The 57,310-nt window shown below is 73.2% G+C and carries 47 protein-coding genes and 1 pseudogene (1 of these 48 cut by a window edge); 27 read left to right on the forward strand and 21 right to left on the reverse strand.

What is annotated here, in order from left to right; translation table 11 throughout:
* A pseudogene (locus ACIRFH_RS16665) lies at window positions 1–221 on the forward strand (oxidoreductase); the annotation flags it as partial.
* 28 nt (window positions 222–249) lie between these two features.
* A complete protein-coding gene (locus ACIRFH_RS16670) occupies window positions 250–513 on the forward strand; it encodes a WhiB family transcriptional regulator (RefSeq protein WP_403521119.1) in 264 nt (87 codons plus the stop codon).
* 34 nt (window positions 514–547) lie between these two features.
* Here the strand turns inward: ACIRFH_RS16670 and ACIRFH_RS16675 are convergent, their stop codons facing one another.
* The 6 genes from ACIRFH_RS16675 to ACIRFH_RS16700 all read right to left on the reverse strand — a co-directional run bounded on the left by ACIRFH_RS16675 (window position 548) and on the right by ACIRFH_RS16700 (window position 7,663).
* Window positions 548–1,528, reverse strand: a complete 981-nt coding sequence (locus tag ACIRFH_RS16675) for a pirin family protein (RefSeq protein ID WP_403521121.1) — start codon at window positions 1,526–1,528, stop codon at window positions 548–550.
* A gap of 572 nt (window positions 1,529–2,100) precedes the next feature.
* Window positions 2,101–3,744 carry an MFS transporter gene (locus ACIRFH_RS16680; RefSeq protein WP_403521123.1) on the reverse strand — a complete coding sequence of 548 codons (1,644 nt, stop codon included), beginning with the start codon at window positions 3,742–3,744 and terminating at the stop codon, window positions 2,101–2,103.
* Window positions 3,741–4,478 (reverse strand): YoaK family protein, encoded by a 738-nt coding sequence (locus tag ACIRFH_RS16685; protein WP_403521125.1) that lies wholly within the window; start codon window positions 4,476–4,478, stop codon window positions 3,741–3,743. Before ACIRFH_RS16685 ends, ACIRFH_RS16680 begins: the two co-directional genes overlap by 4 nt.
* Window positions 4,471–4,995, reverse strand: a complete 525-nt coding sequence (locus ACIRFH_RS16690) for a DoxX family protein (RefSeq protein ID WP_403521127.1) — start codon at window positions 4,993–4,995, stop codon at window positions 4,471–4,473. The genes ACIRFH_RS16685 and ACIRFH_RS16690 overlap by 8 nt, the downstream gene beginning before the upstream one ends.
* A gap of 47 nt (window positions 4,996–5,042) precedes the next feature.
* A complete protein-coding gene (locus ACIRFH_RS16695; protein ID WP_403521129.1) occupies window positions 5,043–5,705 on the reverse strand; it encodes a hydrolase in 663 nt (220 codons plus the stop codon).
* A gap of 80 nt (window positions 5,706–5,785) precedes the next feature.
* Entirely contained in the window at window positions 5,786–7,663 is a 1,878-nt protein-coding gene (locus ACIRFH_RS16700; RefSeq protein WP_403521415.1) for an amidohydrolase, read from the reverse strand.
* 349 nt (window positions 7,664–8,012) lie between these two features.
* Between ACIRFH_RS16700 and ACIRFH_RS16705 the strand changes: the two genes are divergently transcribed.
* The 3 genes from ACIRFH_RS16705 (at window position 8,013) to ACIRFH_RS16715 (ending at window position 10,882) form a co-directional block, all read left to right on the forward strand.
* Window positions 8,013–8,984 (forward strand): alpha/beta hydrolase, encoded by a 972-nt coding sequence (locus tag ACIRFH_RS16705; RefSeq protein ID WP_403521131.1) that lies wholly within the window; start codon window positions 8,013–8,015, stop codon window positions 8,982–8,984.
* Window positions 8,985–9,020: 36 nt separating this feature from the next.
* Window positions 9,021–9,737, forward strand: a complete 717-nt coding sequence (locus tag ACIRFH_RS16710; protein WP_403521133.1) for an alpha/beta fold hydrolase — start codon at window positions 9,021–9,023, stop codon at window positions 9,735–9,737.
* Between the two features lie 566 nt (window positions 9,738–10,303).
* Entirely contained in the window at window positions 10,304–10,882 is a 579-nt protein-coding gene (locus tag ACIRFH_RS16715; RefSeq protein WP_403521135.1) for a Dps family protein, read from the forward strand.
* 169 nt (window positions 10,883–11,051) lie between these two features.
* Here ACIRFH_RS16715 and ACIRFH_RS16720 read toward each other — a convergent pair whose 3' ends face one another.
* Entirely contained in the window at window positions 11,052–11,675 is a 624-nt protein-coding gene (locus tag ACIRFH_RS16720; protein ID WP_403521137.1) for a TetR family transcriptional regulator, read from the reverse strand.
* Between the two features lie 104 nt (window positions 11,676–11,779).
* Between ACIRFH_RS16720 and ACIRFH_RS16725 the strand changes: the two genes are divergently transcribed.
* The 7 genes from ACIRFH_RS16725 (at window position 11,780) to ACIRFH_RS16755 (ending at window position 22,400) form a co-directional block, all read left to right on the forward strand.
* Window positions 11,780–13,204 carry an FAD-dependent oxidoreductase gene (locus ACIRFH_RS16725; protein ID WP_403521139.1) on the forward strand — a complete coding sequence of 475 codons (1,425 nt, stop codon included), beginning with the start codon at window positions 11,780–11,782 and terminating at the stop codon, window positions 13,202–13,204.
* Window positions 13,205–13,489: 285 nt separating this feature from the next.
* Entirely contained in the window at window positions 13,490–14,632 is a 1,143-nt protein-coding gene (locus ACIRFH_RS16730; RefSeq protein WP_403521141.1) for a LacI family DNA-binding transcriptional regulator, read from the forward strand.
* Window positions 14,633–14,962: 330 nt separating this feature from the next.
* Window positions 14,963–16,345: an ABC transporter substrate-binding protein gene (locus ACIRFH_RS16735; protein WP_403521143.1), complete on the forward strand. Its 1,383-nt coding sequence runs from the start codon at window positions 14,963–14,965 to the stop codon at window positions 16,343–16,345.
* Window positions 16,346–16,412: 67 nt separating this feature from the next.
* Window positions 16,413–17,354, forward strand: a complete 942-nt coding sequence (locus tag ACIRFH_RS16740) for a carbohydrate ABC transporter permease (protein ID WP_403521144.1) — start codon at window positions 16,413–16,415, stop codon at window positions 17,352–17,354.
* The gene (locus ACIRFH_RS16745; RefSeq protein ID WP_403521145.1) at window positions 17,351–18,316 is read left to right on the forward strand and encodes a carbohydrate ABC transporter permease; all 966 of its coding nucleotides are present in this window, start codon (window positions 17,351–17,353) and stop codon (window positions 18,314–18,316) included. The genes ACIRFH_RS16740 and ACIRFH_RS16745 overlap by 4 nt, the downstream gene beginning before the upstream one ends.
* Window positions 18,317–18,382: 66 nt before the next feature.
* Window positions 18,383–20,572: a beta-galactosidase gene (locus ACIRFH_RS16750; RefSeq protein ID WP_403521146.1), complete on the forward strand. Its 2,190-nt coding sequence runs from the start codon at window positions 18,383–18,385 to the stop codon at window positions 20,570–20,572.
* A 22-nt stretch (window positions 20,573–20,594) separates the two neighbouring features.
* Window positions 20,595–22,400 (forward strand): RICIN domain-containing protein, encoded by a 1,806-nt coding sequence (locus ACIRFH_RS16755; RefSeq protein ID WP_403521148.1) that lies wholly within the window; start codon window positions 20,595–20,597, stop codon window positions 22,398–22,400.
* A 69-nt stretch (window positions 22,401–22,469) separates the two neighbouring features.
* Here the strand turns inward: ACIRFH_RS16755 and ACIRFH_RS16760 are convergent, their stop codons facing one another.
* The 5 genes from ACIRFH_RS16760 to ACIRFH_RS16780 form a co-directional block, all read right to left on the reverse strand.
* A complete protein-coding gene (locus ACIRFH_RS16760; RefSeq protein ID WP_403521150.1) occupies window positions 22,470–24,029 on the reverse strand; it encodes an APC family permease in 1,560 nt (519 codons plus the stop codon).
* Between the two features lie 255 nt (window positions 24,030–24,284).
* Window positions 24,285–25,100: an ABC transporter permease gene (locus ACIRFH_RS16765; protein WP_403521152.1), complete on the reverse strand. Its 816-nt coding sequence runs from the start codon at window positions 25,098–25,100 to the stop codon at window positions 24,285–24,287.
* A gap of 10 nt (window positions 25,101–25,110) precedes the next feature.
* Complete coding sequence (locus ACIRFH_RS16770; RefSeq protein ID WP_403521154.1) at window positions 25,111–26,010, reverse strand: ABC transporter permease; 900 nt, start codon at window positions 26,008–26,010, stop codon at window positions 25,111–25,113.
* Between the two features lie 14 nt (window positions 26,011–26,024).
* Window positions 26,025–27,221: an ABC transporter substrate-binding protein gene (locus ACIRFH_RS16775; RefSeq protein ID WP_403521156.1), complete on the reverse strand. Its 1,197-nt coding sequence runs from the start codon at window positions 27,219–27,221 to the stop codon at window positions 26,025–26,027.
* 77 nt (window positions 27,222–27,298) lie between these two features.
* A complete protein-coding gene (locus ACIRFH_RS16780; RefSeq protein ID WP_403521158.1) occupies window positions 27,299–28,336 on the reverse strand; it encodes an ABC transporter ATP-binding protein in 1,038 nt (345 codons plus the stop codon).
* 114 nt (window positions 28,337–28,450) lie between these two features.
* On the opposite strand from ACIRFH_RS16780, the gene ACIRFH_RS16785 reads away from it, so the two are divergent.
* The 3 genes from ACIRFH_RS16785 (at window position 28,451) to ACIRFH_RS16795 (ending at window position 30,735) form a co-directional block, all read left to right on the forward strand.
* Window positions 28,451–29,206, forward strand: a complete 756-nt coding sequence (locus ACIRFH_RS16785; protein WP_403521160.1) for a FadR/GntR family transcriptional regulator — start codon at window positions 28,451–28,453, stop codon at window positions 29,204–29,206.
* 33 nt (window positions 29,207–29,239) lie between these two features.
* Window positions 29,240–30,031, forward strand: coding sequence for a hypothetical protein (locus ACIRFH_RS16790; RefSeq protein ID WP_403521162.1), 792 nt, complete (start codon window positions 29,240–29,242; stop codon window positions 30,029–30,031).
* A 200-nt stretch (window positions 30,032–30,231) separates the two neighbouring features.
* Window positions 30,232–30,735 (forward strand): MarR family transcriptional regulator, encoded by a 504-nt coding sequence (locus tag ACIRFH_RS16795; protein ID WP_403521164.1) that lies wholly within the window; start codon window positions 30,232–30,234, stop codon window positions 30,733–30,735.
* Between the two features lie 94 nt (window positions 30,736–30,829).
* Here the strand turns inward: ACIRFH_RS16795 and ACIRFH_RS16800 are convergent, their stop codons facing one another.
* The 4 genes from ACIRFH_RS16800 to ACIRFH_RS16815 form a co-directional block, all read right to left on the reverse strand.
* Window positions 30,830–31,273: an ATP-binding protein gene (locus tag ACIRFH_RS16800; protein ID WP_403521417.1), complete on the reverse strand. Its 444-nt coding sequence runs from the start codon at window positions 31,271–31,273 to the stop codon at window positions 30,830–30,832.
* Window positions 31,273–31,692 (reverse strand): STAS domain-containing protein, encoded by a 420-nt coding sequence (locus ACIRFH_RS16805; RefSeq protein ID WP_403521166.1) that lies wholly within the window; start codon window positions 31,690–31,692, stop codon window positions 31,273–31,275. Before ACIRFH_RS16805 ends, ACIRFH_RS16800 begins: the two co-directional genes overlap by 1 nt.
* Window positions 31,689–32,585: an STAS domain-containing protein gene (locus ACIRFH_RS16810; protein WP_403521419.1), complete on the reverse strand. Its 897-nt coding sequence runs from the start codon at window positions 32,583–32,585 to the stop codon at window positions 31,689–31,691. The genes ACIRFH_RS16805 and ACIRFH_RS16810 overlap by 4 nt, the downstream gene beginning before the upstream one ends.
* A gap of 128 nt (window positions 32,586–32,713) precedes the next feature.
* Complete coding sequence (locus tag ACIRFH_RS16815) at window positions 32,714–33,886, reverse strand: PP2C family protein-serine/threonine phosphatase (protein WP_403521168.1); 1,173 nt, start codon at window positions 33,884–33,886, stop codon at window positions 32,714–32,716.
* 188 nt (window positions 33,887–34,074) lie between these two features.
* Here ACIRFH_RS16815 and ACIRFH_RS16820 point away from each other — a divergent pair, with 188 nt between their 5' ends.
* From ACIRFH_RS16820 to ACIRFH_RS16870, 11 genes are all read left to right on the forward strand, one after another.
* Window positions 34,075–34,512 carry a MarR family transcriptional regulator gene (locus tag ACIRFH_RS16820; RefSeq protein WP_403521421.1) on the forward strand — a complete coding sequence of 146 codons (438 nt, stop codon included), beginning with the start codon at window positions 34,075–34,077 and terminating at the stop codon, window positions 34,510–34,512.
* Between the two features lie 344 nt (window positions 34,513–34,856).
* Window positions 34,857–35,723 carry a hypothetical protein gene (locus ACIRFH_RS16825; RefSeq protein ID WP_403521170.1) on the forward strand — a complete coding sequence of 289 codons (867 nt, stop codon included), beginning with the start codon at window positions 34,857–34,859 and terminating at the stop codon, window positions 35,721–35,723.
* Between the two features lie 178 nt (window positions 35,724–35,901).
* Complete coding sequence (locus ACIRFH_RS16830; protein ID WP_403521172.1) at window positions 35,902–37,119, forward strand: phosphatidylserine/phosphatidylglycerophosphate/cardiolipin synthase family protein; 1,218 nt, start codon at window positions 35,902–35,904, stop codon at window positions 37,117–37,119.
* 51 nt (window positions 37,120–37,170) lie between these two features.
* Window positions 37,171–37,827, forward strand: coding sequence for a maleylpyruvate isomerase N-terminal domain-containing protein (locus ACIRFH_RS16835; RefSeq protein WP_403521174.1), 657 nt, complete (start codon window positions 37,171–37,173; stop codon window positions 37,825–37,827).
* A 90-nt stretch (window positions 37,828–37,917) separates the two neighbouring features.
* Window positions 37,918–38,991: a MerR family transcriptional regulator gene (locus ACIRFH_RS16840; protein ID WP_403521176.1), complete on the forward strand. Its 1,074-nt coding sequence runs from the start codon at window positions 37,918–37,920 to the stop codon at window positions 38,989–38,991.
* 72 nt (window positions 38,992–39,063) lie between these two features.
* Window positions 39,064–39,918 (forward strand): DUF4132 domain-containing protein, encoded by an 855-nt coding sequence (locus tag ACIRFH_RS16845; RefSeq protein WP_403521178.1) that lies wholly within the window; start codon window positions 39,064–39,066, stop codon window positions 39,916–39,918.
* A complete protein-coding gene (locus ACIRFH_RS16850; RefSeq protein ID WP_403521180.1) occupies window positions 39,915–45,038 on the forward strand; it encodes a hypothetical protein in 5,124 nt (1,707 codons plus the stop codon). The genes ACIRFH_RS16845 and ACIRFH_RS16850 overlap by 4 nt, the downstream gene beginning before the upstream one ends.
* A 32-nt stretch (window positions 45,039–45,070) precedes the next feature.
* Window positions 45,071–46,240: an AAA family ATPase gene (locus ACIRFH_RS16855; protein WP_403521182.1), complete on the forward strand. Its 1,170-nt coding sequence runs from the start codon at window positions 45,071–45,073 to the stop codon at window positions 46,238–46,240.
* Window positions 46,241–46,245: 5 nt separating this feature from the next.
* Window positions 46,246–49,908, forward strand: a complete 3,663-nt coding sequence (locus tag ACIRFH_RS16860) for a DUF5682 family protein (RefSeq protein ID WP_403521184.1) — start codon at window positions 46,246–46,248, stop codon at window positions 49,906–49,908.
* Window positions 49,905–51,821, forward strand: a complete 1,917-nt coding sequence (locus tag ACIRFH_RS16865) for a hypothetical protein (protein WP_403521186.1) — start codon at window positions 49,905–49,907, stop codon at window positions 51,819–51,821. The genes ACIRFH_RS16860 and ACIRFH_RS16865 overlap by 4 nt, the downstream gene beginning before the upstream one ends.
* Window positions 51,822–51,966: 145 nt before the next feature.
* Entirely contained in the window at window positions 51,967–52,356 is a 390-nt protein-coding gene (locus tag ACIRFH_RS16870; RefSeq protein ID WP_403521188.1) for a luciferase family protein, read from the forward strand.
* Between the two features lie 51 nt (window positions 52,357–52,407).
* On the opposite strand, the gene ACIRFH_RS16875 is transcribed toward ACIRFH_RS16870, so the two are convergent.
* Entirely contained in the window at window positions 52,408–54,003 is a 1,596-nt protein-coding gene (locus ACIRFH_RS16875; RefSeq protein WP_403521190.1) for an MFS transporter, read from the reverse strand.
* A 127-nt stretch (window positions 54,004–54,130) separates the two neighbouring features.
* Window positions 54,131–54,604: a MarR family winged helix-turn-helix transcriptional regulator gene (locus tag ACIRFH_RS16880; protein ID WP_403521192.1), complete on the reverse strand. Its 474-nt coding sequence runs from the start codon at window positions 54,602–54,604 to the stop codon at window positions 54,131–54,133.
* Between the two features lie 118 nt (window positions 54,605–54,722).
* Here ACIRFH_RS16880 and ACIRFH_RS16885 point away from each other — a divergent pair, with 118 nt between their 5' ends.
* Entirely contained in the window at window positions 54,723–55,091 is a 369-nt protein-coding gene (locus ACIRFH_RS16885; protein ID WP_403521194.1) for a DUF779 domain-containing protein, read from the forward strand.
* 20 nt (window positions 55,092–55,111) lie between these two features.
* Here the strand turns inward: ACIRFH_RS16885 and ACIRFH_RS16890 are convergent, their stop codons facing one another.
* From ACIRFH_RS16890 to ACIRFH_RS16900, 3 genes are all read right to left on the reverse strand, one after another.
* Window positions 55,112–55,306, reverse strand: a complete 195-nt coding sequence (locus ACIRFH_RS16890; RefSeq protein ID WP_077799818.1) for a hypothetical protein — start codon at window positions 55,304–55,306, stop codon at window positions 55,112–55,114.
* A gap of 114 nt (window positions 55,307–55,420) precedes the next feature.
* Window positions 55,421–56,284: a phosphatidylinositol-specific phospholipase C/glycerophosphodiester phosphodiesterase family protein gene (locus ACIRFH_RS16895; RefSeq protein WP_403521196.1), complete on the reverse strand. Its 864-nt coding sequence runs from the start codon at window positions 56,282–56,284 to the stop codon at window positions 55,421–55,423.
* A 182-nt stretch (window positions 56,285–56,466) separates the two neighbouring features.
* Window positions 56,467–57,310, reverse strand: partial view of an acyl-CoA dehydrogenase family protein gene (locus ACIRFH_RS16900; RefSeq protein WP_403521198.1) — the 3' portion only. 239 nt of this gene lie beyond the right edge of the window; 844 of the gene's 1,083 nt are visible here — the last part of the coding sequence; its start codon lies off the right edge, out of view; its stop codon occupies window positions 56,467–56,469.

A 57,310-nucleotide genomic window follows, 5' to 3' on the forward strand; every position in this document is an offset into this window, starting at 1 on the left:
TCCCCACCGGCGTCTACGCCGCCTCCGAGGACTGGGGCGCCGAAGGACTCGACGGCCGCATCGAGCGGGCCGCGGGCGAACTGGCCGCCCTGATGACGGGGTCGTCCACCGGCCGGCCGCTGCCCCGGCGCGACTCCTTCGAGGATGTCACCCCGTTCGAGCGGCGACTCGCCGCGCTGGTTCCGGGCCCTGCTGAGACGCATCCGGCCCCGGGGCTGTGACGCTGCCGGGCCGTGGAAGGAGAGACGGATGAAGACTCGGACGAAGCCGCTTCTGCGGGTATGGGAATGGCAGGCCGACGCCGCGTGCCGTGGCATGGACAGCTCGGTCTTCTTCCCGCCCGCCGGCGAACGGGGCCGGGACCGCCGACGGCGCGAGGAGGCGGCACGAGCGATCTGCCGCAGCTGCCCTGTCAGTGATCCTTGTGGTCGCTTCGCTCTGGCGTCCCGGCAGTACTACGGGGTCTGGGGCGGACACACCGAGACCGAGCGCCGTTCCGCACTGGACCGATGACGCCGGCGAAGGCGGCCGCGCCGTGGTGCGTCGGTCAGGAACGCGTCGGGTTCCCTCGTGGAGAGAGGGTGGCACGGGGGAGAGCGGGGGCGGGAAGACGGGCGCCGTCATAACCGTCGACATGGCCGAAGCGGTCGGATCCGTCCTGCCATGCCTGTCTGGCGTCGACGATGTCCTGGTGGCTGCGGCCGATGAAGTTCCACCACATGACGAACTGTTCCTGGAAGGGCGTTCCGCCCAACAGCACGGCACGAGCGGGCCGTTCCGTGTCGTTCGTCAGGACCAGCCTGTCGTGCCCGGTGCTCAGGAAGCCGAGTTCCGCGGAGTGCAGCACGGTTCCCGCCATGCCCACCTCTCCCTGGTCGACGAGGAGACCGTGCTCGAAGGCGGAGTCGACGGGGAGAACGGTCGTCGAGTGCGGGTCGAGGACGAGTTCGGCGCCGAGGAGAGGGGTGAAGGTCGGTACCGGAGAGGTGCTGCCGGCCAAGGTCCCCAGGAACACCCTGATCTCGGCGCCGCCCAGCCGGAGCGGCATCGGCACGTGGTGCCGGAAGTCGCGGTCGGCGTGCCGGTGTTGTCCGGGCAGGGCCACCCACAGCTGGACGCCGTGCAGGATCCTGGTCCGAGCGGTGGAGACCTCCGAGTGGCAGATGCCGTAGCCGCCGGTCATCAGGTTGAGTTCGCCGGGCCGCACCAAGGCGTGGCTGCCCAGGCTGTCGCGGTGCTCGATCTCCCCGCTGAAGAGCCAGCTGACGGTCTGCAGTCCGGTGTGCGGATGGGGAGCGACGTCCATGCCACCGGTCTCGGTGACGTCGTCGGGACCGTAGTGATCCACGAAACACCAGGCACCGATCAGCGTCCGGGCCCGCTGCGGCAGCGTGCGCCGCACCGTCATCGCCCTCGGCCCGCCCAGCGGCACGTCCCGTGCGGGGAGCACGTCGACGTGCGGCAGGTGGTCCCCGTGGCCGTCACCTCCGCGGCGCAGTACGGCAGGTTCCGGTTCGACGTGGCTCATGGCTGGGCCCTCTCCTTGACAAAGGTTTTCTGTTCAATGATCGCTCCGTTCGTGGAACGGCGCACGAAACCGCAGGCGGAAACCGGTGTCACGGACGCCGGGAGTCGCCCCGGCGGTCATCCGGTCCCGTCCGGTCCGCTCTCGCCGTCACACTCGCAGATCCCCGTCCGGCGCCCGCTCGGCACTGCTCGACGGCGACCGGGTGCTGCGGCCTTCGGGGCGCGCCGGCAGCCGACGAGAACCACGGCAACGTCCGTTCCGAGGGCGAACGCGCGCACCAGACGCTCGTGGGTTGCCGGCATCGCCCGGGGGCCGGCCCAACCCGTGCGGCAACAGCGCGACGGGTCTGCGGCCGGCGCTGTCGACGGGCCCGGCCACCCGCGTCTCACATGACCGGCCGGCCCGCCCGGCAGCGGTGTGAGGAGGCAGTCCGAGAGGGTTCGGGTGCCGGACAGCGCCGGGTGGGGAATGAGGGGGTGCGCCGTCCTCGGCGCGTGCCGGGCAGGTCCCGCAGTGCCTGACGCAGGCGTGTGCCGGCCTGGCGCCACGGCCGCTCCGGCTGAGGCCGGGTGTCAGCCGGGACGGCTCGATCGCTCGGGACGGCCGGCCTGTTCGCCGGCGGCGGCCACGGGGCCGGCAACCGTGTCGAAGGCGTGGGTCACTTCCGGTGCGGAGCCTTCCACGAGCAGTTCGCGCGCCCGGGTCTCGAAACGGCGGTCGGTGGCCGTGAGCCGGCTGTGGTGCTGGGCCAGGTGCTCCGACCAGGAGGCGACCAGGTAGTTCTCGATGAACCGGCAGGGGTCACCGCCGTCCTGGTAAAGCCCCCAGGTCAGGGCACCGATGCGACGCCGGGACCGGGCCACGTGCCGCATGCGGTCGGTGAAGGCCGACCAGTTCTCCGGGGCGATCCGGTACGCGACGGAGACGAGTACCGGGCCGTCGGCCGGCCCGGGTTCGAACACCAGGGGTGGGGCGGGCCAGTGGTCGGAAGGGCTCGGGTCGATCCCGTCCGTGCCGTGCAGCGGCCAGCGGCGCACGCTCAGGGCACCGGCCGCCAGCAGGCCGGAGCCGATCAGAAGAGACGTGGTCAGCCCCAGCCCGTCGGCCAGTGCGCCCCACACGGGTGCGGTCAGCGCCTGCCCGCCCTGGAACACCACCAGGTAGATGGCGAGCCCCCGGCCCCTGACCCAGCCGGGCAAGCGCTGCTGGACGGCCGCGTTGAGGGTGGACAGCACGCCGATCCAGGCCACCCCCGCGGGCAGCAGCGCGGCCGCGGCGAGCCACGGGAGCCGGACCGTGGCCAGCACCACCAGCGTCGCGGCGAAGACCGCCGCCCCCGCGGCGAGGATGCCGTTGGCACCCAGCCCGCGCCGGATCGCGGGCAGGGCGAAGGCGCCGCCCACCGCACCGGCACCGACGACACCGAGCAGAAGCCCGTATCCGCCCGAGCCGAGCCCCAGGGACCGGCTCGCGACGAGGGGAAGCAGTGACCACAGGGCGGCACCGCCCGGGATGAACAGGGCCGTGCGCAGCAGGACCCGGCGGACGCCGGGGGCGTGCCAGACGTAGCGGCGGCCGGCCTGCACGGCCGCGAGGAGTCCTTCACCTCGGACGGTGGGCCGTGGCGTCGCCGGTCGTCGCCACAGCAGCAGCACCGCCGCGATGCCCAGGTAGGACAGGGCGTTGAAGGCGAAGACCCAGCCCGCGCCCGCCGCGGCGACCACCGCGCCGCCGAGGGCCGGGCCCACGGCACGGGCCAGGTTCATGTTCACGGCCCCGAGCGCCGCCGCCTGCCCCAGTTGCCCGCGCTCCACGAGTTCCGGCTGGATCGCCTGCCAGGCCGGGCCCATCAGCGCGGTGCCGCAGCCCAGCAGGAAGGTGAGGACGAGAAGGAGACCCGGGGCGAGCGCGTCCCGGAACGCCAGCACGGTCAGCACGGTGGCGACGGCGAGCATGGCGAACTGGGCGGCCAGGAGCACCTTGCGGCGGTCGTAGCGGTCGGCCAGCACGCCGGAGGGCAGCGCGAGCAGGACGACCGGGAGGCTGGAGGCGGTCTGGACGAGCGTCACCAGGGCGGCGCTGTGTCCGACGAGGAGCCACTGGGCACCGACCGTCTGCATCCAGGTGCCGGTGTTGGACACCAGTTGCGCGATCCACAGCGCGCGGAACACGCGTGCCGCGAGGGGCGCCCAGGCCGAGTTCTTCGCGAGCCTCATGACGGAGGCCTGGTCCAGGCGGGGGCGGAGGCCGACAGGCGGTGGGTGACCGCCGACGTCACCGCGAGCAGCAGCAGTGCGAGACCCAGGACGTACGGGAGCTCGGCATGCCGCAGGAGCAGGGCGCCCGCGAGGGCCCCGGTGAACATGGCGAGGACGGAGAGGACGCGCCGGCCGGGCCGGGGGGTCGCCCCGCCGGCGGGCGAGGAGTCGGCGGCCAGACCCGTCAGGGTGAGGGTCAGGACGGTCGTGGTCAGGTCCGGGACTCCAAGACGTCGCGCGACCGCGTTCTGCACGCCCATGGCGATGCCCAGGAGCACGATGAGGGTGTACCGGACCGGACCGGTCACCTCACCGTGCGCCAGGAAGGCCGCGACCACGGTCCCGGCGACGAGCACGGCCTGGACGGCCGTCGTCGCGGCCAGCAGCCGGCCGCGGTGCTCCGCGAAGCGGACACCGGACCGTCCTCCGGCCAGCGCTCCGACGAGGAACGACAGCATCGAGACGAGGGACGCGGGCACGGACAGCCCTGGCGCGCCGGCCAGGGCGAAACCGAGGAAGACGACGTTGCCGGTCATGTTGGCGACGAAGACCCGGCCGAGCGCCAGGTAGCTCACCGCGTCGATGAGACCGGTCACCACCGTCAGCACCAGCATCAGCGGCGGCAGGGGCCCGTGCCGGTCGTCCTTCGGAGGGACGAGCGTGTGGGCGGCGTCGGTCAGCAGCCTACGCATGCCGCGGCCTCCCGTCCGTCGTGTCGCCGGCGGCGGGCGCGTACCGCAGCACCGAGCGGGTGAGCAGTCCGCTGCCGGGGCCGGCGACGATCGCCGCGAGGGAGACCCACAGCGGCCAGGTGCCGAGCCCGAGGAGGTCGTCGAGCGACCAGTGACCCGGGCCGGTGAGAGCGAGGGCCGCGGCGACGGTGACGAGGACCAGGGGGTACTCGTAGCCGTCGTTCTGCACCCACAGCCCCTTGTGCCACTTGACGGTGCCGGCCACCGTCATCACTCCCATGGCGGCCATCGCCGCCAAGGGGGTGAGGAGGCCGGCCGCCAGGAACAGGCCGGCACCGATCTGGCTGCCGCCCGCGGCGAGGGCGGTGAGTCTCCCGCCGCGGAAGCCGTCCCGGCGGAACTCCTCGGTTCCTCCGGCCAGCCCGTTGCCGCCCAGCCGGAAACTGACCTTCTGCACTCCGTGCCCGGCGATGAGGACTCCCACCACCAGCCGGAGCACCAACAGTCCGCTGTCCATCGCGTTGTCTGCCTGTTCCTGACGTCCGTCGTCGACCGTGGGGTGAATCAGCCGGCGGCGTGCTCGCCGATGAAGGCCTGCGCGTAGACGACACCGAGTCCGTAGGTGCCGCCGTGCTCCTTCACGACGTCCATGACCGGCAGGTACGTCTCCGTACGCGCCCAGTCACGCTGGAGTTCGAGCAGCACCTGCACCCAGGTCACCGGCACCACGCCGGCCTGGACCATCCGCTGGACGGCGTGCTCGTGGGCCTGCGGGCTGACGCCGCCGGACGCGTCGGTGACGACGTAGACCTCGTAGCCCTGGGCGAGCGCGGACAGCGCGGGCAGGACGACGCAAACCTCGGTCCACAGACCGGCGATGACCAGCTTCTTGCGGCCGGTCGCCTTGACGGCCTCGACGAAGGCGATGTCCTCCCAGGCGTTCATCGTGCTGCGGTCGATGATCTTCTGGTCGGGGAAGACGTCCGCCAGCTGCGGCATGAGCGGGCCGGAGAAGGACTCGGCGGCCACCGTGCTCAGCACGACGGGGACGTCGAAGACCTTGGCGGCCTTCGCCAGACCCAGCGTCGCGTTGATGATCGCGGTGCGGTCGCCGCTGCCCGTGCCGAAGAACATCTGCGGCTGGTGGTCCACGAACAGGACCGCGCAGTTGTCGGGGGTGAGCAGGTCGGGGCCGGGAGCGGCGGTGACCTCGGTGATGTCGACCATGGGTATGCCTTTCGGTGAGGGTGGCAACGGTCCCGGACGGTCGTCCGTGACCGGGGAGAAGAGGGTCTGAAGGCCCCGGCTCAGAAGAAGCAGGGGTCGAGGACCGGGCTGTCGGTCTCGGGGGCGAGGCCGCGGCGGGCCCGCCACTGGCGGTGCTGTTCCGACTCCGCGGCGGCCTCGCCGAGCAGTTCGGCCTGACGGACTCCCGACCTGCCCTGTACCGGGGTCGCCTGGTAGCCGCCGAAGTGTGCCACCGGGCTCCATCCGGGGGTCACCGGCGGCAGCAGCTCGTCGACGCCCTCGTACTCGCCGGCGGCGTACACGATCCGGCCGCCGACGACCGTGAGCAGGGCCTCGATGTGCGGGATCTCCGGGTCGGGCACCGCGAAGTAGTCCTCCGACAGCACGGTGAGGTCCCCGAGGAACCCGGGGCGCAGGACGCCCTTGCGGTCCTGTTCCCCGGTGAGCGCGGCGCCGGCCGTCGTGAACATCTCCAACGCCGTCTCCCGGTCGACCCGGTTGTGCGGCGGGTGGATGGTCAGGTCGCCGACCGTGCGGCCGGTGACCAGCCAGTGCAGCGCGACCCACGGGTTGTACGAGGAGACGCGGGTGGCGTCGGTGCCGGCGCCGACGGTCAGGCCCCGGCCCAGCATGGCGCGGATCGGCGGGGCGTCGGCGGCGGCGCCGATGCCGTAGCGGCGGACGAACGCCTCGCCCTGGAAGGACAGCCGGTTCTGCACCGACATGGCACCGCCGAGGGCGACGATGCGGTCGAGGCTGTCGGCCGACACGGTCTCCGCGTGGTCGAACAGCCACCGGTTGCCGCCGGGGAAGAGCCCTTCCGCGGCGAGCTTCTCGAACACGGCCAGGTCGCGGCGGATGGTCTCGTCGTAGGTGGCGTGCAGGCGGAAGCCCCAGCCGTTCTCCATGAGGAGGCGCACCGCCTTCTCGAACTCCACCTCGTAGTCGGGGGCGTGTTCGGGGCGCGGCTCGGCGAAGTTCTCGAAGTCCGCGGCCGCCCAGGTGAGGTTCTCCCCGGCGCCGTTCAGCCGCAGCCACTCGTCGCCGTCCTCGGGACGGACCATGCCGATCCAGCGGGTGAGGTCGTCGATCTCCTGTCCCGCGGTCTGCGGGAACAGGTGGTAGGCGATGCGCAGGGACAGCTCGCCGTCCCTGGCGAGTTCCGTGACCGTCTCGTAGTTGTCGGGGAAGTTCTGGAACCCGCCGGCCGCGTCGATCGCCGAGGTGAGTCCGAACCGGTTCAGCTCCCGCAGGAAGTGACGGGTCGACGTCTTGCGGTGCTCCTCGTCCAGCACGGGCGCCTTGGCCAGCGTCGAGTAGAGGATCAGGGCGCTGGGGGCCGCCAGCAGCATGCCCGTGGGCTCACCGGTGCGGCCCCGCATGATCTGCCCGCCGCGGGGGTCGGGGGTGTCCTTGTCGTACCCCACCGCCTCGACGGCGGCGCGGTTGAGGATCGCCGCCTGGTAGAGGTGCAGGACGAAGACCGGGGTGTCCGGTGCGGCGGCGTTCAGTTCGGCGACGGTGGGCAGCCGGCGTTCGGCGAACTGCTCGGCCGACCAGCCGCCCACCACCCGCACCCACTGGCCCTTGGGCGTGCGGGCCGCCTGCTCGCGCAGCATGGCCAGGCCCTGGCGCAGGGAGCGCACTCCGTCCCAGCGCAGCTCCAGCACGTAGTTCAGACCGCCCCGGATCACGTGCAGGTGGGCGTCGTTGAGTCCGGGGATCATCCTGCGTCCGAGCGCGTCGACCACCCGGGTGGCGGGGCCGACCTGGCCGGCCACGTCCTTGTCACCGCCGACGGCGGTGATGACGCCGTCGCGGACGGCGATCGCCTCGGCCTGCGGGAGGCGGGGATCACCGGTGTGGATCTTGGCGTTGCGGACGACGAGGTCCGCCGCGTCGTCGGTGGCGCGGGGGATCAACCCGCCGACCGGCATCGTGGACACCTTTCGACAACCTCCTGCGGGGCGTACAGCGTGGGATTTCGGATGGGCCGCGTCCGGGCGGGCTGCCGGCGAGGTGCACCGAGAACGGTGCCGCGACTGCTTCGCCGCCCACGCTAGGCCGGGCGGGACGCACTCGGTTTCTGGTGAGCGCACTGGTATTTGCCTGGCAGCGCACTGCGCGTACTCCCGTGCACGGTGGGGTCAGGGTCGGTGCACTGGTGCGCAACAGCCGGGGTCCTCCCGGTTCTAGCGTGGCCGTGGACGGCCCGGCGGCTCCCCGGATCCGGTGCGGGCCGCTTCGCCGGAACACCGATACGCCCTTGAGTCCCAGGAGTTTGCAATGTCCTACGTGTACGAGCCGGTTCAGCCGGTGCTGGAACCCGCAGCGGCCGCGTTCGCCGAGGCCACCGCCAATCCGCCCTACCTGTTCGACCTGCCGCCGGCCGAGGGCCGCAAGGCCGTGGACGAGGTGCAGTCCGGCGAGATCGCCAAGCCGGACGTCGACGAGGAGTGGATCACCGTCTCCGGCGGCCCGACGGGCAGCGTGCGGGCCCGCATCGTCAAGCCCGCCGGCGCCGAGGGCACCCTCCCGGTGATCCTCTACATCCACGGCGCCGGCTGGGTCTTCGGCAACGCCCACACCCACGACCGGCTGGTGCGCGAACTCGCCGTCGGCGCGGACGCGGCCGTGGTCTTCCCCGAGTACGACCTCTCCCCCGAGGCCCGCTACCCGGTGGCGATCGAGCAGAACTACGCGGTGGCCCAGTGGGTCGTGACCCAGGGCGCGACCAAGGACCTGGACGGCACGCGGCTGGCCGTGGCCGGTGACTCCGTCGGCGGCAACATGACCGCGGCGCTGACGCTGATGGCCAAGGAACGCGGTGATGTCGCCCTGGTCCAGCAGGTGCTGTTCTACCCGGTGACCGACGCGAGCTTCGACACCGGCTCCTACCACCAGTTCGCCGAGGGCTACTTCCTGCGCCGCGACGGCATGCAGTGGTTCTGGGACCAGTACACGACCGACGAGGCCGAGCGGGCGCAGATCACCGCCTCCCCGCTGCGCGCCACCACCGAGCAGCTCACCGGCCTGCCCCCGGCGCTGGTCATCACCGGCGAGGCCGACGTCCTGCGCGACGAGGGCGAGGCCTACGCGAACAAGCTGCGCGAGGCCGGCGTGCCCGTCACCGCCGTCCGCTACCAGGGCGTCATCCACGACTTCGTGATGCTCAACGCCCTGCGGGAGACGCACGCCGCCGAGGCCGCCATCACCCAGGCCGTCACCGTCCTGCGCGCCGCGCTGCACACCCGCTGACGCGACACACCGGCACTCGTCCCAAGGAGCAACACCATGTCCACCACACCGACCGTCCTGCTCGTCCACGGCGCCTTCGCGGACGCCGGCAGCTGGTCCGGCGTCATCGCGGAGCTGCAGAACCACGGCATCCCCGTGGTGGCGCCGCCGAACCCGCTGCGCGGCCTGGCCTCCGACGCCGCCTACATCGCCTCGCAGGCCGCTCAGATCGACGGCCCGGTCGTCCTGGTCGGCCACTCCTACGGCGGGGCGGTCATCTCCGTGGCGGGCACCGCGGAGAACGTCGTCGGCCTGGTCTACGTCGCGGCGTACGTCCCCGAGGAGGGGGAGAGCCTCGGTGAGCTGCAGGGGCGCTTCCCGCTGTCGCCGCTGGTCGACAACCTCACGGAGAAGACCTACCCGGTCGACGGCGGACAGGCCGCGGTCGAGGTGACGATCAAGACCGAGGCGTTCCCGGCCGTCTTCGCCGCCGACGTCCCGGCCGCCGTCACCAAGGTCCTGGCGGCGGCACAGCGTCCGCTGGCCGCCTCGACGTTCACGGAGACGGCCTCGGCCGCGGCATGGAGGACCAAGCCGTCCTGGGCGCTGGTGGCCGGCGCGGACGAGGCCATCAACCCGGAGGTGGAGCGCTTCGGTGCGAAGCGGGCCGGAGCGACGGTCGTCGAGATCGACGGCGCCTCGCACGCCGTCGCCGTCTCCCGGCCGAAGGAGGTCGCCGCTCTGATCAGCGACGCGGTGCGCGCGACCGCCTGAGGCGTCGCCAGGAATCGACCTGTACGAAGGCCGCGCGGCCCCCGGGGGGCCGCGCGGCCTTCGTATGCGCTCTTCTCCTGTCCAGGGAGCTCGAGTACGGACCGGTGGAGGGCTCCCCGGGCCGCCCCGGCCGTCCGACGGAAGGTGGGGCAGATGTCGACGGGGACATCGGCGTGCACGGCGGCGTTCAGCCCGTACGGCACTTCCCCGCCCGCCGGCCCTGCCGGTGCCGCTCCCACCGGCATGCCGCGGTCGGCGTCCTCGACGAGTTCGACGAACCCCCTCGTCGCCCGGCCCGTGGGTCCAGCCACGGGTGGAGGAGGCGAGAGGCAGCACGCCGGTGCGTACGCGCGGCCCCCGTCCCCGCGCCTGCCGAGACCAGGGCTGCCGGAGAACGGCGGGAGTCCACGAGCGCGCGGGCGGTTGCACGAGAGCGCACGTCCGTGACGGACGCCGGGCGCCGTGCGCTGAGGGGCACCTGTGCGTGCACTGCCGGGAAAGGCGACGCCCTGACGCCGCCTAGCGTCACTCGTGTACGCAGAGCACGTCACCGCAGGAGGCACCACATGACCACCCACTCCCCTCACGCGAGCGGCAGCCAGCCCTGGCTGCACCAGAAGGGCGAGGTGATCCAGGAGTTCGGCACCGTCAAGCAGTTCCCGCTCGGTCTGTCGTACGAAGCCCGGATGTACTCCTGCCAGCGCCTGAACAAGGTCCTGGCGGACACGCAGATCCTGTACGGCCTCTACAAGAAGCATCACTGGCTGATGCGCGGCGCGACCTTCTACCAGCTGCACCTGGTGCTGGACAAGCACGCGGGTGAGCAGCTGGAACTGGTCGACGCCCTCGCCGAACGCGTCCAGTCGCTCGGCGGCGTCGCGGTGGGCGACTCCCGGCACGTCGCCGAGATCACGTCGATCCCGCGGCCTCCGGACGGCGTGGAGGAGGTCCCGGCGATGCTGTCGCGGCTGCTGGAGGCCCACGAGACCATCCTCGTCGAGGCCCACGACGCTGCCGCGCGGACCGCCGAGCTGGGCGACGACGGCACCAACGACCTCTTCGTCTCGCAGGTGATCAGGACCGGCGAACTGCAGTCCTGGTTCCTGGCCGAGCACCTGGTGGACACGCCCCTCGTCCGCTCCTGAGCCCAACAGTTCCCCCACCCCACCGCGACGACGCCACGCCGCCGCCCGTGCTCCCACGGCCGCCTCCACGACGCGGCGGTGACGGCCGTCTTCACCACGGTGGCCGAGCGGGCGGCTCCACGGCGGCGGTGCGGTGGCGGGGCGTCGGGAGGCGGACGTCCGGCGGTTCCTACAGGCGCCCGGTCAGTCCCTGCGCCAGCAGCGTGAAGGCGTGTTCGGCGTCCGCGACCGCCTCCGGGTAACGCTCGTCGGCGGACCGGCCGGCGGCCAGCGCCCGGAAGTTGTCCATCGACAGCAGCCACTGCGTGTTCAGCACATGGGCGGCCGCGAGGCGCGCGGTCAGATCGGGGACGCCGGCGCTCTCCTGGAGCGCCTCCGCGAGCGCCTGCGCCGCGTCTTCCTGGAAGCGCAGCGTCGCCGAGCGGAGTGCCGGGGTCTGTCTGACCATGCGGGTCAGCGCGAGGATCTGCGGCACGTCGTTGAGGCCGGTGACCGGATCGCGGTCGCGCAGCCCGGCCAGGAAGTGGGCGCGCAGGGCGGCCAGCGGTCCGGTGTCGGCGGGGCGGGCGCGCACCACGCGGGCCGCCTCGGTGCGGTGGTCGGCGAAGCGGTGGACGACGAGGTCCTCCTTGGCGGGGAAGTAGGCGAACACCGTCCGCTTCGACACCTCGGCGGCCTCCGCCACCTGCGTCACCGACACTTGGTCGAACCCGTGCTCGAGGAAGAGCGCGATGGCCGCGTCGGAGATGGCGGCGTGCGTCCGCGCCCGTTTGCGTTCCCGCAGCCCTGTCATGGGTCCAGGGTAGCCAAAGCCTGCACTCGGCACCTTCCTGCACTCGGTGTAAAGTTTTTCTGCACCGGGTGCAGTTTTGCGCTCGGTGCACCTGAGGAGGACCGATGACCGAGGTGATCGTGGCGGGCGCCGGCCCCACCGGGCTGACACTGGCCTGCGAACTGGCGCTGACCGGTGTGGACACCCTGGTGGTGGAGCGCCTCCCGGCCCGGATCGAGCAGACCAAGGGCGGCGCGATCCAGTCGCGGACCCAGGAACTGCTGGAACTGCGAGGCCTGTGGGAGCCGATGCGGGCCAGGGCGCTGGCCGGCGAGCCGGTGGGCGGCAACTTCGCGCTGCTGCCGGTGCCGCTGGACTGTACGGCGTGGGACACCGCGCACCCCCACCCGCTCCTCGTTCCGCAGTGGGAGATCGAGGAGGTGCTGGAGGAGCGCGCCACGGCGCTGGGGGTCCAGGTGCTGCGCGGCGCCCCGGTCACGGCGGTGGAGGAGACGGACGGCGGCGTGGTCGTGACGGCCGGCGGCCGGCGGATCGAGGCCCGGTACCTGGCGGCCTGCGACGGCGGGCACAGCACGGTCAGAAAGCTGCTCGGCGTGCCGTTCCCCGGCAGGCCGGGGACGTTCACGGCGGTGCTGGCCGACGTACGGCTGTCGTCGGCGTCCGGCCTCGTGCCGACGGCCCTCGGGCAGATGAGCACCCTCACCCGCGAGGTCGACGGCCGCTGGGTGATGCTGATGCCCCTGGGGGACGACCGCTACCGGTTCACCGGCGGGGTCTCCGGCGAGGAGGAGCAGGCCAAGGACCGGCCCGTGACATTCGAGGAGGTCGCCGAACTGCTGCGCGTCGTGTACGGCGAGCAGACCGTGCCGGCCGCCGTCGACAACGCCTCGCGGTTCGGCGACGCCACCCGGCAGGTCGACCGCTACCGGCTGGGCCGGGTGTTCTTCGCCGGTGACGCCGCGCACGTCCACCCGCCGTTCGGCGGGCTCGGCCTGAACCTGGGGATGCAGGACGCCTTCAACCTGGGCTGGAAGATGGCCGCGGTGCTGCGGGGCCGCGCACCGGCCGGCCTCCTGGACACCTACCACGCCGAACGGCACCCGGCCGGCGCCTGGGCCCTGCACATCACCCGGGCGCAACGGGTCCTCGCCGCCCCCCGCCCCACTCCCGACGTCGCCGAACTGCGCGAGGTCTTCACCGACCTGATGCGCCTGCCCGACGCCAACCGCCACCTGGCCGGGCTGATGTCGGGGCTGTCCCACTCCTACGACGTGCGCGGCGGCCACCCGCTGGCCGGTCACCGGATCGCCGGCGTCGACCCCTCGCTGTTCCACGCGGGCAGGCCCGTCCTGCTGGACCTGGCCGGGATCCTGCCGTCCGGCCTCGACGCGGTCCGCACCGAGCCGGTGGACGGACTGCCCGGCGCCGTGCTGGTCCGGCCCGACGGCTACGCGGCCTGGGCGGCGGACGACGATCCCGGCCTGGACGCTCTCCTCTGCGACCCTTGTCTTCCCCTGCTCCGGGGGTGAGCCGGCAGGCGCCGGGCGCCGGACCGCGGCGGCCTGGACCGCCGGCTCCGGCTTTCCCGAACCGCCGGGCGGGAGCCGCACGAGGTCGCCGCACCGCGGTACCCGTCGGCCGGGCCACGCCTCCCGCCCGCGGCGCTTCGACAGCCGGCCCCGGGCCCCGGGCCCTCGGCCGCCGGTGACGGATGCTGTCCGGACTCTTGACGGTCCTCGTATGACTGCGTAGACATGACTGCGCAGCCAGACGACGCAGCCCTCGGTGGGGGCGCACGGCCAGCGGGAGACAGCATGACGCGATCGCCAGGACGGTCCGGGAGTTCCGGTGCGCCCCGCAGTGTGGACGTGGCCCGGCTGGCCGGAGTGTCGCAGAAGACCGTGTCGAGGGTCTTCAACGACGAGGCGTACGTCTCCGCCGAAGTCCGCAGACGCGTCCTCGATGCGGCCGGGGAACTCGGCTACCGGCTGAACCACGCGGCCCGCGCGCTGGCCTCCGGGCGGTCCCGTTCCATCGGTGTGGTGACGCTCGGGACGGCTCTGTACGGGCCGGTCTCGCTGCTCATGGGCATCGAACGGGCCGCCCGGGACGCGGGGTACGCGGTCCGCGTGGTCAACACCCTGGAGGGCGACCCCGGCGGAGTCGGCGGCGCCGTCGACTCGCTGCTCAAGCAGGGGGTCGACGGCATCGTCATCTCGGAGCCGATCGACGACGAGGAGGACGGCAGAGTGGTCTCCGTCGACGTCGACGTGCCGGTCCTCGTCCTCGGCGCGCCCGCGGCCGTCGCCTCGTCCCGCACCGTGGCCTCGGGGGTCGGGGCCGAACCGCTGGCCCGGGCCGCCACCGAGCATCTCCTGGACCTCGGGCACACCACCGTCCATCACCTCGCCGGTCCGCAGCGGTGGTTCGCCGCGAGGGACCGCCTGGAGGGATGGCGGGCGGCGCTGGCGGCACGGGACCGCGAGGAGCCGCCGGTGGTCGAGGGTGACTGGTCGGCCGCGTCCGGATACGCGGCGGGCCGCGCACTGGCCGCGGACGGCGACGTCACCGCGGTGTTCGCCGCGAACGACGACATGGCCATCGGCCTGATCCGCGCGCTGACAGAGGCGGGCCGCCGCGTCCCCGACGACGTCAGCGTCGTCGGCTTCGACGACGTCCCCGTCGCCGCCTACGTGACTCCTCCCCTGACCACGGTCCGCCAGCCCTTCGACGCCGTGGCCGAGGAGGGGATCAGGATGCTCCTGCACGCCGTCGAGAAGCCCGACGTGGACCTCCCCCTGGCGAACGACCCACCGGTCGAACTCGTCCTCCGCGCCTCGACCGCGCGCCCGCCGTCCCGGACGGCCCCGGGCCGCCGGCGGCGCACGGCCCCCCGTTCCCCCGGCGGCACGCATGTTCCGCCCCTGCCGGACGGAGGCTCGGCCACGAAGCCCTGATGAGCACCGGCTCCTGAAGAACACCGTCCGGCCCGTCGGACAGACGTGACGGCCGGACACCCCGACACCTCGGGCACGGCGCCGGCCGACCGGCCTGCCGCCCCGATGCCCCACGTCCGGCCGCGGTCCACGGGCACACTCCCGGGACGCGGACGGTACGCCCTGCCGTGTCCGCGTTCCCCGCGTACAGCCCTCGGTCTCAGTGCCGCACGAGGAGCAGCCCTCCTCGCTTCGCCGCCCCGACGTCCTGGTCGCCGCCTCCGCGCCTTCCCCTGTCCGGCATGCCGTCTCCAGGCATGCCCTCACTTCGCCCATCGGCGGGAGTTCCCCATGCCTCGTTCCTTCGCCTCCTCCTCTTCCCTGAACCGCCGGCGCTTCCTCGCCGCCACGGGGGCCGTCTCTCTCGGCGCCGCGCTCTCCGCCTGCGGCGGCAGCGGCGACGGCGGCGGCGCCTCCACCGGGCCGGTCAGCCGGGCCGACATCGACAAGGCCATGAAGACGCCGACCGAGCTGACGTTCTGGACGTGGGTCCCGGACATCGGCAAGGAGGTGGCCCTCTTCGAGAAGAAGTACCCGGCGATCAAGGTCAAGATCGTCAACGCCGGTCAGGGCGTGGCCCATTACACCAAGCTGCGCACCGCGCTGAAGGCGGGCAGCGGCGCCCCGGACGCCGTGCAGATCGAGTACCAGGCGATCCCGACGTTCACGATCACCGGCAGCCTGCTGGACCTGAGCCCCTACGGTGCCGCCGCGCTCAAGGACACGTTCGTCGACTGGACGTGGGGCCAGGTCAGCGGCGAGAACGGGGAGATCTGGGCGATCCCCCAGGACACGGGTCCGATGGGCATGCTCTACCGCAAGGACATCTTCGACGAGCACGGCATCGATGTGCCCAGGACCTGGGACGAGTTCGCCGCCGCCGCCCGCAAGCTGCACAAGGCCGACCCGAAGGTCTACCTCACCAATCTCGCGGCCAACGAGGCCGCCGCCTGGCACGGCCTGCTCTGGCAGGCGGGCGCCAAGCCCTACTCGATGTCCGGCAAGAGCGACATCACCATCGACGTCGACGGCAGTGTCTCCCGCAAGCTCGGCGAGTTCTGGGGCGGCCTCGCGCGGGAAGGGGTCATCGGCACCGAGCCCGACTTCGCCGACTCCTGGTACGCCGCGCTCAACAAGGGCACGTACGCCACCTGGCTCACCGCGGCGTGGGGCCCGGCGTTCCTCTCCGGTTCGGCGAAGTCCACGGCCGGGAAGTGGCGGGCGGCCCCGCTGCCGCAGTGGGACGCGGCCGAGCCGAGCTCGGGCAACTGGGGCGGCTCGACGACCTCGGTCCTCAAGAACACCAAGAACCCGATCCCGGCGGCGATGTTCGCCCAGTTCCTCAACAGCGATCCCGCGAGCGCGAAGATGTTCGCCACCGAGCAGTTCTTCTTCCCGGCGACCAAGGCCCTGCTCACGGACGCCGGGTTCGTGGGCGACGCACCGTCCTTCTACGGCGGCCAGAAGGTCAACCAGCTGTTCGCCGACATCAGCTCCACGGTCGGTCCCGCCTTCCCCTGGCCTCCGTTCCTCGACCAGGCGGCGACGGACTGGACCGAGACCGTCGGCAAGTCCCTCGCCGACCGCACCGACACCGTCCGCGCGCTCGGCGCCTGGCAGTCGAGGCTCACCGCGTACGCCGAGAACCAGGGCTTCACGGTCCACTCCTCCTGACCATCACTCAGCTCCCCTTGCCGAGCGCAGGGTTCCCCGGCACACCCATCCTCAGAAAGGGCCGATGATGACCGCCACAACCGCGGCCTCCCCGAAGAGCCGACGCCGAGACGGTCCGGCACGTTCCCGGCGCGGTGGCAGGCGCCACCGCCGGTCGGCGGGGCCCCTGTTCGTCGCCCCCTTCATGATGCTGTTCCTGCTGCTCTTCCTCGCGCCGCTCGGCTACGCCGCCTGTCTGAGCCTCTTCCAGGAACGCCTGGTGGGCGGAACGGCGTTCGTCGGACTCGACAACTACGTCCGGGCCCTGGGCGACGATCAGCTCCTCCGGGGCGTCGGCCGGGTCGCCCTGTTCTTCGTGCTCCAGGTCCCCGTGATGCTGCTGCTCTCGCTGGTGTTCGCCCTGGCGCTCGACAGCGGACTGCTGCGCCTGGCCCGCGTGATCCGGCTCGGCATCTTCGTCCCGTACGCCGTGCCGAGCGTGGTCGCCGCGCTGATGTGGGGCTATCTGTACGGGCCGGACTTCGGCCCGTTCGCCCAGCTCGGACGGAACCTGGACCTGCCGGTTCCGGACTTCCTCGGTGAGGGCTGGATGCTCGGCAGCCTGGCGAACATCGTGACCTGGGAGTTCGTCGGCTACAACATGATCATTCTCTATGCCGCCCTGCGCACCGTTCCCCAGGAGCTGTACGAGGCGGCCGCGATGGACGGCGCCGGCGCCTGGCGGATCGCCTGGTCCATCAAGCTGCCGGCCCTCAGATCCGCCCTTCTGCTCACCCTGCTGTTCTCGGTGATCGGCAGTTTCCAGCTGTTCAACGAGCCGAACCTGCTGATGAAGATCGCCCCGGACGTCATCAGCAGCTCCTACACCGCCAACCTCTACGCCTACTCCCTCGCCTTCACCGGCCAGCAGGTCAACTATGCGGCCACGGTCTCCTTCCTCCTCGGGCTCGTCATCGTGATCGCCTCCTACGCCGTCCTGCTCACCGCGAACCGCAGGAGGACCTCGTGACGACCTCCCCCGAGTCCCCGGCGGCGCCGGTCAGGCCCGCACCTCCGTCCCGGGCGGCCACGGCCGCCTCGGCGTCTCCTCCCCCGGCGGTGCCGAAGCGGCGCCGGCCCGGTGCCCGCCGCAGCACCCCGCTGACCATCGCCATGCTGGCCGCCCTGGCCTACTTCCTCCTCCCCCTGGCCTGGCTGCTGATCGCCTCGACCAAGAGCACCCAGGACCTCTTCACCACCTTCGGTCTGTGGTTCTCCGACACCCCGCAACTGCCGGCGAACATCAGGAAGACCTTCGCCCAGGACGACGGCGTCTTCGCGCACTGGCTGATCAACACGGCCCTGTACGCCGGGGCCAGCGCCGTCGGAGCCGCGTTGCTCGCCGCCGCCGGCGGATACGGCTTCGCCAAGTTCCGCTTCCGCGGCGACCGGGCCGCCTTCCACCTCGTCCTGGGCGCCGTGATGGTCCCGACCACCGCCCTGGCGATACCGACCTACCTGCTCTTCGCGAAGGCGGGTCTGGTCAACACCCCCTGGGCCGTCGTCCTGCCCTCGCTCGTCAACCCGTTCGGCCTCTACCTGATGCGCGTCTACGCCGAGGAGGCCGTCCCCGACAGCATCCTGGAGGCCGCCCGCATCGACGGCGCCGGCGAGGTCCGGATCTTCTTCCGGATCGTTCTCGGACTGCTCGGCCCCGGCCTGGTGACGGTCCTGCTGTTCACGCTCGTGGCGACGTGGAACAACTACTTCCTGCCACTGATCATGCTCAACGACCCGGACCTGTACCCGATCACGGTCGGTCTCTCCTCCTGGGCCGCGCAGGCGCAGAACGGCGGTTCGGGCGCCAGCAGCGACATGCTCGCCCTGGTCGTCACCGGCTCGCTGATCTCCATCGTCCCGCTGGTCGTGGCATTCCTGATGCTCCAGCGGTACTGGCAGAGCGGCCTGGCCTCCGGCGGCGTCAAGCAGTAGCGCACCGGCCCCTCGCTCCCTTCCTCCTCTTGCTCCCCTTCCTCGTCTCCCCGGAGGTCTTCCTTCATGGCGGCTCTGCCTGCCCGTGTCCTCTTCGGCGCCGCGTACTACCACGAGTACACGCCCTCCTACGACCTTGCCGTGCCGCCCGCCGAGCGGCTCAAGACCGACCTGGACCTGATGGCCGAGGCGCACTTCACCGTGATCCGGGTCGGCGAGTCGGTCTGGTCGACGTGGGAGCCGGAGAACGGCCGCTTCGACCTCGACTGGCTCCAGCCGGTGCTGGACGGTGCCCATGAGCGCGGCATCTCCGTCGTCATCGGCACCCCGACGTACGCCGCGCCGCCGTGGCTGGCCCGTCAGTACCCGGAGATCACCGCCGAGCACACCACCGGGCAGCGCCTCGGCTGGGGCACCCGCCAGGAGATCGACTTCACCCATCCCGCGTTCCGGTTCCACGCCGAGCGGGTGATCCGCAAGATGGTCGCCCGGTACGCCGGCCACCCGGCCGTCATCGGCTGGCAGGTCGACAACGAGCCCGGCCTGCACCTCCTCCACAACCGCGGTGTCTTCCAGCGGTTCGTGGACCACCTGCGGCAGAAGTACGGGGACGTCGAGACCCTGAACCGCGAGTGGGGCCTGGTCTACTGGTCGCACCGCCTGTCGACGTGGGCGGACCTGTGGACGCCGGACGGCAACGAGCAGCCCCAGTACGACGTCGCCTGGCGGGAGTTCCAGGCCCGGCAGGTCACCGAGTTCATCGGCTGGCAGGCGGACATCGTCCGCGAGTACGCCCTTCCCGGCCAGTTCGTCACCACCTGCGTCTCCTACACCCGCCAAGGGGTGGCGGACGACGAGATCACGGACCGCCTCGACGTCGCCGCCGGCAATCCGTACTACGACATGCAGGACGGTCTGCTGCTGCCCGATCCCACCCCCGACGCCCACGAGCAGAAGTGGAAGACCACCGGGGTGTGGGCGATGTACCGGACGGCGGACTGGATGTTCTCCTCGCGCCAGGAACCGTTCCTGGTGACCGAGACCAACGCCCAGAGCATCGGTTCCGCCTGGGACAACCGGCCCGGCTACGACGGCCAGTGGCGGCAGGCCGCGTGGGCGCACGTCGCGCGCGGGGCGCGGATGATCGAGTACTGGCAGTGGCAGACCCTGCGCTTCGGTGCGGAGACCTACTGGGGCGGTGTCCTCCCGCACAGCGGCCTGCCCGGCCGCGTGTACGCCGAGATCGCCCGCCTCGGCGCGGAGTTCGACGCCGCCGGCCCGCTCGTCGCGGGACTGGAGCCGGACGCCGACATCACGATGGTCTACTCGACGCCCAGCAAGTGGCTGATGCAGAAGTACCCGCCGCTCGCGAACGGCGACGGTGAACCTGACGCCGAGGCCTACCACCGGTTCTTCGACCCGTTCTACCGGGGCGCCTTCGACGCCGGCCGCCAGGTGCGCATCGTCCACGCACGCCAGTTGCACGATCCGAACGGCTCGGGGTCCTCCCGGGGGATGACGCCCGAGGAGGGGGCGGAGCGCCACCCGGTTCTCGTCGTGCCGGCCCTGTACGTCGTCGACGACACCACGCTCGACTGGCTGGAGGCGTACGCCCGGGCGGGCGGCCATCTGGTCCTCGGTCCGCGTACCGCCTACGCCGACCACGAGGCGCGGGCCCGCCACGAGCCGGCTCCCGGACGTCTCGTGGCCGCCACGGGCGTCCGGTACGACGAGTTCGGCAACCTCACCGGCGACGTCCCGGTCCGCGCCGTCCCCGGCGGTCCGCTCCACGTACCCGCGGACGCCGCGGCGACGCGGTGCATCGAGGGTCTCGCCGTCGTCGACGCCGACGTCCTCGCCCACTACGAGCACCCGCACTTCGGCCGGTGGCCCGCGATCACCACTCGCCGCCACGGCGAGGGCCGCGTGACCTGCGTCGGCACGGTGCCGGGCCGCGGCCTCGCCCGGGCGCTGGCCGAGTGGCTGGCCCCGGCCGCCCGCAGCGGCTGGCACGGCCTGCCCGCCTCCGTCACCGCGACCACCGGCACCTCGCCCGACGGACGCCGCGTCCACGTCGTACACAACTGGAGCTGGGAGACCGTGCGGGTGCCCGCCCCGGCGGACCTCCGCGACGCCCTGGCGGGTGCCCGCGTCGCCGCGGACTCGGCCCTGGAGCTCGGCCCCTGGGACGTACGCGTCCTGGTCTCGCCCGGCGACGGCGGCACACCCGCCCCCGAAGCGCTCAACCCGACCTGATCCGTCTCCTGAAGGAGAAGCCATGCAGAGAACAAGGTTCGGCCGGACTGCCGGGGTGCTCACCGCGGCATCCGTCATCCTCGCCCTGTCCATGGCCAGCGCACAGGGCTACAACCCGACGGGCGGAATCCTGTACCGGCTCGGCAGTGAACCGTGCCTGAAGGGGCGCGGCAACTGCGCCGTCTACCCCAAGTCCGCGCAACTGCCGGGCGGGCGTCTGGTGGCGTCGTTCGAGAAGTCCACGGTCGTGGCGGAGACGGGAAGCGCGGACAAGCAGACCCTGCCGGTCTACAAGAGCGACGACCACGGCACGTCCTGGCAGCCGCTGTCCGAGGTCAAGGCTCCGGCGTACCTCTCCGACGACCCCGCGTACGCGAAGTACACCAGCAACTGGACCAACCCCTACCTCTACACGCTTCCGCAGGACGTCGGGAACCTGAAGCGGGGCACGCTGCTCCTCGCGAGCGTGGTGTCGGGCGACGACGCCTACTACAAGGAGCACAAGGCGGCCGACCCGGACTGGACGCCGTCCAACGACGGCGACCGCAGCGACATGGCGATCGCGCTGTACTCCAGCGTCGACGAAGGCGAGACCTGGAGAGTCGTCAACGTCATCGCCACGGGCGGCTGGCAGGGCGGCAGCGCGGGAGCCGTCGGCCAGAACGTCGCCCGCGCCAACACGCACCGGCAGGTGGACCCCCTGTGGGAGCCGTACCTGATGGTCCACAAGGGCAAGCTGGTCTGCTACTACTCCGACGAGAACGACTACCTCGGCTTCGACCCGGCGACCGGCATCCCGGTGCCGGACCCCGCGAACGACACCGCCCCGGACTCGCACGGCCAGATCCTCGTCCACAAGACCTGGGACGGCCGCAGCGCGCAGTGGAGCGATCCCGTCGTCGACGTCGCAGGACAGACCCAGGACATGGGCGGCGGCAAGAAGCAGATCGGCGGCGGCCGACCGGGCATGACGAACGTCGTCCGGACGAAGGACGGCAAGTGGATGCTGACCTTCGAGTACTGGGGCGGCGGAACCAACACCAGGTACGTGATCGCCGACAACCCGCTGGAGTTCCACCGGGGCTCTCCCACGGGCACGGGCGTCACCTCGCTGCCGGTCGCCCCCGGCTCCCGTCCCCTCGCGGTCTGGGGCAGCCCGGTCGTCATCCGGCTTCCCGACGGGCGCCTGGTCTACAACGCCGCGGGCAGCGGCAGCGTCTGGGTCAACGAGAGCGGGCGCAGCGACGGCGTGTGGAAGGAGTACCAGACGACCTCGCCGGCCGGATACAGCCGCAACCTGCAGTACGTCGAGGGCACCGGCCGCATCGTGGTTCTCAACAACGAGGGCATGTCGACGATCCGCCACGCCGAGGTCGATCTCGGTCACTCGGACGGCGCCTACCACCGGGTGGTGAACCGGAGGACCGGCCAGGTGATCGGCACCGGCGACCACACCAACGACGCCAACATCGGCAACGGGGACGTTCCCGACGTTCGTCTGGAGGACCCCGGTTCGGCGGCGAACAAGGACACCCAGTACTGGCATGTGGTGACGGAGCCGAACGGCGGCCGGACGCTGCTGAACAAGTCCGGCGGCCGCGCGGCGGCCATCTGGACGGGCAGTGCGACGGCCGGCCAGCGGATCGGCCAGTGGGTCGACGACAGCGCCACCGGCAGCTGGAACCTGGTCGAGACCGGCGACGGGTTCCACCGGCTGCAGTCCGTCAAGAATCCCGCCCTGTACCTGACCGGCGCATCCGACGGGGCGCCGCTCACACTGCAGTACGCGACCGGCGACGGCTCCCAGGACTGGAAGCTCGTGCCGTAGGCGGGCGAGCAGGGCGTCGCCGGGCCCCGGGAGCGGGCCCGCGGCGCCCTGACCGCGACGGGCGGGTGCTCAGTCCTCGGCGACCAGGGCGGGCGTCGACTTCGTGAGCACCTCGCCGCGGAAGAACGCGGGGCTCCGCCGGCGCATCACCGTCATGATGACCAGACCGAGGGCGAGCAGGCCCACGCCGATCACGAACACCGAGCCGACGCCGAACACGGACGATCCGCTCCCGTAGGCGGGGTCCCACATGTCGGCGAGCGTCTTGGCGAAGACCGCCGTGAGCAGCACTCCGCCGAGGAGGGGGAAGACGCCCTTGAACACGAGGTCGCGTCCGGACTTCAGGAGGTCGGCACGGAAGTACCAGGCGCAGGCGAAGGCCGTCAGCGCGTAGTAGAAGCAGATCATCAGGCCCAGCGCGTAGATCGTGTCGACCAGCACGTGTTCGCTGACCAGCGTCATCACCGTGTAGAAGACGCCGGTCGCGACGCCCGCGGTGACCGTGGCGCGGCCCGGGGTGCGGTAGCGCGGGTGGACCTGGGCGTACGAGGCGGGCAGCGCCTCGTAGGTCGCCATGGCGAGGACCGTACGGGCCACCGGGATGAACGTCGTCTGGAGGCTGGCCGCGGCCGACGCGAGGACCGCGACGAACAGCGCGACGCCCAGGACGGATCCCATGACGGGACCGGCGAGCGCGGCGAAGACGTTGTCCGAGGTGTCGGGGTTCGCGAGTCCCAGGCCCTGGTCGCCGGAGCCCACGATCATCTGCGCCGCGACGCCCGTCGCCAGGTACGAGCCGACCAGCACGACCATGGCGACGAGCGCCGCACGGCCCGGTGTACTGCTGCTGCCGCTGGTCTCCTCGTTGGCGGTGAGACACGCGTCCCAGCCCCAGTACATGAAGATCGACAGGGACAGGCCGGCCGTGAACGTCGCGAACGACTGGACGGCGAAGGGGTTCAGCCACGACCAGGAGAAGTGGGCCGAGGTCGGGAAGTCGGCGCTTCCGGCCTTGCTGAAGGCCATGACCACGAAGACGGCCAGGACCAGCAGCTGCAGCGCCACCAGGGTGTACTGCAGCCCCTTGGTCGCCGTCATGCCGCGATAGCTGATCACCGTGGCGACGGCGATGAGCGCCAGGCAGGTCACGATGTGCACGGCCTTGTTCCCGTCGAGCGCCGCCACCGAGTCGCTGCCGGTGATCTCACCGGCGAGCAGCCAGAAGTAGGAGGTGGCGACGCCGGCCAGGTTGGACAGCACGATGATCGTGGCGATGACCAGGCCCCAGCCGCACATCCACCCCACGCGCGGGCCGAACGCCTTGACCGTCCAGGTGAACGAGGTGCCGCAGTCGGGCATGGCCTTGTTCAGCTCGCGGTAGGCGAAGGCGACGAGCAGCATCGGCAGGAAGCCGGCGAGGAACACGGCGGGCATCTGCACGCCGACCTCGCCGGCGGTGGAGCCGAGCGTCGAGGTGAGGCAGTACACCGGGGCCACGGTGGAGACACCGATGACCGCGCTGCCCAGCAGGCCCACGGAATTGCCGCCCAGACCCTTGCTGCGCATGCCGTCGGCGGGGGCCCCGTCGTCTTTGACGGTGGCCGGAGAACGCGTGTCCAGCTGACTCATGAACAAGACGTTAAATCCTGCGTATTTCGTGGTGCGGTTGATCGAAGTGAGGTAAGCGAGGAGCGGGGCACCAGGGATTTACGCACTCCATCGAGCCACCACCCTCACTTTCGAAGGCGCCCCAAGCGAAGCAATCGCTTGTTCCAAAGCGTGAGCGGTGAGCGTCCGATATTCGGTAACCGCACCACTGTCCGATTCACACCCCTCGGGGTCTTCCGTGAGATCCGCGTCACATCCGGACGCAAGACCTCCGCTTCAGACCCGGCTGCCGGTCGCGGTGTCCGCCGACAGCCTCTGGGCGAGGTAGATCGGGATCACCGAGAGCAGCACCAGCACGGCGGCCACGACGTTGACGACGGGGGCCTGCTGGGGGCGCGTCATGTTGTTGAAGATCCAGATCGGCAGGGTCTCCACGCCGGGTCCCGCGGTGAAGGTCGTGACCACGATCTCGTCGAAGGACAGGGCGAAGGCGAGCAGTCCGCCCGCCAGGAGCGCCGCCCTGACCTGTGGGAAGGTCACGTCGACGAAGGCGCGGAAGCTGTGCGCGCCGAGGTCGGTCGCGGCTTCCTCGAAGGAGGTGGACGTGCGGCGCAGCCGGGCGACGACGTTGTTGAACACCACCACGATGCAGAAGGTGGCGTGGCCCACCACGACCGTGAAGAGGCCGAGCCCGACACCGAGCGGCTCCAGGACCGTGCCGAAGGCGGAGTTGAGGGCGATGCCGGTGACGATGCCGGGCAGCGCGATCGGCAGGACGACCACGAAGGACAGGGTGCCGCGGCCGAAGAAGCGGTGCCGGGCGACGGCGAAGGCGATGAGGGTGCCGAGGACCAGCGCGACGGCGGTGGCGCCGAGGCCGGCCTTCACCGACACCCACAGCGCCGACAGGGCGCCGTCGTTTCGGGCGGCCTCGGACCACCAGTGCAGCGTCAGACCGGGCGGCGGCCAGCTCGCGCTGCGGTCGGGGTTGAGGGAGTTGACCAGGACCAGCAGCAGCGGGAAGTAGATCACCGCGAAACCGAGTCCGGCGCCGAGCCGCAGCGCGATGCGCGCGGTACGGGACAGGTGCACAGCGCTCTCCTTAAAGGCTTTTCAGGGCGCCGGTGCGTCGCATCGCCAGCAGGTAGAGCACGATGACGACGACGGGCACGGTGCCGAGGGCGGCGGCCATGGGCAGGTTGAGTTCGATGTTGGAGTAGACGAGGTTGCCGATCATCTGGGTCTTGCCGCCGACGATCTGCACGGTGATGTAGTCGCCGAGACTGAGGGAGAACGTGAAGACCGATCCCGCGGCGACGGACGGCAGGACCAGGGGCAGCACCACGGAGCGGAAGGTCCGTCCGGCGCGGGCGCCGAGGTCGGCGGAGGCGTCCAGGAGCCCGGCCGGAAGCTGCTCCAGGGCGGTGTGGATCGGCAGGACCATGTAGGGCAGCCACAGGTAGGTCAGCGTGATGATCACGGCCGGGAGTCCGTAGCCGGGGCCGGACAGGCCGAACGGCTTCAGCATCCAGTCCGCGACCCCGCCCTCGGAGAGGATCAGCCGCCAGGCGTAGACCTTGACGAGGTAGCTGGCCCACAGCGGGGTGAGGATGGCGACCACCAGCAGGGGGCGCAGGCCGGGCCGGGCGACGCGCGCGGTGTAGAAGGCCAGCGGGAAGGCGAGGACGGCGCACAGGGCGGTCACCGCGAGGGCCACGCCCAGGCTGCGCCAGATCACCTGGCGGAAGACGGGCTGGGTGAACAGCTCGCGGAAGTTGTCGGTCGACCAGACCTTGACGACCTCGGAGGTGAAGGAGTCGGTCGTCCAGAACGCCGAGAGGAACAGGACGGCGAGCGAGCCGAGGTAGAGGACGGCGAGCCAGAGCAGCGGGGCGGTCAGCAGCAGGGAGAGCCTCAGCCGGGGCCTGCGGTGCAGGGCTCCGGCGAGCCGCCGGACGGTGCCCCGGGCGGGGCGTCCGGCGGCCGGCACGGTGGTCGTCATGTCGGTGCGGCTCCTCAGCCCTTGATCTCGGTCCAGGCCTGCACCCACTTGGCGTAGGGCACGCACCTGACGTCGGTACGGCCGTCCAGGCACTGCTCGATGGGCGTGTTCCAGAAGGCGGTGTCCTTCCAGTAGGCCTCGTCGGCGGCGTGGTACGTGGCGCAGAAGTTCTTGTCACCGGTCATCCCGCACGCCTTGGAGTTGGCGGGCGCCTCGCCGAAGTACTCGGCGACCTGGGCGTTCACCTTGGGCGAGACGATCCAGTCGAGCCACTTGTAGGCGCAGTTGGGGTGCTTGGCCCTGGCGGAGACCATCCAGGTGTCGGACCAGCCGGTGGTCCCCTCCTCGGGGACGACCGTCTTGACCTCGGCGCCCTCGTCGGCCGCGAGGTTGGCGATGACCTGCCAGGTGGTACCGACCACGGAGTCGCCGCTCTTGAAGGCGGAGACTTCCTTGAGGTAGTCGCCCCAGTACTCGCCGATATGGGCGTTCTGCTTCTTCAGCAGGTCCACGGCCGCGTCGAACTGCTTCTGGTCGAGCGCGTACGGGTTCTGGATCTTCAGTTCGGGCCGGGTGCTCTTGAGGTACAGGGCGGCGTCGGCGATGTAGATCGGGGAGTCGTAGGCGGTCACCCTGCCCTTGTGGGCCGAGGCGCCGTCGAAGACGACGGACCAGGAGGTCGGGGCCGGCTTGACGACGTCGGTGTTGTACATGAGCAGGTTGGCGCCGCGGCCGTGCGGGATGCCGTACATCTTCCCGCCGACGGAGTTCCAGGGCTTGTTCTTCAGGCCGCTGAAGATGTCGGCGTAGTTCGGGACGAGCCCGGTGTTGACGGGGGCCGCGTCGCCGGAGGCGATCAGGCGCAGCGAGGCGTCGCCGGAGGCGGAGACCGCGTCGTACTGCCCGGTCTTCATCAGCTTGACCATCTCGTCGGAGGTGGCGGCGGTCTTGGCGTTGACCTGGCAGCCGGTCCGCTTCTCGAACTCGCTGACCCAGTCGGTCTTCGGGTCGTTGGAGCCGTCCTCGACGTAGCCGGCCCAGGCGACGAGGTTGACCTGGCCCTCGGTCGGGCCGAGCGTCGACTGTGCCTCGAGGTCCGGCGGGTCGAAGCCGGCCGCGGGGCCGGATCCGGAGTCGGAGGAGCCGCAGGCGGTGGCGGCGAGGAGCAGTACGGCGGCGGAGGCCGCCTGCAGTGCCCGGGCGATGCGCACGATGTTCTCCTACTGGGCGTGAGGGTGCTGGGGACGAACGGGGACGGTGAGGCGGAGGGGGCGGCGGGTGCGGTGGGTCAGCGGCCGGCCGGGATGGCGACGCAGTGGTCGCGGTGCCACTGGAGGCGGACCCGGGTGCCGCGGTAGGCGGCGACGTCCGCCGAGGAGGTCCGCAGGTTCTGCTGGACGGCGGTGAGACGGCCGCCGGCGTCGAGGTCGACGAGGAAGCGGGTGGAGTCGCCCAGGTAGACCACCTCGGCGATGGTCCCCGTGGCGCTGGAGTGCTCCGGTTCACCGGCCGGCTCGTGCTCCTTCAGGACCCGGATCTTCTCGGGGCGGATGCTGTGGGTGCCCGCCGCTCCCACGATGCGCCGGGCGGCGTCGTCCGCGATCAGGTTGGAGGTGCCGACGAAGGAGGCCACGAACGCGGTCGCCGGGTGTTCGTAGATGTCGGCGGGGGTGCCGACCTGTTCGATGCGGCCCTCGTTGAAGACGGCGATGCGGTCACTCATCGTCAGGGCCTCCTCCTGGTCGTGGGTGACGAAGACGAAGGTGATGCCGACCTCGCGCTGGATGGCCTTCAGCTCGACCTGCATCTGTTCGCGCAGCTTGAGGTCGAGGGCGCCGAGCGGTTCGTCGAGCAGGAGCACCCTGGGACGGCCGACGAGGGCGCGGGCCAGGGCGACGCGCTGGCGCTGGCCGCCGGAGAGCTGGGCCGGGCGCCGTGCCGCGAGGTGCCCGAGGCGGACGCCGTCGAGGGCTTCCCGGGCCCGCCGCAGTCGTTCCTCCTTGGGCACCTTGCGGACCTTCAGCCCGTAGGCGACGTTCTGCTCCAGCGTCATGTGGGGGAACAGGGCGTAGTCCTGGAAGACGGTGTGCACGTCCCGTTCGAAGGGCGCGCGGCGGGTGACGTCCTGCCCGGCGAGTTCGATCCGGCCGTCGGTGGGGCTCTCGAAGCCCGCGATCATCCGCAGGACGGTCGTCTTGCCCGAGCCTGACGGGCCGAGCATCGAGAAGAACTCCCCCTCCGGGATCTCCAGGTCGACCCCGGACACGGCGACCGTCCCGCCGAAGGACTTCCGCAGGCCCTGCAGCCTGATCGCTATCCCATTCATGGGGCGGGAACCTTTCTGGCGCTCCGTAAGTTGAACGGAAACATATGAAGTCATAGTTCAAAGTTCAAGACGCCGATAGGGTAAAGCTTCAGTCAACAAGGCGAGGTGATGGTCGTGAGGCGCGACGAGCGGGGCGGGACCGGCGGCAAAGGCGGCACCCGGCAGGTCCTGTTCGCCCCCGTGGACAACACCGCCCGCGTCGACGCGGTGGTCCGCAGGCTGAGTGACGCCATAGAGCTCGGACTGCTGGCGGACGGGGAGCAGTTGCCCGGCGAGACCGACCTCGCCACCCAGCTGGGCGTCTCGACGGTGACCCTGCGGGAGGCCCTGGTGGCCCTGCGCCAGCAGGGCATGGTCGTCACCCGGCGGGGCCGCGGTGGCGGCAGCTTCGTGTCCCTGCCGGAGGACCCCGGAGCGGACCGCATCGCCGCCAGGCTCGCCGGCTGGAGCACCGACGAGCTGCGGGACCTCGGCGACCACTGGGCCGCCCTCAGCGGAGCGGCGGCCCTGCTGGCGGCGGAGCGCACCGAACCGGAGGACCTCCGGCAGCTGCGCCGGACCCGACAGGAGCTGGTCACGGCGGCCGACGCCGCGGAGCGCAGCCGGGTCTACGGACGCTTCCACGTCGAACTGGCGGCCGCCTCCCAGTCCGCCCGGCTCACCCGGGAACAGATCACCATCCAGACAGAAGTGGGCATCCTGCTCTGCCTTGTGCTGAGAGACGACGAATATCGTGCAGAAACCGCCGACCGTCACCGCGCCGTGATCTCAGCGGTGCAAGATGGGGCGCGCGAATCGGCCAGGGACCTGGCCGAACAGTGCGTACGCGAGTCCATCGCCCGGCTCATCGGGGAGCGGCTCGCGCTGTAGTCGCCGCTCCCCCCACCGTTGCCGGAGGCACGCATGAGCACGAGCCCCGCCTTCACCGGTACGCCCCGCACCGCCGGATCCTCGTGCGCGACCCTCGCGGAAGAACGCGCCCTGACACGGGTGTGCCGCGAACTCGAGGACGTCTTCCGGGAGGTCGCGGAGGTCGCCGCGGCCACCACCGCTCTCCTGCACGGCGTGTCCCTCGGCGGCCGTGCCCCCGTCAGCGCCGACCTCGCGGCCCTGCGTCCTGAGTTCCACCGGCGCCTGCTGGCCGGGAACCTGATCTCGGGCCTGGGCTTCATCGCGGCCCCGGGCCTGCTGCGTGACGTACCGGCCTGGATGGAGTGGTGGCAGACCGACGTGCGGGGGTCGATCCGCCCCCTGCTCCTCGACCTGGATCCGGCACGGTCGGCGCACTCCGACTACACGCACTGGGAGTGGTTCACCCGGCCGCGCGACACCGGGCAGCGGACCGTGGCCGGGCCCTACGTGGACTACCTGTGCTCCGACGAGTACGGCCTCACCCTCTCGGTGCCCGTGCACCACGAGGGCCGCTTCGCCGGAGTGGCCGCCGCCGACATCTATCTGCGGCACCTGGAAGCCGCGGTCCTGCCCGTCCTGCGGGAGCTGCCCGGGCGGGCGCACCTCGTCAACGCCCGGGGGCGGGTGGTCGGTTCGGCCGACCCCGCGCACCTGGTCGGCGCCCTCACCAAGGGGCCGGACTTCGGGAGCGTTCTGCTGGCGGGCCGGCCCGACACCCAGCGGGGCTTTCGTCTCGTTCCGTGCCGGGGCGTGCCGATCGTGCTGGTGCTGGCAGAGGGCTGACCCGCCGGTCCCCTGTCGTCGGCTCCACCCGGGCCCGTGCGGCGCCCGGTGCTGCGGCCGCGGGCCGAAGGGCGTCGTCGCCGCACCGCGTTCACGCCACGGCGGGCCCGGCCGGGCTTGCCCGGCGGCTCTCCGGGTACCGCGTGGAGGTGAGAGGACGGTAGGCGCACCGGCAGGTGATCACTGGAAATGATGCGTTCGTGACGCGCTTCGACGGCTCCGGGGACGATTCGGCCGACGGATCGGGCGATGACCCCATGGCCCTCGCGCTGGAGATCGCCGATGCCGTGGAGTTCCTGGCGACCCTGTGGACCGTGGCCGCTCAGGGGACGAGCCTGCGTCTGTCCCCGCACCAGTTGCGGGCCCTGCGGGTCCTGGAGGCGGAGCCGGGGCTCAACCTCACCACCCTGGCGGAACGCCTGGAGATGGGGCTGCCGACCGCCAGTCGGCTGTGCGACAGGCTGGAGGCGGCCGGCCTCCTGGAGCGTGCCCCGCATCCGCGCAAGCGGCGTGAGGTGCGGCTGGGTCTCACCGGGCCCGGCCGGCAGGTCCTGGACGAGGTGGCCGCACACCGGTCGCACGCGCTGGCCGCCGCGCTCGCCGCCATGGAACCGGCCGCTCGGGCGGCGCTGCGCCACGGCATGCCGGGATTCCTGACCGCACGCGACGGCGGTGTTCCGGACGGGGACACCGCCCGGCCCTGATGCGGAGCCTGTCAGGCGTGGCGCCGACAGGACTCGTCGTCGCGTTCGCCGCCGCGCCGGGGTCTCAGGGCGCACGCCCGTGCGGGCCGGGGTCTCAGGGCGCGCCCGTGCGGGCCGAGGGGAAGCCGGTGACCCAGTCGGTGATGGTGACGGTGGTGCCCTGCCCGGGTCGGCTGTCGAGAGCGAACTCCTGCACGAGTCGTCTGGCCCCGCTCAGCCCCAGTCCCAGGCCGCCGCCGGAGGTGTAGCCGTCGGTCATGGCCAGCTCGACGTCACGGATGCCGGGGCCCGCGTCGACGAAGGACAGCCGCAGCCCGCGACCGGCGCCCTCCTCCAGCCGTGTCATCTCCAGATGCCCGCCACCGCCGTGGACCAGGGTGTTCCGGGCCAGTTCGCTGGCCGCGGTCACCAGCTTCGTCTGCTGCACCAGGCCGAAGCCCAGGCCCGCGGCGGCCTGGCGCACGTGCTGGCGTACGCGGCCCAGATCCACGTCCGAGCCGATGGGCAGGCGGGTGGTCGAGGCGAGTGGGGCGTGCATCACGCACCCTCTTCCGGGTGAGGGGGCGGGGCCGGCGACGGGGCCCGGCCCAGCGGGGAAAGCGCCCTGTCCACGTCCAGAGCCGTCACCAGGCCGGGCAGGGTGAGGCCCAGCTCGACGAGGGTGACGGCCACGGCGGGGCGCATGCCGGCCAGGACGGTACGGGTGGCCGGCAGACGCGCGCTCGCCGCGATCTCGGCCAGGACGCGGCCGAGGAAGGAGTCGACGATCGCGACGCCGGAGATGTCGATCACGACGCCGCCCACCGGTGCCGGGCCGGACGCGAGGCGACGGGCGATGTCGTGCTGCAGCTGCACGGCCGCCCCGTCGTGCAGTTCGCCCTGGAGGGTGACCAGCAGGACGTCCCCCAGCGCCAGTACCGGCACCGGCACCGGGTGGGTGGCGAAGACGCCGGTCACCGCGGGGTCCCTCCCGCGACCGGGCGCGGAGGGACGACGATGCCCTGCCTGCCGAGCGCGTGAGCCAGGGCGTCGGCCAGGGTGGCTCGCGTGACGACGGACCCGAGATCGATGCCGAGGTGGACGATGGTCTGGGCGATGGCGGGCCGGATCCCGGAGACGATGCACTCCGCGCCCATCAGGCGGGCCGCGGCGACCGTCTTCATCAGGTGCTGGGCGACGAGCGAGTCGACGGTCGGCACACCGGTGATGTCGAGGATGGCGTACCGGGAGCGCTCGGCCACGATCGCTTCCAGCAGGTTCTCCATGACGACCTGGCTGCGGGCGCTGTCGAGCGTGCCGATCAGCGGCACGGCGACGATGCCCTCCCACAGCTTGATGACCGGGGTGGCCACCTCCAGCAGCTGCTCGCGCTGGCGTGCGATCAGTTCCTCACCCGCGCTCACCGTCGTCTGCGCGACCACCAGACGGAGCGTGCCCATCAGGACCGTCAGCGCCAGCACGCACGCGTGCGCCCGCTCGCCGGCCGGCTCCTCGTACTCGGCCCGCAGCAGCGCGACGGCCGGCTCGCGCAGCCCGGCGACCTCGCCGGCGATCCGCGACGGGCCGACGCCGGCCCGGCTGCGGGCGGCGGACATCCGGCCGAGCTGGTCTCTGACGGCACCGAACCCCGGTGCCCCGGTGTCCTCCAGCCGCCCGGTGCGGGCCACGTCGGCGAGGGCGTCCACGACGGCCTTGCCCGCCTCGACCGCCTCGTCCCTCGAAACGGTGAAGACCGAACGGAACAGCGCGACGTCCGCCCATCGTTGGGCAATCTGCTCCCGGCGCCGCCCGAGAAAGCCGGCCAGGTCCTGCGCAACCCCGGGGGCCGTGCCGTGCTCCGCCACCTGCATCGTCTCCCTGCTGTGCCGCATGACCGGCCGGTCGGCGAGCCATGGAGCAATTATTGCCAGATGACAAGCATCTGCGGGGTGGAACGAGGCGAACAACACGCGATCGTGACGACCGGTCGGTCCGGCCGTCAGCCGGCCGACGGTCTTCCGCGCCAGTCCAGGCACACGACCAGGGCGTCGTCCTCCGGCAGGGCCTCGCCGCGGTGGCCGGTCAGCTCCCGCAGGATCGCGCGCGGCACCTCGGCGGCGGGCAGCAACCGGGTCGAGTGGATGGCCCGGGCGAGGGCCGCCTCCCCGTACGCCTCCCCCTTCGGGGACGCCACGGCGTGAACGCCGTCACTGACGAAGACGAGCCGGTCGCCGGGCTCGACGTCGAAGTCCTGCGCCACGTAGTCGGTCTCCTCGAACATGCCGAGCGGCAACTGGGCGTCGAAGGAGACCCGTTCCACGGTGCCGCCCCGCAGCCGCAGCAGCTGCGGGGAGCCCGCGTCCACGACGCTCGCCCGGCCGGTGACCAGATCGAAGTCGAACATGAGGACGGACAGGTAGCAGCGTCCCCGGTAGTGGGCGTAGACGGCCTGGTCGGCCAGGGCGGCCTGGTCGGCGATGGGAATGCCGGCCCGCCGGGCGTTGCGCAGGGCGTTGAGGGCCAGGTTCGTCAGCAGGGACGCCTCTATGCCCTCCCCCATGCCGTTGGTCACGTACAGCATCAGGTGGTCGGCGGTGGCGGACCAGTCGAAGTTGTCGCCGAAGATGGCGTACGCGGGCTCCAGTTGGGCCCCCAGCTCGTACTCGGGGCGGGAGCAGGAACGGCCGGGCAGCAGCTGCCACTGCATCTCGGCGGCCAGGGTCAGCCGGTCCCTGCGGCGCGCCTGCAGATACAGGTCCGTGTCGCGTTCCGCCACCATCACCTCGTGCCCCAGCACGTCGGCGATCTCGGCGAGTTCGGGCTCCCACCGCCGTGCGGCGCCGGCCCCGGGCAGGGTGACGGACAGCACGCCGAGCCGGTCGCCGCGCACGCTGACCGGCAGGTGCAGACGAGCCCGCCCGTCCCGCGCCTCCTCGCAGTACGGCCTCTGCGAACCGAAGGCCCGGCCCGCCGGGCTGTTGTGCACCGACACCGGTTCCATGGTGTGCGGCAGTACGGACACCGGCTGAAGCACGGTCAGGCCGTAGTCGGCCATGAAGAGCTCGACGTCCTCCGCGCCGTACTGGTCGATCAGTACGGCGCGGATGGCGTCGAGCAACTCGTGGGGAGCCGCCGTGCGCAGAGCGCGTTCGGCGACCACAAATCTGTTCATGACGGGAGACACACCAATCTTTCACCGGGCAGGGAACGCGCCCCGCCCGCGGGGCCACGTCGGTCGCCCCGAATCGAACATCCGTGACCCGCGCGGGGGCCTAGTACGCTGGCAGGCGTCCCAGCGCCTGCGAGAGTGTGATCGTGACTGCCTTCCGCCGCCGCCCGGAGCCCGACGAGGTCGCGCGGGTGACCACCACGGCCGTTGAGCTGCTGGAGGTCGTGTGGGGCCGGGCTTCCACGGCACCCACTTCCGCGTCCCAGCTGCGCGTGCTGCATATCCTCGAGCACCACGACGGCATCAACCTGCGCACCCTCGCCGAGTCCCTCGCCTCCACGCCGCCGTCCACCAGCCGGCTGTGCGACCGGCTGCACGCGGCCGGATTCGTCGAGCGGGTGGTGAGTCCGCAGGACAGGCGCGAGGTGCGGCTGCACCTCAGCGGCCGGGGCCGCGCGTTCCTCGCCGACCTGCGCGCCCGCAGGGAGAAGGAGTTGCGGAAGGTACTGGCGGGCATGCCCGCCGCCAAGCGGGTCGCCCTGCTGGAGGGGCTGGAGGCGTTCTGCGCCACCGCGGCGGCGCAGACGCACGGTGACGGCGCCTCGGGCTCGGACAGCCGAACCGCCTGAACCGCCGTTCGCGACGCCGGAGCCGCCGTCACCCTCGGGCGATCGCGGCCGGCCCGCTGAGCGGTCTCCGCCCACCGGAGCATTCCAGGTCCTTCCCCGCAGTCCGACGCGGCTGCTTTCTTGCCTCATGGTCATTGTCGTCAAACGGCAACAGTGCTGCCGGGCACCCCTTTCCGTCAGCCGGTTACCCGCTGAAGGGAATTTCCTGCACCGGTTGTACGGAGATCTCGAGAACAGGCCAACCGTCCGCCCCTCGGGCGTATACGCGATCGCCCCGGGCACTCGCGGTGGCAGCCGACGGCACTTCCGCAACGGTCGGCCATCGTGAGGAGAGAGGAACCTTCATGGGGAGCAGGGGGAGAAAGGCGGTCGCGGTCGCGACGGCCGTCGTCATGGGGAGCGTCGCCCTGACGGGCTGCGGTGACGACAGCGAACCGGGGGCCGGCGGGTCCACCGCCTCGGCGAGCGCGAGCGGCTCCGCCGGAACCCGGGAGCAGGGCACGGCGGCCGTGCGCGGCGCCTACGACAAGACGGCCGAGGCCGAGACGGCCAAGCTGACGATCAGAGTGAAGGCCGACGCGAACGGCGAGTCGGTCACCGCGAACGGCCGGGGCGCCGTCGACCTGGCCGAGGGCGACAGCACCATGACCGTCGCCGCCGAAGGCAAGAGCATCGAGCAGCGCGTGGTCGACCAGGTCCTCTACCAGAAGGTCCCCGACCGGAAGACCGCCGGCGGGAAACCCTGGATCAAGATCGACCTGAAGCGGGTGGCCGGCCGACAGGGCACGAACCCGCAGCAGATCGGTGACCCGGCCCAGTCCGCCGCCTACGCCAGGGCGATCACCGACAAGGACGTCTCCAAGGTCGGCAGCGAGAAGGTCGACGGCGTCGACACCACCCGCTACAAGGTCTCGGTCGACGTCGCGAAGCTCCCCGGCGGCGACCGGCTGCGCGAGCAGCTCGGTCCGACGCTGCCCATGCAGATCTGGCTCGACGACGAGGGCCGCATCCGCCGCCAGCAGATCGACATGGTGCTCAAGGCACCGGCCTCCGCCCGGCCCGAGGGCGGCGCCTCGCCCCGACAGGTCAAGGTCAGCACACTGATGGAGTTCTCCGACTTCGGCACGGAAGTCGACGCCGAGGCCCCGCCGGCCGGCCAGGTGACCGACATGACGGGCCAGGTGACGCAGGGCGGCCAGGTGCGGAACTGACCGCTCGGGGTGCCGGGACCGGCTGCCGCGAACCCTGCGCGGCCGCCCTCACCGCACCGCCTCCTCGCATCCCCGGCCACCGTCCGTGAGGCCGATGGCCAGGGGTGCGAGGGGCGGATTAAGCTTCCGGGGCCCCGGCGGCACAGGGACGGCCGCGGAACAGGCAGGTGGAGGACGGATGCCGGAACAGGTTTCAGCGCCCGGGCGCGCGGCCACGCCGGAGCGGCGGCCCGGCGCCGGTCCGGCCGGTGTCCAGCGGTTGCGGCGCCGTCTGGAGCGGCTCATCGGTGTGGCCGCCACCGAGGGGAACGAACTCACCGCGCTGCGCAACGGCGATGAGATCTTCCCGGCCATGCTGGAGGCGATCCGGTCGGCGAAGCACACGGTCGACATGATGACGTTCGTGTACTGGCGGGGCCGCATCGCCCACGACTTCGCCGCCGCCCTCGCGGAGCGGGCCCGGGCCGGCGTCCGGGTGCGGCTGCTGCTGGACGGTTTCGGCGCCAAGGAGATCGAACGGGAACTGCTCGATACCATGGACGCCGCCGGTGTGCAGGTGGCCTGGTTCCGCAAACCACTGTGGCTGTCGCCGTTCAAGCAGAACCACCGCTGCCACCGCAAGGCGCTGATCGTCGACGAGCACACGGCGTTCACCGGCGGTGTCGGCATCGCGCAGGAGTGGTGCGGCGACGCCCGCACCCCGGACGAGTGGCGCGACACGCACGTCAAGGTGCGGGGCCCGGCCGTGGACGGCATCGCCGCGGCGTTCGCCCAGAACTGGGCCGAGTGCCACGACGACCTCTACGACGACCGGGACCGGTTCACCGAGCACACACAGCCCGGCACCTCCGTGGTCCAGGTGGTGCGCGGCTCGGCCAGCTTCGGCTGGCAGGACATGCAGACCCTGATCCGGGTCATGCTCACCTCCGCCGAGCACCGCTTCCGTCTGGCCACCGCCTACTTCGCCCCCGACACCTACTTCGTCGACCTGCTGTGCGCCACCGCACGGCGCGGGGTGACCGTGGAGATCCTGCTGCCCGGCCCGCACACCGACCAGCGGGCGTGCCAACTGGCCGGCCAGTACCACTACTCACGGCTCCTCGACGCGGGCGTGTCGATCCTCCAGTACCAGCCGACCATGATGCACGCCAAGATCATCACGGTGGACGGCGTGGCCTCGCTGATCGGTTCGACCAACTTCAACCGGCGCTCCATGGACCACGACGAGGAGGTCATGCTCGCCGTGCTCGACGAGGAGTTCACCGCCGGCCTGGACCGGGACTTCGACGCGGACCTGGAGCGCAGCGTCGCGATCGACCGGGTCCGCTGGAAGCGCCGCGCCGCACTGCAGCGGGTGAGGGAGGCCGCGGTCCTGCCCGTCCGGCGGTTCCTGTAGGCGTTCCGGGCGCGACTTGTCCGTGCTCCGGGGCGGCACTACGGTGCCGGAGTGGATCTCTTCTCCCGCTCCTGGACGGCGCTGCTCGCCGCTGTCGCCGGACTCCCGGACGAGGATTTCGCGAAGCCGTCCGGCTGTGCCGGCTGGCTCGTGCGGGACCTCGTGTGCCATCTGGTCATCGACGCGCAGGACGTCCTGATCACCCTCGTCACTCCCGCCGGGGCGGAACCGACCGTCGACGCGGTGTCCTACTGGAAGACCGGGGACCGGCCGCCGACCGGTGAGGACCCCCTCGACGCGCTGACCGTCCGGCTGGCCGCCGCGTACGAGGATCCGCGGCTGCTCGCGTTCCACCTCGACGACGTCGGTTCCGCCGCGGGCCGGGCCGCCGAACTCGCCGACCGCGGCGCCCGGGTGAGCACGCAGGGCGAGGTCCTCACCGCCGGTGACTACCTCACCGCGTACGTCCTGGAGTGGACCCTGCACCACCTCGACCTGATCGCGCACCTCCCGGACGTGGCGGGGCCGCCGACGGAGGCCCTGGCCCACTCCCGCGCGACGCTGGAGAAGACCGCCGGCGCCGCGTTCCCGGCGTCGTTCACCGACACGGACGCGCTGCTCGTCGGCACCGGCCGCCGGGCGCCGACCGGTGCGGAGGAGGCCGCGCTCGGCGGGCTCGCCGCGCGGCTGCCGTTCGTGCTCGGCTGACACCGGCCGGGCCGCGGGACGGAGGCGCGGGAGAGCGGGATTGACCCTCGACCTGGTCAAGGGCCCACAGTCGCGGGTGTGGAGAGCGAGATGCGCAGCATTGGGGAGACGGCCCGCGACAGCGGCCTGGGCGTGAGCGCCCTGCGGTTCTACGACCGCGCCGGTGTGCTGGTCCCCGCCCGGGTGGACCCGGTCAGCGGCTACCGCTGGTACGCGCCGGAGCAGGTGGAGGAGGCCCGGGTGCTGGCCCGACTGCGGCGGGCCGGGATGCCGTTGGCGGACATCCGGCTGGTGCTGGCCGGCTGGTCCGGCGCGGATCCGGATCTCGTGCGGACCCTTCTCCAGGCGCATCTGCGCCGTCTCGAACAGGGGCTGTCCGACGCCCGTGACGAGTTCTCCACGCTCCGCGTCCTGCTCGACCACAGGGAGAACCCCATGACCTCGCTCCGTACCGGCACCGTCCGGCTGTCCGTTCCCGCGCCCGGACTGGCCGCCGCGCTGGACGCGGTCCGTTTCGCGGCCGGCACCGATCCCGAACTGCCCATGCTCGGCGGCGTCCTGTTCGACCTGGCGGAGGGCGCCCTGCGCGTGGTGGCCACCGACCGGTACCGGCTCGCCGTGGCACGTCTCGGTGCCGCCGGGCACGACGGACCCCGCGTGCAGGTCGTCGTGCCCTCCCCGCTCGCCGACGCGATGCGGGCGCTGCTGACCGGTGTGGGGCCCGTCCGGCTCACCGTGGACGGCGACCGTGTGACGCTCGAGAGCGGGGACCGGCAGACGGCCGGGCGGTGCCTCCCGCACGATTTCCCCGACTACCGCCGTCTCGTCCACCTGCCGTCCGGGCGCCGGACCGTCGTCGACGTGCCGGACTTCCGGCGGTCCCTGGAGACCGGTCCCGTCCGACCCGGCGAGACGGACGGCGTCCCGCACGACCTCAGCGTGCTGCGCGTCGCGGACGACGGCACGGTGACCGTCTGCGGGGACGGCGACGACGCCCCGGACCGGGTGGCCGTGAACCGCGCGTTCCTGCTGGACGCGCTCGCCGCCGGTGCCCGGGACCGGCTGGTCCTGGAGTTCGGCGCCCCCACCGCTCCCCTCGCGCTCCGCCGGACCGACGACGAGGACACGTTCTCGCTGCTCATGCCGGTCCGCCTGGAGAACTGACCGCCGCGCGGCGTTGTCAGTGGCCTGTCCTAGAGTTCCCCCCACTTGATCACTGCGGTGCGGGAGGCACGTATGGGGTGGGTGACGGCCGGGGACTACGAGGTCGCCCTGGACGACGGGAAGGTGGTGTGCCGCAACGCGGCCGGGCGACGGCTGAAGTCGGTGCCCGCCAAGCTCGCGGACGATCCGGCCGTGGTCGGGCTGCGGCAGCTCGCCGAGTGGCTGGAGCGGCACGAACGCCAGTGCCTGACCGACGTGGAGCGGTGGATGGTGCGGTCGCTGCCCGTGCCCCTCGACGTGCTCATCCGAGTGTGGCCCGACCCCGCCTGGCGGTCCGCCCTGCGCGACCTCGTGGTCACCGGGGCGGACGGCGAGGTCGCCGGGTTCCTGCGGGACGCCGACCCCGAGCGGGGGCTCGGGATCGTCGACCTCGACGGCGACACCGTGCGCATCGCCCCCGCCCTGGTCCGCCTTCCGCACCCGGTGCTCCTGGAGGACCTGGAGGAGCTGCGGGAGTTCGCCGTCGAACTCGGCGTCGAGCAGCGGGCCCGGCAGCTCTTCCGCGAGGTGTGGCACCGGCCCGCCGCGCTCGACGCCGACGCCACCTCCGTCGAGGAGTACGCGGGCGGCGCGTTCGGGGAACTGCGGTTCCTGCACGGGCGGGTCACCCAGCTCGGCTACCGCGTGCGCGGCGGCTACGCCGTGTGTTCCGTGCGCGAGGAGGGGCACGGCGTCGAGGCCCGGGTATGGGTCGGCGACTACGACGGCTACGAGGAGACGGAGACCGGTCCCCTGATGTGGACCGACGCCGCCGGGCAGGTGCTGAAGCTCGGCCGGGTCGGGCCCGTGGCCTGGTCCGAGGGCATGCGCATGGCCGCGGCGCTGTACGCCGGGCGTGACATCGAGGACGAGGAGCGGGCGGCATGAACAGCACGCACGGAACGAACCCCGCCGGCGCCGCGTACGACGACGCCACCGCCGCCGCCCTGCTGGAGTCCGGCGCGATCCTGCCGCCCGGGAGCACCGGCCGCGAGGACGCCGACACCCTCACCGTCCGCACCTACACGCACCCCGCCCTCGACGGCCGCAGTGTCGTCCGGCTCGTGCCGGGCACCCTCGGCGACGCCGAGGACCTCGCGCTGGAATTCCTCGGCCTGGCCCGGGAGGCACAGACGCCCGAGGTCGGGCAGGTCCGGCGGGAGACCCTCGGTTTCCCCGCGTGGGCCCTGGTCAACGACCCGGCGAACGGGCATCACGCGCTGGCCCTCGTCAAGGACGTCGAGCGGCTCGCCCGGCAGGCCAAGTCCCGCCCCGGCGCCGCCAAGGAGGGCTTCGAGGAGCTCGGCGAACGGCTCGGCCGGGCCGTGCCGCACTTCCTGCCCACCTTCTACGAGCAGGCCGCCCGCATCTTCCTCCAGCACGACAACACCACCTACGCGGGCGCCTTCTTCGGCAAGGCCCGCGACGCCGAGCGGGTGCACGCGCTCCCCGTCGACGAGGAGCGGCAGCGCGCCGTCTTCCTGGAGTTCGCCTTCGCGGGCGCGCTGACCGTCAAGGCGCTCAAGCAGCACGTGAAGGACCTGACCGCGCGGCTCGACGGCGCTCACGCGTGGGACCAGTTCCGGCGGTTGACCGTGGAGCGCTGCGCGGCGGGCATGCCGCCGTACGCGTCGCTCCCCCAGGACGCCCGTGCTCTCATCAAGGCCGCGGGGCTGGACCGCGCCGAGGCGGAGTGCGACCTCGTCGCCGACCTGATCGCCTCCCCCGCCGCCGTGCGGGCACCCGCCTCCTTCTGGACGGCCTACCGGGCCACCCTGTCCGTCCTCGCCGGCCGGCGTCCGGGCGTACGGGCCCGCCTGCTGGAGATCATGCCGGCCGGGCTGGACCGGACGACCACGGCCGACGAGTTCTGGCTGGAACTGCTCGCCGAATGCGGCGCCGACCGGCTGCTCACCGACGCGTCCGGCGACGGTGCCGGGGCGGACGGCGCCGATACGGCCGAGAGCGTGGACGCCGCCGACTGGCTGAGCCGCTGGGCCGCCCACCGCAAGCACGGCGGTACGGTCAGCGACCGCTCGCCGGCCACCCTGGACCTCGTCGCCCGGATGGCGCCGCGACTGCGCGCCGACGGACGGCCCGTCGACCTGTTCACCGGCCGCCGGCACACCGGCGTCGACATCGACCTGCTCGACCTGTGCGCCGCCGAGGACATCCCCCTGGCCCTCCCGGATCCCGGCACCGAGGTCCACATGCGGCTGAACGACTGGCTGCTCTCCATCCGGCCCGGACGGCGCGACCTGACCGCCGTCGCGGCGGACCCGCGGCTGCGTCCCCTGCTGCTGCGCGCCGTCGGCGCGGTGGGCGGCGACCGGAACGGGGACCGCACGCTGGAACCCCTCGCCGAGCACCCCGTCCTCGGGGACGTGCTGCGCGAGTGGCTGGACGGAGCGGTCGCCGAACTCGCCGGCGCGACGGGCCTGCCCGGGGCCCGTACGGCGCTGAACCGGCTGAGCCCCTTCCGTTCCGTCGCCCCACGCGTCAATCCCGAGGCCGTCGCCCGGGTCGCCCGGTACGAGACGGCTCCGCTGCTCGGGCGCACCCTGCGGGCCGGCATCCTCGACGAGCTGGGCTGGCCCGCGCTCGACGAGGCGCTGGGACTGCTCGACCGCGAGCCGCGCAAGGACCGCGACAACACGCTGACCGTGGACGAGGCCTGGCCCTGCCTGGTCCTCAGCCGCGGGGACAAGGCGGTCGTCGTCGGCCCGGACGGCGTCCTGCTCGAACACGAGCTGCGGCTGCCGGCCGGCCTGGACCGCTGGCGGCGCCCGCAGTTCCGCTACGCCGACGGTGAGCTGCTGGTGGTGTGGTGGCAGGAGGGCAAGCAGAAGGGCTACTGGTCCGCCCGGCCGTCCGAGACCTTCACGCTGACCGGCGAGCAGGTGAGCCGCGGCTGGTACGACCGGAGCACCGGTGCGCCGTCGATCCCGCTGCCCGGTGGCGGCCGGGCCACCGGCGGCCGCACACTGCACGCCGGTGACACCGTCCTGCCCGCCGGCCGGCCCGTCATCGGCGACGGCTCCCTGCTGTGGCGCCAGGGCAGGCAGGGACGGCAGCGGGTGTGGCTGGAGTACGACCCGGAGACGGGCACCCACGGACGCGCCTCCCTGCCCGCCTTCCTGCGTTCCGGCATCCGGGACGGCGCGACGCTGCTGCAGGACGAGTGCGAGACGCTGCCCCTGCAACCGGGCCTGGAGGCGACCCCGTTCGGCACCGACGGCACGGTCGTCGGCCGTTGGGTGCGGACCGAGGACGAGGCCGACGAGCTGCGCACGACCACCGGTACGCCCGACGGGCGCACCGCCACGCTGCGCACGTCACGGCGCGGGGCGCGGGCCGTTCCGCTCGGCGCGCTGCGGCTGCCCGGGGGCGCCGAGCCGGTCGTGGCCCGGATGCACCGGCGGCTCTCCCTGTTCGCGCAGGACGACCCCACCGCGAGCGGTGAGCTCGGCCACGTCGTGGAGAACGAGCGGGGCGGGACGTTCGCCGCGGGCACGCCGTTCGTGCCGCCGGCCGCGTTCTGGCACGCGCTGCGCCCCCGGGACGAGGCCGCGTCGGCCGTGCTGCGGTCCCTGACCGACGAGCGCGCGGCCGAGGTGCTGCGGGAGGCGGCACGGGCGCTGGCCGAGCGCGAGGCCCAGGTGGCCGCCGCTCGCGCCGACGAGGCGGCGAACGCCGCGACCGGGACGGCCGGCGCCCAGGGCTCCGGCGGTTCGCAGGGCTCCGGTAAGACGGTGGACGACGACGGCGAGCCCGTCGTGCCGAGCGCCGACGACGTCGTGCGCCGGACGGTGTCCCGGTCGCTGCCCGGCCTCACCGACGAGCGGATGCTGGCCGGCGTGGCGGGCCTGGTGCGGACGACGCTCCAGATCGCCGGCCTGGCCACCGCGTTCGCGACGCCCCCCGTGGAGAGGCCGAAGCCGGACCGCCGGCTGCTCGAGGGCATGTTCCCGGACTACTGTCCCGAACACGGCACCGACGAGATCCTGCGTGCGGCCACCTCCTGCCTGACCGGGCTGCGGGGAGGCTACGGCGGCAGGCACCAGTGGCACACGCTCCGGCAGATCCGCGCGGTCAACCACGTGCTGTCGGGCGAGCCCGCCACCGGCAGGAAGCTGCCCGACCTCCCCCGCCTCGCCGCCCTCGGCGACGGATGGCACAGCGAGGAGCACACGGTCCCCGGCATCGGCCTGGTCTGGCCGCCGCTGCTGGCCGCGCTGCGCCCGCTCGCCTACCGTGCCGCCACGCCGACCCTGCCCGCCGCCGAACGCGAGGCCCTGCTGCTGCTGCTCGAAGCACTCGCCGAAGGGCCTGTCACCGCCCCCGGGAACGCGCTGCGCGAGGTCGTGCTGAGCGAGCCGCGCGACAACCGGCAGCGCGTCGGGCAGGTGATGCGCCGCGACGGCCGCACCGTCGTCGTCCTCGCCTGCCAGAGCACCGACTACGCCCGCGACCGCGTCAACTGGCTCGCCGTCGACCACGATCCGACGGGCCGGTTCGGGGCCGTCGCCCACTTCGCGCTGGAACGGGAGACCCGGCACGCCCCGGCCCTCACCGCCGACGAGCTCACCGCCTTCGTCCGGCTGGTCCGGGAGAAGGACGCCGCCCCCTGGCAGGCCGAGGCACCCGCCGCGCTCGCCGAGGCGACACACGGGGCCCTGGGCCCCCTCCAGGCCGCGGTACTGCTCGCGGGCCACCCGGCGAACGCCGGCGCCGACGCGTCGGCCGTGACCGGCATGAAGCCGCGGCAGTTCGACGCGGTCAAGGGCATGCTGGGCTCGGTGCTCGAGGAGGACCGGGCGGCGCTCATCGGCGCCCTGCTGCCGGAGGTCCCCGCCGACCTGTGGACGTCCGGGCCCGACACCGGTGCGGCGGGCCGGGTGTGGGCCGAGCGCCTGGGCGACCTCGTCCGCGTGCCCGAGGACATGGCCGCCTGTCTCGACGGGCTGCCGACCGGGTACGCCGAGGCCGTCCTCAACCCGTCCCGCACCGCGTGGCTCAGCCGCACGACCGTGCAGCGGCCGGACAAGGACGGCCACCTGGTCGCGGAGGACCCCGCCGCGCTGCCCTCGAGCCACAGCCTGACCGGCGCGGTCTCCGCCCTCACCGCCCTCGCCTACGCCCTGCCCTACGGCCATCCCCTGCGTGCCGCCCTGCCCGACGGCCTGGCCGCGCTGCGGCGCCGTCTCGCCGACCCGGCGCTGCTGCTCGACCTGGGCGTCGGGTGGACGGAGAAGGGCGGGTACACCTCCGACGAGCTGCGCAAGGCCTACGGGCTGCCCGCGGCCGGCGGCGCCGACGAGGACGGCACGATCTGGGTCGGGGAGGCACTGGCGCTGCGTCCCTGGCACGGTGACAAGGAGACCGTGCTGATACGCCCGGCCGGACTCACCGGCCCGGACGACGCCGTCCTCGGGCTGCTCGAAGGGCTCGTGGGCCCCTGGCGTTCGTCGGGTCTGCGGGCGCTGCGGACCCTCCTCGCCGACGAGCCGGCCCGGGCCCTCGCCGCCGGCCGGGACCCCGAGGGCCCCGTCGGATACGCCCAGGACCCGCTGGTCGGCGCGCCCGGGCTGGTCTCCGAGGTCGCCTCGACGCTCGGCCTGGGCGAGGACGCGGCGGCGCTCTACCTCCAGCTGCTCGCCCTGCCCGATCCGACGGACCGCAACGTGGCCCGCTGGACCGGCTGGAAGCCCGCGCGGCTGAAGAAGGCACGCGCCGAACTCGCCGCCACGGACCTGGTGGTGGAGGCCAAGCGGGCGCGTGCCGGACGCTCGCTCTTCCTGCCCTGCGGCTGGCGCGACTTCAAGTCCCCCGCCCTGCCGGTGGAGACGTGGAAGGAGGGCCTGTACCCGGTGCGGGAGGGGGAGCGGGCAGTGCCGCCGCTGCCGGTGCCCGAGCTGTTCGCCCGTGCCTGGGACCGGGTCCGCTCCGGCGACGCGCCCGCCTACGAGGAACTCGTCACCCGGCCCGCGCGAAAGGGCCGCCGATGACCACCGTCCCGACCCCCCTGGAAGATCCCTCGATGACCACCGCCCTGTCTCCCGACACCGCCCGCCAGATCGTGCCGCCCGAGGACCGGTACGCCACCGAACTGGCCTTCCTCGCCGCGTACGACACGGGATCGCGCCCGCCCGCCTGGCGGCTCACGCCCCGGGCCGTCGTCACGTTCGTCATGGGCAGCGACGGCCGGGCCCTGCGCCTGCCCGACGACGCCGAGGCGCCCGAGGGCGTGCCGCGCCGGCTGGAGGTGACGGGCAAGTTCGTCGGCGACCGGGCGCTGGTCGAGCGGTGCGTCGTCACCCTCGCCGGGGAGCGCGGCCTGCTGCTCGTGGGCGAGCCGGGCACCGCCAAGTCCATGCTGTCCGAGCTGCTGTCCGCCGCCGTGTGCGGCACCAGCGGGCTGGTCGTGCAGGGTACGGCGGGCACGACCGAGGACCAGCTGAAGTACGGCTGGAACTACTCGCTGCTGCTGGCCCGGGGACCGAGCCGGCAGGCGCTCGTGCCCTCGCCCGTCCTGACCGCGATGACCCGCGGCGGCATCGCCCGGGTGGAGGAGGTCACCCGCTGTCTGCCGGAGGTGCAGGACGCCCTGGTCTCCCTGCTCTCCGAGCGGCGCATCGCCGTGCCCGAACTGGCGGGCAGCGAGGACGCCCTGGCGCACGCCGCACCGGGGTTCAACCTCATCGCCACCGCCAACCTGCGCGACAAGGGCGTCTCCGAGATGTCGGCCGCGCTCAAGCGCCGCTTCAACTTCGAGACGGTCGGCCCCATCCCGGACCTCGACGCGGAGACCGCGCTGGTCCGCAGCCAGGCGCGGGCCTCGGTCGAGCGGGCCGGGGCGCCCTTCACGGTCGACGACGCGGTGCTGGAGGCGCTGGTCACCGCGTTCCGCGACCTGCGCGAGGGACGGTCGGCGGAGGGCTGGGAGGTCGAGCGGCCGTCCACCGTGATGAGCACGGCGGAAGCGGTGTCCGTCGCGGGCGCGCTGGGGCTGGCCGCGGCCTACTTCCCCGGCGACCGCGACGTGCTGGGGCTGCTGCCCGGGCATCTCCTCGGCGTCGTACGCAAGGACGACCCCGCCGACGCGGCCCGGCTGCGCGGCTACTGGGACGGTCCGGTGCGGCGTCGCGCGGAGCAGGGCTCGGCCACCTGGCGCACCCTGTGGGACCTGCGTACGGTCCTGGAGGACTGACGGCCGTGCTCCTCTCTCCGTCCTCCTCCCCCTCCCCCGCGCCCTCCTTCCCCTCTCCGGCCCTCTCGCCCGGTGAAGCGGTCGACGCCCTCACGGATCCGGGGGCGCCCTACCTCATCGGCGTCCGGCACCACGCGCCGTCCCTGGCGGCGGCCGTGCCCGCGCTGCTGGACGGGGCCGCTCCGGACGTCCTGCTGGTCGAGCTTCCCGCCGAGATGCAGGAGTGGCTGCCCTGGCTCGGCCACGAGGAGACCCGGGCGCCGGTCGCGCTGGCCGCGGCGCCCACCGAGGGGGACGGGGGGCCGGCGTTCTATCCCTTCGCCGATTTCTCCCCCGAACTCGCCGCCGTGCGCTGGGCGGTGCGGCACGGGGTCCCGGTCGTCGCCTGCGACCTGCCGCTGGCCGACCGGGCGTGGAGCGGCGGCAGGGGGCCCGCGCCGGAGCCCGGCCGACGCGATCTCACCCGCGCCCTGCGGGCCCGGCTCACCGGCCGTCCCGGTGAGGACCTCTGGGACCGGCTCGTCGAGGCGACGGCGCCCGGCTCCGGCCCTCAGGCGCTGCGCCGGGCCGCGCTGCTGACCGGGTGGGCGCTGCGCGAGGAGGCCGCCGCCTCGGGCGGGGTGCCCGAACTGGATCTGCGCCGCGAACAGTGGATGCGGGACCGGCTGGCCGCCGCCACCGCACACGGGGAGCGGGCCGCCGTGGTCGTCGGCGCCTTCCACGCCCCGGCGCTGGCGCTCCCCGCCGGGGAGACGGGGAACGGGGCCGAGGCGGACGCCGGTACGCGGCGCGAGCCGGGGGCCACCGGGACCGGGGCAGGAACCGGGAGCCGTCGGCCGGTGTGGACGACCTCGCTCATCCCGTACACCTACGCGCTCCTGGACGAGCGGTCGGGCTACCCGGCCGGCATCCGGGATCCGGAGTGGCAGCACCTGGTCCTGCGGGCGGCGGGCGATCCGGTCGCGCTGGAGGAGGCGCTGACCCGGACGACCGTGCGGATCTGTGCGCGACTGCGCGCCCTGGGGCATCCGTCGGGGCCCGCCGACGCACGCGAGATCACCCGGTTCGCCTCGGACCTCGCACGGCTGCGGGGGCTGCCGGCGGCGGGCCGGGGCGAGCTGGTCGAGGCGGTGCAGACGGTGCTCGCGCAGGGGGAACCGTACGGCAGGGGGCGGGCCGTCGCACGGGCGATGGAACACGTACTCGTCGGGACCCGCGGCGGCCGTCCCGCACCGGGCGCACCGCGCAGCGGCCTCGCCCCGGCGGTCGAGGCGGAGGTGACGGCCCTGGGCCTGCCGGGCCCCGGGGCCGGCGGGCCGGGCGGCGCGACCGCCCGGGACCTGCGCCTCGATCCGCTGCGGTCCGACCTCGACCGCCGGCGCGACCTGCTGCTGCGCCGGCTGACCGTGTGCGGGGTGCCGTACGCGGAGCCGAAGGAGGTGGCGGGTGCGGGCGGTGCCGAGGCCCTGACGACCCGGTGGGAGGTGCGCTGGACCCCGGCGACCGAGGCCATGCTGTCCGCGGCCGGCGTGCGCGGTGTCACGGCCGCCCAGGCCGCCGAAGGGGTGCTGCGGGAACGGTGGCGGGCGGAGAAGGACGAGGGCGGCCCCACGCCCGCGCAGACGCTGGAGGGGCTGCGGCAGGCGGCTGAGTGCGGCCTGCCGGAGCTGACGGACTCGCGGCTCGCGGAGGCCGCCGAGGTGCTGCCCGGTGCCGCGGCACTGCCCGAACTCCTGACCGGTCTGGGTCTGCTGGACCGGCTGCGGGCAGGGCACTTCGCCGGGCTCGGGACCGACGAGGACCGTACCGCCCGGGCCGCCGCCGTGGCCGGACTGCTCACCGCCGCGGCGGTGCGTCAGGTGGACGGCCTGGCCGGTGCCGAGGACCCGGCGGACGCGCACGCCCTGCTGGAGCTCGCCCACCGGGCGGACCTCCTCGGCGGCGTCCGGCTGACCGGCGCCCTGGCCCGGCTGGCCGAGGACGGCTCGCCCCTGATGCGGGGCGCCGCCGGAGCCGTCCGGGTGCTCCTCGGACACGAGGACCCGCGGGTGCTGGGCGAGCGCGTCGCCGCGTGGGTCGACACGGCGAACGACCCCGCGTCCCGGTCCGCGCTCACCGAACGGCTGACCGGGCTGCTGACGGCCGCCGGCCCGTTGCTGGAGTCGGCGGTCCCGGCGCTGGAGCCGCTCCTGAACCGGGTGTCCGACCTGCCCGACCGGGACTTCCTCGACCGGCTGCCCGCGCTGCGCGGCGGATTCGACGCCCTCAGCCCGGCGGCCCGCGACCGGCTCCTGTCCCTCGTGGAGGAGCGGCTGGCGGTCGATCACCTGGCCGACACGGGAAGCGTGGATCCCGTCGCCCTCGCCCGGTGGACCGGCGCGGACCTCGCGGCCCGGTCCGCCCTCGGCGCCCTCGGCCTGCTGCCCGCGCCACCGGCCGCCGAGGCCGGAGCGCCCGGGCCCGCCGCCACGCGCGGGAAGACGCCGGCCGCCACCGCGCACGGAGACACGCCGGCCGTCACCACGCGCGGGGACACGCCGACCGCCACCGTCGAAGAACGCCGGCCCGCCCCCGCCGACCGCTGGCGGCTCGTGCTGGGCCGCCGGACCGACCGGCTGCCCCCGTCGGCGGCCGCGCTGGCCACGGCGCTGGACGAGCTGTACGGCAGCGGCCGGGGCGAGGGCAGCCGGGGCGGCCTGACCGGTCCCGGCCGGGGTGGTGGCCGGGAGGCTCCCTATCCCGGTGCGCGGGAGTGGTCGGAGGACCTGGCGGCGCTGTTCGGTCCGGGCATCCGCGAGGAGGTGCTGGCGGCCGCGGCCGCCGCGGGCCGGCCGGACGTACTGGCCGAGCTCCATCCGGACAGTGCGCGGCCCTCCGTCGACCTGCTGCGGACCGTGCTCCGGCACGCGGGCGGCCTGCCCGAGGCGCGCCTGGCCGCGCTCCGGCCCCTTGTCCGGCGTCTGGTCGACGCGCTCACCCGGCAGCTGGCCACCCGGTTGCGTCCCGCGCTGCACGGTACGGTGCTGCCCCGCCCGAGCCGCCGGCCGGGCGGCGGCCTGGACCTGGCCCGCACCCTGCGGGCCAACCTGGCCTCCGCGCGCCGCGGCCCGGACGGCACCGTCCGGGTCGTCCCCGAACACCCCGTCTTCCGTACCCGTGCCCGGCGCGCCGCCGACTGGCGGCTGATCCTGGTGACCGACGTGTCGGGGTCCATGGAGGCGTCCACGATCTGGTCCGCCCTCACGGCCTCGGTGCTGGCCGGGGTGCCCACCCTGTCCACACACTTCCTGGCGTTCTCCACGAAGGTCGTCGACCTCACGGACCACGTCGACGACCCGCTGTCCCTGCTGCTCGAGGTCAGCGTGGGCGGCGGCACCCACATCGCCGCGGGACTGCGGCACGCCCGCGAGCTGGTCACCGTGCCGTCCCGCACCCTCGTCGTGGTCGTCAGCGACTTCGAGGAGGGCTATCCGGTGGGCGGCCTGCTCGCCGAGGTCCGTGCCCTGGTCGGGGCCGGCTGCCACGTCCTGGGGTGCGCGAGCCTCGACGACGCGGGCCGGCCCCGGTACTCCACCGGCGTCGCGGGCCGACTCGTCGCGGCGGGCATGCCGGTCGCCGCTCTCAGTCCGCTCGAACTCGCCCGCTGGGTAGGGGAGAAGATCACGTGAACCCGCAGCTTCCGCCGGTGGACCCGGTGGTGACCGCCGAACTCGTCGCGGCGCTGACTCCCCGGCTCCGCAAGCGGCTGGACGCGGGCGTCGCCAAGGTGGCGGGACGGCCGGTGGTCCGCGAGGGCGACGTGGTGCGCATCGCCGTGGACGACGACACCGACCTCGAACTGCACGCCCCCGGCGGCGTGGTGACCCGTGCGGAGGCGATCCGCTGCGGCTGCCTGCTGGCGCCCGGCTGCCTGCACCGCGCCGCCGCGGCCTCGGCCGCACCGATCGCCGACCCGACCCCGTCACCGGCCGCCGACCCGACCCCGTCACCGGCCGCCGATCCGGCGGAACCACCGGCCACCGCCCCGCCCCGGCCGCCGGTCGCCCACCCGGCAGTGCCCTCGGACACGGACCCGGCACAACCGCCGGCCTCCCACCCGGCGGAACCCTCGACCACGAACCCGACCCAGCCACCGGCCTCCCACCCGGCGGACCCCTCTGCCACGGCTCCCACGTCACCGGCCCCCGCCCCACCCCCCGACACCGCCACCCCCGAACAGCGCGCCGCCGCGGTCGACCTGCGGGACGCGGCCGCCGCCGTGCTGGAGGCCGGTACGGACGGCGCCGGTGCCGTCGTGCAGGCCGAACTGCTGCGCGCGGCGCACACCGCGCGGCTCGCGGGGCTCCCCCGGGCGGCGGGCCGCGCGGTCTCCGTCGTCACGGCGTTGCGGGCGGCCCGCGGCGCCGACCCCGCCTACCGCCTCTCCGACCTCGCCGCCGCGCTCCGCGACGTCCTGCGGCTCGCCCACCGCCTCCCCGACGCCGTCGGGCAGGAGCTCTCCGCGCTGCGCGGCAGCGTCCGGCAGCCGTACGCCCCGAACGGTTCGCTGCGCCTGTACGGGCTGTTCTCCGAGCCCGTGCTCACGGCGACCGGATACGCGGGGGCCGTCACCTGGACCGCCGACGCCACGGGCAGGCTCCACACCGTCTCCGACGTCGCGCCCGGCGACGCCGGCCGGGCCACGGGCGCCGCCGATCGCGGCGTACGCCTCGGCGACACGACCCTGACCCACCGTGAACTGTCGCGCGCCGGGCTCGTCGTGTCCGGTGCGACCGTCTCCCCGACGGGCCGCCTGGGTGCGGGGGCGGGCGTGCGGGCGGTCCGCGCGTCCGGTGCCGCGTGGCACGCCGAGCCGCTCGACCGCCTGTGGACGGTTCCGGTGGCCGAGCAGGTCTCCCGTGCGCTGACGACCGAGCAGGACCTGCTGTTCCTCGACGTCACGCTCACCGGCACGGTGCGCGAGGCGGCGGGCGAGTGCCTGGTCGCCGACTGCGCCGGACTGACACTGCGTCTGGCCGCCGCCCATGACGATCCCGCGCTGCCCCACCGCGACAACCTGCGTCTCCTGGCGTCCGCCCGGGGTTCCCGGCTGCGTGTCGTCGCCCGTCTCACACCGGCCCCGTTCCCCCGCGCGCTGCTGCTGGCCGTCAGCCACCCCACCGACCCCGACGCCCGTGTCGACCTGGGTCTGGACCGGCTCCGCCGCGCGGATCTGCCCGCGCGCGTACCGCCGGGTGCCGCGTCCGTGCCCGACATCGACGAGGCCCCGGTGCATCTGCTGCGCCGCCGGGTCCACCAGGCCGTCTCCGGCGGGCGCCGCGTGCTGGCGTTCCCCGGCGGCCGGGACGCCGACGGTCCTCGACTGCGCCGGCACGGCCTGGGCACCGCCGCGGAACTCCTCGACGAGCTCCACGCCGCCGCGGCGGACCGCGCCCGGGACTCCTTCGGCCGGCTCCTCCCGGCCGACTCCGGGCGCTTCGCCCGCGCCTGGCTCGCCGCCGCCGTCTACACGGAGGAACTCGACCGCGCCTTGTGCGCCGCCGCGTGGGGCGCGGCCCCCGGAGGGTGCGACGCCCCCTGAGCTGGTCCGTCGAGGGGCGCAGGCGGACGCCGCGCGACCGTGCGTGGCGCCCGCGGGGGCTTCCCGCGCGCCCGGCGTCCTCACAGGCCGGTGACAATTCGCGCAATCCCTGGTTGCGGCGCGGTGATCGGGCGACGATGGGGGCATGACTCTGGCCCAGCGCGCCTTCGAGCGGCTGCACGCCTGGCCCGACCTCTCCACGGGTCCGGCCAGTTGCGGAACCGGGCGGGCCCTGCGCTCCGCCCGTGACGAGATCGTCCACTTCCACTCGGACCGGGACGTGGACCTCCACCTGACCCACCGGGCCATCCAGCGTTTCCGGCAGGACCTCGGCGGCTCCAGCGCGATACACCTGGTCCCGGGCTCCCGCTGGGTGACCGTGCACCTGGACTGCGACGCGGACGTCGACCTGCTGTTGAGCCTGGTGAGCATCGCTTTGAAGGCGCATCAGACGCCGCCCGCCGCGGACCTGCCACCGGGGTGCAACTTCCGCCGCGTCACGGTGCTCCCCCGTGCGGCGGCCGGGGAGGTCTGAGACACGTCGGCGGCGGTGTCCCGGGCCGAAGGGGGCACCGCCGCGCGGGGTTCAGTGGTCCGCCGGCCGCTCCGCGGTGCGCCGGATGCCGACGGCGGCGACGGCCGCGCCGAGCACGCAGAGGACACCAGTGACGACCACGGCCGCGTGGACGCCGTTCATGAAGGCCTGGCCGCTGCCCTCCACCACGGCGGCCCGCAGGCCGGCCGGCATGTCACCGGAGACGGGTGCCACGCCCATCGCCACCGCGTCCTTGGCCTCCAGCAGCCCGTGGGCCATGGCCGGGGGCACGCCCGCACCGGTCAGCTCCCCGGTGAGCGTGGCGCCGACCTTGCCGCTGATCAGGGAGACCAGCACGGACGTACCGAGCGCGCCGCCGATCTGCAGGGTCGTGGCCTGCAGACCGCCGGCCACACCGCCGTCCCGGACGGGAGCGTTGCCGACGATGGCGTCGGAGGAGGCGGCCATCACCATGCCGACGCCGAGGCCGAGCGCGATGAACGGCGGCCACATCACGGCGTAGGAGGAGTCGGTCCGCCAGGTGAGCATGCCGAAGCAGGAGGCGGCCTGGAGCAGCATGCCGAGCGGCATGGTCAGCCGGGCCCCGAAGCGCTGGGTGGGTGCCGCGCCCAGGGGCGAGGCGACCAGCGAGGCGAGACTGAGCGGAAGCGTCCGCACGCCCGCCTCGACGGGCGTGAACCCGCGCACGTTCTGCAGGTACAGCATGACGAAGAAGATCACGCCGAGCATGACGAAGAAGTTCAGCGCGGTGATGACCGCGCCCGTCGTCAGCGCGCGGCTGCGGAACAGGCGCATCGGCAGCAGCGGGTGCTCGACCCGGTTCTCGTACCAGCCGAACACGAACAGCAGGACGAGACCGGCGGCGACGGCGCCGAGCGTGCCGGCGGAGGTCCAGCCCCAGGTCTCGCCCTTGACGACGCCGAAGACGACGGCGAGCAGGCCGAGGGCGAGCAGGAGGAGGCCGGGGATGTCGAAGCGTTCCCGTCCGGCGGCGTTGCGGCTCTGCGGGAGGACGAGGAGGCCGAAGGCGATGGCGGCGACGCCGATGGGGGCGTTGATGTAGAAGACGGACTCCCAGTCGACGTGTTCCACGAGGAGACCGCCGACGATGGGTCCGAGGGCCGTCGCGACGGCGGAGACCATGGCCCAGATGCCCACGGCCATGCCGAACTTCTTCGGCGGGAACACGCTGCGGAGCAGTCCGAGGGTGTTGGGCATCAGCAGTCCGCCGAAGACGCCCTGGAGGGCGCGGAAGGCGACGACGCCCCCGATCGATCCGGACAGGCCGATGGCGACCGAGGCGACGGTGAAGCCGGCGACGCCGGCGAGGTAGTAGGTGCGCCGGCCGAACCGGTCGCCGAGCTTGCCGCCCAGGATGAGGGTGGCGGCGAGCGCGAGCAGGTAGGCGTTGGTGACCCACTGCAGCTGGGCGGTGGACGCGTGCAGGTCGCGGCCGATCTCGGGGTTGGCGATGGCGACGACGGAGCCGTCGAGCTGGACCATGAACAGTCCGAACGCGACCGCCAGGAGGGTCAGCCAGGGATTGGACCGCGGCCGGCGGCCGGCCGCCGGCGGGGCGGTCTCGGCCGCGGGCGTGGTGGGGTGATCCACGGACGTGGACGGCATGGGTGAGTCTTCTCTTCCGGGTTCGGGGGGGTGCGTGAGGGGCGGGGCGGTCCACGGGACGACGGCGGGCCGGCCGCGGGCACGAGGGGGTGCCGGCGGCCGGCGGGAGCGTCCGGGCCCCGCCCGGTCAGCGGGCGGCGGGGTGGAGGTGCCGGGTCAGCGCTTCGAGGGCGCTCACGGCGGAGCCGAGCGCGCCCTGCTCGCCCTCGGTGAGGGACGTCAGGGCCTGGCGGATGAGCGCGGTCTCCAGGTCCCGCACCTCGGCCACCCGCTCACGGGCCGTGGGCGTCAGGTGGAGGTGGGCGATCCGCTTGTCGGCGCCGTCCTGCCTGCGCTCGAGGTCGCCCCGCTCGGTGAGCTGGGAGACGAGGGCGCTCACGTTGTTCGGCTTCATCAGCAGTGCCTCGGCGGCCTCGCGCACCGTGGCGCCCTCGTGCTGTGCGACGAACCGCAGCAGGGCGAGCTGGCCCTCGGGGGGCTTGGGGTGCGGGTACTGCGCGGTGACGTGCCGGTCCAGCGCCCGGTGCAGCGCGGGAAGGCATGCCGCGAGGCCACCGGCCACACGGTCGATGTCCCGGCGAGGGGTGCTGGAGGCGGTCACCCGGCCAGGGTAAGTATGGATCGATAGGTATGTCAAAAGAGGTTTCCGGGCGGCGGCCGCCGCGGTCACCGTGGCTCCGCAACGCACTCGCAACCCCGCCCGTGCTGACATGCCCCGCATGGGCGACACATACGAGGAGATCCCGCGCGTCGAACTCACCGCCTCGGCGGCCGGCCTGCTGCGGCGCCTGCGCGCGGCGCACGGGCCCCTGATGTTCCACCAGTCCGGCGGGTGCTGCGACGGCAGCGCCCCCATGTGCTACCCGGCCGGCGAGTTCCGCACCGGCGCCGCGGACGTCCTGCTCGCGGAGCTGGACGTGGAGGGCGTCGGGGAGCCGGTGGAGTTCTGGATGTCACGCAGCCAGTTCGCCGTGTGGAGTCACACCCGGCTGATCGTCGACGTGGTCGAGGGACGGGGCAGCGGCTTCTCGCTGGAGGCGCCCGAGGGGGTGCGTTTCCTCATCCGCTCCCGCGTCCTCGACGCGTAGCTCCCGGGCGCCGCCCTCCGTCACGGTCTGAGGCTGCCGACGATGTCCGCCGTGGCCATGAGACCGCTGTTGATGGTCGGGGCGATGCTCGTGCCGGCCAGGTAGAAGCCGAGCAGCAGGCAGACCAGCGCGTGCGAGATCTTCAGCCCCCCGTTGCGCAGGAAGAGCACCGCCAGGATCGTCAGGAGCAACACCACAGAGATGGAAATGGCCATCGTCAACCTCCTCCGCCACGTCCACTTCGCGGCGTTCGGCCGTAAGTGTGGCGTAACGGAGGGTTCCTCCGGGCGGCTGACCTGTCCGCCGAACGTGTGGTGTTCCGGCGGTGTCTACGCGCCGCGGCGGACGTCGAGGAACGCCTCGAGCCCCGGGAGGTCGTCGGTGTTGAGGTGGTCGACGCCCGCGGCCAGCAGCTCGCCCCAGACCGCGTCCCGGGCGGGACCCGGCAGGTCGGGGGTGGCCCAGAAGCGCACCCGCTGCCCGCGCCCGTGCGCGGCGGCGACGATGCCCCGCAGCTTGCTCCGCTCGGCCTCGGGGAAGGCGCCGACGCCCTGCCAGGTGAAGTTGAGCGTCCAGTTGTCGCTGATCAGCGGCACGAAGGAGGCCGGGGCCGAGGTGCCGAGGTCGGCGAGGCGGCCGTCATAGAAGGCTCGGCGCGTGCTCTGGGCGGCCATGGGGGCGCGGGCGGCGCGATCGCCGGAGACCACCACGGTGACCGCGCCGGGGTGGACCCGGCCGTGGGCGTAGGTGGTGAACAGGTGCCGGTAGCGGCGCAGATGGCGGTCGAGTGCGCGGTACGTCGATGCCCCCTCGGTCTTGATGTCGACGAGGAGTTGCAGGGAGCGCCGCTCGCCCCGGTAGACCCGGCCGTGGTGGGCGCGGACGCGGGCGGCGAGCGGGTCGAGGTAGAGGGATTCCAGCGTGCGGGCCGGGTCGAGGTCCTCGGGGTCGTGGGCGACGAGGAGCTGGTCGCCCACCAGGTGGATGTCGGCCTCGACGCTGCCGAAGCGGTGGTCGAGGGCGTCGAGGAGGGGGCGGGGGTGCTCGTAGTCGTTGTGGGCGTGCGCACGCCACAACGGGCGTGGCCCATGCCCGTCTTCGTCTGCCGACACGGCGCCGGCGGGCAGGGCGACCGCGCCCGCGAGGGCGGCGCCGAGGGTGGTGAGGGCTCTGCGTCGGGTGGTGAGGGCCATGCTCTGCCTCCCTGGAGGTGTGCCGTACGGGACGCCTGTGAGTATGGGGTCCCGGAGCGCACAAGGAGCAGAGACGGGCGCGGAGTTGGCCGGACGTCCGCCGGTCGTTCATCTCGCGGGAGGCGGGCGCACAGGAAATGCCCGCCCCCCGGGGACGGGCATCACTCCTTCCGGACGGGCCGTCAGGGGGCGCGCAGGTCGGTCAGTTCGGCCAGCGCCTCCCGGTGGGCGCCCGCCGTGCCGTGGGCGATCGAGTCGGCCTTGGCCCGCTTCAGATAGAGGTGGACCGGATGCTCCCAGGTCATGCCGATGCCGCCGTGCAGTTGCAGCGCCTCCTCGGCGACGTGGACGGCGGCCTGGGCCGCGTACGCCTGGGCCACGGCGACGGCCACGTCGGTGTCCTCGCCGGTGGTCAGCGCGTCGGCCGCGTTGCGGGCGGCGGCGCGCAGGCCCGCGACCTCCAGCCACAGCCGGGCGAGCCGGTGCTTGAGCGCCTGGAAGCCACCGACCTGGCGGTTGAACTGCCTGCGCTCCTTGAGGTAGTGGACCGTGTCGGTCAGCAGCCGGTCGGCGAGGCCCAGTTGCTCGGAGGCCAGCAGTCCGGCCCCGGTCCGCAGGGCCCGCCGTACGGCGCCTTCGGCGTCGCCGAGCCGGAGTCCGGGCGCGCCGTCGAGGGTGACCGTGGCGAGGGGCCGGGTCAGGTCCAGGGACGTGCGCGGAGTGACGGCCACCTCGTCGGCGTCCACCGCGTACAGGGCTCCGTCGTCCGCCGGGACGAGCAGGACGTCGGTCGCCACGGCGTCCGCGATGCCGGTCAACTCGCCGTGCAGCGCGCCGCCTTCGACCCGTGCGGTCGCCCAGCCGGTGCCCGGCGCGGTGTGCAGCCCGACGGCGAGGACGCCGATCCGGCGTCCGGAGGCCAGCTCGCCGAGCAGGTCGTCGGCGTCGCAGGCCAGCAGGGCCTCGGTGGCGACGACGGCGCTGGTCAGGTAGGGCACGGGCGCGACGGACCGGCCCAGTTCCTCC

It is taken from the genome of Streptomyces sp. NPDC093586 (assembly GCF_044764905.1).
GTDB lineage: Bacteria > Actinomycetota > Actinomycetes > Streptomycetales > Streptomycetaceae > Streptomyces.

Bases quoted from the DNA above. Each gene is read 5' to 3' on its own strand.
- ACIRFH_RS16810 (WP_403521419.1), bottom strand. From the start codon at position 32,585: ATGCAGGTGGCGGAGCACGGCACGGCCCCCGGGGTTGCGCAGGACCTG.
- ACIRFH_RS16830 (WP_403521172.1), top strand. From the start codon at position 35,902: ATGCCGGAACAGGTTTCAGCGCCCGGGCGCGCGGCCACGCCGGAGCGG.
- ACIRFH_RS16760 (WP_403521150.1), bottom strand. From the start codon at position 24,029: ATGAGTCAGCTGGACACGCGTTCTCCGGCCACCGTCAAAGACGACGGG.
- ACIRFH_RS16690 (WP_403521127.1), bottom strand. From the start codon at position 4,995: ATGGACAGCGGACTGTTGGTGCTCCGGCTGGTGGTGGGAGTCCTCATC.
- ACIRFH_RS16725 (WP_403521139.1), top strand. From the start codon at position 11,780: ATGACCGAGGTGATCGTGGCGGGCGCCGGCCCCACCGGGCTGACACTG.
- ACIRFH_RS16825 (WP_403521170.1), top strand. From the start codon at position 34,857: ATGGGGAGCAGGGGGAGAAAGGCGGTCGCGGTCGCGACGGCCGTCGTC.
- ACIRFH_RS16850 (WP_403521180.1), top strand. From the start codon at position 39,915: ATGAACAGCACGCACGGAACGAACCCCGCCGGCGCCGCGTACGACGAC.
- ACIRFH_RS16730 (WP_403521141.1), top strand. From the start codon at position 13,490: ATGACGCGATCGCCAGGACGGTCCGGGAGTTCCGGTGCGCCCCGCAGT.
- ACIRFH_RS16735 (WP_403521143.1), top strand. From the start codon at position 14,963: ATGCCTCGTTCCTTCGCCTCCTCCTCTTCCCTGAACCGCCGGCGCTTC.
- ACIRFH_RS16695 (WP_403521129.1), bottom strand. From the start codon at position 5,705: ATGGTCGACATCACCGAGGTCACCGCCGCTCCCGGCCCCGACCTGCTC.
- ACIRFH_RS16685 (WP_403521125.1), bottom strand. From the start codon at position 4,478: ATGCGTAGGCTGCTGACCGACGCCGCCCACACGCTCGTCCCTCCGAAG.
- ACIRFH_RS16715 (WP_403521135.1), top strand. From the start codon at position 10,304: ATGACCACCCACTCCCCTCACGCGAGCGGCAGCCAGCCCTGGCTGCAC.
- ACIRFH_RS16770 (WP_403521154.1), bottom strand. From the start codon at position 26,010: ATGACGACCACCGTGCCGGCCGCCGGACGCCCCGCCCGGGGCACCGTC.
- ACIRFH_RS16755 (WP_403521148.1), top strand. From the start codon at position 20,595: ATGCAGAGAACAAGGTTCGGCCGGACTGCCGGGGTGCTCACCGCGGCA.
- ACIRFH_RS16815 (WP_403521168.1), bottom strand. From the start codon at position 33,886: ATGAACAGATTTGTGGTCGCCGAACGCGCTCTGCGCACGGCGGCTCCC.
- ACIRFH_RS16720 (WP_403521137.1), bottom strand. From the start codon at position 11,675: ATGACAGGGCTGCGGGAACGCAAACGGGCGCGGACGCACGCCGCCATC.
- ACIRFH_RS16895 (WP_403521196.1), bottom strand. From the start codon at position 56,284: ATGGCCCTCACCACCCGACGCAGAGCCCTCACCACCCTCGGCGCCGCC.
- ACIRFH_RS16800 (WP_403521417.1), bottom strand. From the start codon at position 31,273: ATGCACGCCCCACTCGCCTCGACCACCCGCCTGCCCATCGGCTCGGAC.
- ACIRFH_RS16780 (WP_403521158.1), bottom strand. From the start codon at position 28,336: ATGAATGGGATAGCGATCAGGCTGCAGGGCCTGCGGAAGTCCTTCGGC.
- ACIRFH_RS16710 (WP_403521133.1), top strand. From the start codon at position 9,021: ATGTCCACCACACCGACCGTCCTGCTCGTCCACGGCGCCTTCGCGGAC.
- ACIRFH_RS16840 (WP_403521176.1), top strand. From the start codon at position 37,918: ATGCGCAGCATTGGGGAGACGGCCCGCGACAGCGGCCTGGGCGTGAGC.
- ACIRFH_RS16680 (WP_403521123.1), bottom strand. From the start codon at position 3,744: ATGAGGCTCGCGAAGAACTCGGCCTGGGCGCCCCTCGCGGCACGCGTG.
- ACIRFH_RS16885 (WP_403521194.1), top strand. From the start codon at position 54,723: ATGGGCGACACATACGAGGAGATCCCGCGCGTCGAACTCACCGCCTCG.
- ACIRFH_RS16870 (WP_403521188.1), top strand. From the start codon at position 51,967: ATGACTCTGGCCCAGCGCGCCTTCGAGCGGCTGCACGCCTGGCCCGAC.
- ACIRFH_RS16700 (WP_403521415.1), bottom strand. From the start codon at position 7,663: ATGCCGGTCGGCGGGTTGATCCCCCGCGCCACCGACGACGCGGCGGAC.
- ACIRFH_RS16790 (WP_403521162.1), top strand. From the start codon at position 29,240: ATGAGCACGAGCCCCGCCTTCACCGGTACGCCCCGCACCGCCGGATCC.
- ACIRFH_RS16890 (WP_077799818.1), bottom strand. From the start codon at position 55,306: ATGGCCATTTCCATCTCTGTGGTGTTGCTCCTGACGATCCTGGCGGTG.
- ACIRFH_RS16845 (WP_403521178.1), top strand. From the start codon at position 39,064: ATGGGGTGGGTGACGGCCGGGGACTACGAGGTCGCCCTGGACGACGGG.
- ACIRFH_RS16750 (WP_403521146.1), top strand. From the start codon at position 18,383: ATGGCGGCTCTGCCTGCCCGTGTCCTCTTCGGCGCCGCGTACTACCAC.
- ACIRFH_RS16875 (WP_403521190.1), bottom strand. From the start codon at position 54,003: ATGCCGTCCACGTCCGTGGATCACCCCACCACGCCCGCGGCCGAGACC.
- ACIRFH_RS16675 (WP_403521121.1), bottom strand. From the start codon at position 1,528: ATGAGCCACGTCGAACCGGAACCTGCCGTACTGCGCCGCGGAGGTGAC.
- ACIRFH_RS16740 (WP_403521144.1), top strand. From the start codon at position 16,413: ATGACCGCCACAACCGCGGCCTCCCCGAAGAGCCGACGCCGAGACGGT.
- ACIRFH_RS16855 (WP_403521182.1), top strand. From the start codon at position 45,071: ATGACCACCGCCCTGTCTCCCGACACCGCCCGCCAGATCGTGCCGCCC.
- ACIRFH_RS16705 (WP_403521131.1), top strand. From the start codon at position 8,013: ATGTCCTACGTGTACGAGCCGGTTCAGCCGGTGCTGGAACCCGCAGCG.
- ACIRFH_RS16670 (WP_403521119.1), top strand. From the start codon at position 250: ATGAAGACTCGGACGAAGCCGCTTCTGCGGGTATGGGAATGGCAGGCC.